General features: G+C 59.9%; 47 protein-coding genes, 3 tRNA genes and 1 riboswitch (1 of these 51 cut by a window edge). Of the genes, 40 read left to right on the top strand and 10 right to left on the bottom strand.

Annotated elements, in window-relative coordinates:
* The 3 genes from AC2CGI_RS19600 (at position 1) to AC2CGI_RS19590 (ending at position 272) form a co-directional block, all read left to right on the top strand.
* Positions 1–75 (top strand) — tRNA-Gln (locus AC2CGI_RS19600).
* A gap of 41 nt (positions 76–116) precedes the next feature.
* Positions 117–193, top strand: a tRNA-Met gene (locus AC2CGI_RS19595).
* Positions 194–197: 4 nt separating this feature from the next.
* A tRNA-Gln gene (locus AC2CGI_RS19590) sits at positions 198–272 on the top strand.
* 87 nt (positions 273–359) lie between these two features.
* Here AC2CGI_RS19590 and ubiF read toward each other — a convergent pair.
* Positions 360–1,541 carry a 3-demethoxyubiquinol 3-hydroxylase gene (ubiF, locus tag AC2CGI_RS19585; protein ID WP_021504618.1) on the bottom strand — a complete coding sequence of 394 codons (1,182 nt, stop codon included), beginning with the start codon at positions 1,539–1,541 and terminating at the stop codon, positions 360–362.
* Positions 1,542–1,738: 197 nt separating this feature from the next.
* Between ubiF and miaB the strand changes: the two genes are divergently transcribed.
* The 12 genes from miaB (at position 1,739) to AC2CGI_RS19525 (ending at position 13,421) form a co-directional block, all read left to right on the top strand.
* Positions 1,739–3,163 carry a tRNA (N6-isopentenyl adenosine(37)-C2)-methylthiotransferase MiaB gene (gene miaB, locus AC2CGI_RS19580; RefSeq protein ID WP_004939964.1) on the top strand — a complete coding sequence of 475 codons (1,425 nt, stop codon included), beginning with the start codon at positions 1,739–1,741 and terminating at the stop codon, positions 3,161–3,163.
* 118 nt (positions 3,164–3,281) lie between these two features.
* The gene (locus tag AC2CGI_RS19575; protein WP_004939967.1) at positions 3,282–3,617 is read left to right on the top strand and encodes a zinc ribbon domain-containing protein YjdM; all 336 of its coding nucleotides are present in this window, start codon (positions 3,282–3,284) and stop codon (positions 3,615–3,617) included.
* Between the two features lie 234 nt (positions 3,618–3,851).
* Positions 3,852–4,907: a PhoH family protein gene (locus AC2CGI_RS19570; protein ID WP_004939969.1), complete on the top strand. Its 1,056-nt coding sequence runs from the start codon at positions 3,852–3,854 to the stop codon at positions 4,905–4,907.
* Entirely contained in the window at positions 4,904–5,377 is a 474-nt protein-coding gene (gene ybeY, locus AC2CGI_RS19565) for an rRNA maturation RNase YbeY (protein ID WP_004939970.1), read from the top strand. Before AC2CGI_RS19570 ends, ybeY begins: the two co-directional genes overlap by 4 nt.
* A gap of 85 nt (positions 5,378–5,462) precedes the next feature.
* Positions 5,463–6,341, top strand: coding sequence for a CNNM family magnesium/cobalt transport protein CorC (gene corC, locus AC2CGI_RS19560; RefSeq protein WP_004939973.1), 879 nt, complete (start codon positions 5,463–5,465; stop codon positions 6,339–6,341).
* Between the two features lie 7 nt (positions 6,342–6,348).
* Positions 6,349–7,878, top strand: a complete 1,530-nt coding sequence (gene lnt / locus AC2CGI_RS19555; protein ID WP_015376946.1) for an apolipoprotein N-acyltransferase — start codon at positions 6,349–6,351, stop codon at positions 7,876–7,878.
* Between the two features lie 394 nt (positions 7,879–8,272).
* Positions 8,273–9,169 carry an amino acid ABC transporter substrate-binding protein gene (locus AC2CGI_RS19550; RefSeq protein WP_076740488.1) on the top strand — a complete coding sequence of 299 codons (897 nt, stop codon included), beginning with the start codon at positions 8,273–8,275 and terminating at the stop codon, positions 9,167–9,169.
* Positions 9,170–9,382: 213 nt separating this feature from the next.
* Complete coding sequence (locus AC2CGI_RS19545; protein ID WP_004939979.1) at positions 9,383–10,123, top strand: amino acid ABC transporter permease; 741 nt, start codon at positions 9,383–9,385, stop codon at positions 10,121–10,123.
* Positions 10,123–10,797 (top strand): glutamate/aspartate ABC transporter permease GltK, encoded by a 675-nt coding sequence (gltK, locus tag AC2CGI_RS19540; protein ID WP_004939982.1) that lies wholly within the window; start codon positions 10,123–10,125, stop codon positions 10,795–10,797. Before AC2CGI_RS19545 ends, gltK begins: the two co-directional genes overlap by 1 nt.
* Entirely contained in the window at positions 10,797–11,522 is a 726-nt protein-coding gene (locus tag AC2CGI_RS19535) for an amino acid ABC transporter ATP-binding protein (RefSeq protein WP_015376944.1), read from the top strand. Before gltK ends, AC2CGI_RS19535 begins: the two co-directional genes overlap by 1 nt.
* 113 nt (positions 11,523–11,635) lie before the next feature.
* A complete protein-coding gene (gene rihA / locus AC2CGI_RS19530) occupies positions 11,636–12,568 on the top strand; it encodes a pyrimidine-specific ribonucleoside hydrolase RihA (protein ID WP_015376943.1) in 933 nt (310 codons plus the stop codon).
* Between the two features lie 148 nt (positions 12,569–12,716).
* On the top strand, positions 12,717–13,421 hold the full coding sequence (locus AC2CGI_RS19525) for an FMN-dependent NADH-azoreductase (RefSeq protein ID WP_015376942.1): 705 nt from the start codon (positions 12,717–12,719) through the stop codon (positions 13,419–13,421).
* 40 nt (positions 13,422–13,461) lie between these two features.
* Here the strand turns inward: AC2CGI_RS19525 and AC2CGI_RS19520 are convergent, their stop codons facing one another.
* The gene (locus AC2CGI_RS19520) at positions 13,462–13,944 is read right to left on the bottom strand and encodes a zinc ribbon-containing protein (RefSeq protein WP_004939988.1); all 483 of its coding nucleotides are present in this window, start codon (positions 13,942–13,944) and stop codon (positions 13,462–13,464) included.
* Between the two features lie 286 nt (positions 13,945–14,230).
* On the opposite strand from AC2CGI_RS19520, the gene leuS reads away from it, so the two are divergent.
* The 13 genes from leuS to lipA all read left to right on the top strand — a co-directional run bounded on the left by leuS (position 14,231) and on the right by lipA (position 27,729).
* On the top strand, positions 14,231–16,813 hold the full coding sequence (gene leuS, locus AC2CGI_RS19515; protein WP_015376941.1) for a leucine--tRNA ligase: 2,583 nt from the start codon (positions 14,231–14,233) through the stop codon (positions 16,811–16,813).
* Between the two features lie 14 nt (positions 16,814–16,827).
* Positions 16,828–17,388 (top strand): LPS assembly lipoprotein LptE, encoded by a 561-nt coding sequence (gene lptE, locus AC2CGI_RS19510; protein ID WP_049242706.1) that lies wholly within the window; start codon positions 16,828–16,830, stop codon positions 17,386–17,388.
* Positions 17,385–18,419 (top strand): DNA polymerase III subunit delta, encoded by a 1,035-nt coding sequence (gene holA, locus AC2CGI_RS19505; RefSeq protein WP_015376939.1) that lies wholly within the window; start codon positions 17,385–17,387, stop codon positions 18,417–18,419. The genes lptE and holA overlap by 4 nt, the downstream gene beginning before the upstream one ends.
* Complete coding sequence (nadD, locus tag AC2CGI_RS19500) at positions 18,409–19,071, top strand: nicotinate-nucleotide adenylyltransferase (protein WP_076740489.1); 663 nt, start codon at positions 18,409–18,411, stop codon at positions 19,069–19,071. Before holA ends, nadD begins: the two co-directional genes overlap by 11 nt.
* Before the next feature lie 194 nt (positions 19,072–19,265).
* Positions 19,266–19,583: a ribosome silencing factor gene (gene rsfS, locus AC2CGI_RS19495; RefSeq protein ID WP_015376937.1), complete on the top strand. Its 318-nt coding sequence runs from the start codon at positions 19,266–19,268 to the stop codon at positions 19,581–19,583.
* A gap of 3 nt (positions 19,584–19,586) precedes the next feature.
* Positions 19,587–20,057: a 23S rRNA (pseudouridine(1915)-N(3))-methyltransferase RlmH gene (gene rlmH / locus AC2CGI_RS19490; protein ID WP_004940002.1), complete on the top strand. Its 471-nt coding sequence runs from the start codon at positions 19,587–19,589 to the stop codon at positions 20,055–20,057.
* Between the two features lie 38 nt (positions 20,058–20,095).
* The gene (gene mrdA / locus AC2CGI_RS19485) at positions 20,096–21,991 is read left to right on the top strand and encodes a peptidoglycan DD-transpeptidase MrdA (protein WP_015376936.1); all 1,896 of its coding nucleotides are present in this window, start codon (positions 20,096–20,098) and stop codon (positions 21,989–21,991) included.
* Positions 21,992–21,999: 8 nt separating this feature from the next.
* Complete coding sequence (gene mrdB, locus AC2CGI_RS19480; protein WP_004940006.1) at positions 22,000–23,112, top strand: peptidoglycan glycosyltransferase MrdB; 1,113 nt, start codon at positions 22,000–22,002, stop codon at positions 23,110–23,112.
* Positions 23,113–23,122: 10 nt separating this feature from the next.
* A complete protein-coding gene (gene rlpA, locus AC2CGI_RS19475; protein WP_076740490.1) occupies positions 23,123–24,205 on the top strand; it encodes an endolytic peptidoglycan transglycosylase RlpA in 1,083 nt (360 codons plus the stop codon).
* A 180-nt stretch (positions 24,206–24,385) separates the two neighbouring features.
* Positions 24,386–25,597 (top strand): D-alanyl-D-alanine carboxypeptidase DacA, encoded by a 1,212-nt coding sequence (gene dacA, locus AC2CGI_RS19470; protein WP_004940010.1) that lies wholly within the window; start codon positions 24,386–24,388, stop codon positions 25,595–25,597.
* A gap of 104 nt (positions 25,598–25,701) precedes the next feature.
* Positions 25,702–25,968 (top strand): DUF493 family protein YbeD, encoded by a 267-nt coding sequence (ybeD, locus tag AC2CGI_RS19465; RefSeq protein WP_004940012.1) that lies wholly within the window; start codon positions 25,702–25,704, stop codon positions 25,966–25,968.
* 134 nt (positions 25,969–26,102) lie between these two features.
* The gene (gene lipB / locus AC2CGI_RS19460; protein ID WP_015376934.1) at positions 26,103–26,771 is read left to right on the top strand and encodes a lipoyl(octanoyl) transferase LipB; all 669 of its coding nucleotides are present in this window, start codon (positions 26,103–26,105) and stop codon (positions 26,769–26,771) included.
* Entirely contained in the window at positions 26,764–27,729 is a 966-nt protein-coding gene (gene lipA / locus AC2CGI_RS19455) for a lipoyl synthase (RefSeq protein WP_004940018.1), read from the top strand. Before lipB ends, lipA begins: the two co-directional genes overlap by 8 nt.
* A 93-nt stretch (positions 27,730–27,822) precedes the next feature.
* On the opposite strand, the gene tatA is transcribed toward lipA, so the two are convergent.
* Positions 27,823–28,038 (bottom strand): Sec-independent protein translocase subunit TatA, encoded by a 216-nt coding sequence (gene tatA / locus AC2CGI_RS19450; RefSeq protein WP_004940019.1) that lies wholly within the window; start codon positions 28,036–28,038, stop codon positions 27,823–27,825.
* Between the two features lie 218 nt (positions 28,039–28,256).
* Between tatA and AC2CGI_RS19445 the strand changes: the two genes are divergently transcribed.
* Complete coding sequence (locus AC2CGI_RS19445) at positions 28,257–29,324, top strand: diguanylate cyclase (protein WP_075685620.1); 1,068 nt, start codon at positions 28,257–28,259, stop codon at positions 29,322–29,324.
* A 1-nt stretch (position 29,325) separates the two neighbouring features.
* Here the strand turns inward: AC2CGI_RS19445 and AC2CGI_RS19440 are convergent, their stop codons facing one another.
* Entirely contained in the window at positions 29,326–29,754 is a 429-nt protein-coding gene (locus tag AC2CGI_RS19440) for a GNAT family N-acetyltransferase (RefSeq protein WP_021504626.1), read from the bottom strand.
* Between the two features lie 83 nt (positions 29,755–29,837).
* A riboswitch (Fluoride riboswitch) is annotated at positions 29,838–29,900 on the top strand.
* A 79-nt stretch (positions 29,901–29,979) separates the two neighbouring features.
* Between AC2CGI_RS19440 and crcB the strand changes: the two genes are divergently transcribed.
* The 3 genes from crcB to AC2CGI_RS19425 all read left to right on the top strand — a co-directional run bounded on the left by crcB (position 29,980) and on the right by AC2CGI_RS19425 (position 32,445).
* On the top strand, positions 29,980–30,363 hold the full coding sequence (gene crcB / locus AC2CGI_RS19435) for a fluoride efflux transporter CrcB (protein ID WP_004940022.1): 384 nt from the start codon (positions 29,980–29,982) through the stop codon (positions 30,361–30,363).
* A 288-nt stretch (positions 30,364–30,651) separates the two neighbouring features.
* Positions 30,652–31,248: a TetR/AcrR family transcriptional regulator gene (locus AC2CGI_RS19430; RefSeq protein ID WP_021504627.1), complete on the top strand. Its 597-nt coding sequence runs from the start codon at positions 30,652–30,654 to the stop codon at positions 31,246–31,248.
* Positions 31,249–31,254: 6 nt separating this feature from the next.
* Complete coding sequence (locus tag AC2CGI_RS19425) at positions 31,255–32,445, top strand: multidrug effflux MFS transporter (protein WP_021504628.1); 1,191 nt, start codon at positions 31,255–31,257, stop codon at positions 32,443–32,445.
* Positions 32,446–32,502: 57 nt separating this feature from the next.
* On the opposite strand, the gene cspE is transcribed toward AC2CGI_RS19425, so the two are convergent.
* Complete coding sequence (gene cspE, locus AC2CGI_RS19420; protein WP_004940030.1) at positions 32,503–32,712, bottom strand: transcription antiterminator/RNA stability regulator CspE; 210 nt, start codon at positions 32,710–32,712, stop codon at positions 32,503–32,505.
* Positions 32,713–33,056: 344 nt separating this feature from the next.
* Between cspE and AC2CGI_RS19415 the strand changes: the two genes are divergently transcribed.
* The 6 genes from AC2CGI_RS19415 to AC2CGI_RS19390 all read left to right on the top strand — a co-directional run bounded on the left by AC2CGI_RS19415 (position 33,057) and on the right by AC2CGI_RS19390 (position 38,974).
* Entirely contained in the window at positions 33,057–34,220 is a 1,164-nt protein-coding gene (locus AC2CGI_RS19415; protein WP_075685625.1) for a M20 peptidase aminoacylase family protein, read from the top strand.
* Between the two features lie 188 nt (positions 34,221–34,408).
* A complete protein-coding gene (locus AC2CGI_RS19410) occupies positions 34,409–35,734 on the top strand; it encodes an LLM class flavin-dependent oxidoreductase (RefSeq protein WP_015376926.1) in 1,326 nt (441 codons plus the stop codon).
* Between the two features lie 26 nt (positions 35,735–35,760).
* On the top strand, positions 35,761–36,681 hold the full coding sequence (locus tag AC2CGI_RS19405; RefSeq protein WP_004940036.1) for an ABC transporter substrate-binding protein: 921 nt from the start codon (positions 35,761–35,763) through the stop codon (positions 36,679–36,681).
* Positions 36,682–36,690: 9 nt separating this feature from the next.
* Entirely contained in the window at positions 36,691–37,218 is a 528-nt protein-coding gene (locus AC2CGI_RS19400; RefSeq protein ID WP_075685629.1) for a GNAT family N-acetyltransferase, read from the top strand.
* Positions 37,219–37,249: 31 nt separating this feature from the next.
* Positions 37,250–38,137, top strand: coding sequence for an amino acid ABC transporter permease (locus AC2CGI_RS19395; protein WP_004940038.1), 888 nt, complete (start codon positions 37,250–37,252; stop codon positions 38,135–38,137).
* Positions 38,138–38,146: 9 nt separating this feature from the next.
* Complete coding sequence (locus AC2CGI_RS19390; RefSeq protein WP_015376924.1) at positions 38,147–38,974, top strand: amino acid ABC transporter ATP-binding protein; 828 nt, start codon at positions 38,147–38,149, stop codon at positions 38,972–38,974.
* Between the two features lie 36 nt (positions 38,975–39,010).
* On the opposite strand, the gene AC2CGI_RS19385 is transcribed toward AC2CGI_RS19390, so the two are convergent.
* The gene (locus AC2CGI_RS19385) at positions 39,011–39,520 is read right to left on the bottom strand and encodes a VOC family protein (RefSeq protein WP_015376923.1); all 510 of its coding nucleotides are present in this window, start codon (positions 39,518–39,520) and stop codon (positions 39,011–39,013) included.
* A 166-nt stretch (positions 39,521–39,686) separates the two neighbouring features.
* Between AC2CGI_RS19385 and AC2CGI_RS19380 the strand changes: the two genes are divergently transcribed.
* A complete protein-coding gene (locus AC2CGI_RS19380) occupies positions 39,687–40,166 on the top strand; it encodes a cold-shock protein (RefSeq protein WP_015376922.1) in 480 nt (159 codons plus the stop codon).
* 23 nt (positions 40,167–40,189) lie between these two features.
* On the opposite strand, the gene AC2CGI_RS19375 is transcribed toward AC2CGI_RS19380, so the two are convergent.
* The 3 genes from AC2CGI_RS19375 to AC2CGI_RS19365 form a co-directional block, all read right to left on the bottom strand.
* A complete protein-coding gene (locus AC2CGI_RS19375; protein ID WP_033645856.1) occupies positions 40,190–41,638 on the bottom strand; it encodes a GGDEF domain-containing protein in 1,449 nt (482 codons plus the stop codon).
* A 629-nt stretch (positions 41,639–42,267) separates the two neighbouring features.
* On the bottom strand, positions 42,268–42,819 hold the full coding sequence (locus tag AC2CGI_RS19370) for a flavodoxin family protein (RefSeq protein WP_004940045.1): 552 nt from the start codon (positions 42,817–42,819) through the stop codon (positions 42,268–42,270).
* Positions 42,820–42,937: 118 nt separating this feature from the next.
* Positions 42,938–43,843 (bottom strand): LysR family transcriptional regulator, encoded by a 906-nt coding sequence (locus AC2CGI_RS19365; RefSeq protein ID WP_484593963.1) that lies wholly within the window; start codon positions 43,841–43,843, stop codon positions 42,938–42,940.
* Positions 43,844–43,940: 97 nt separating this feature from the next.
* On the opposite strand from AC2CGI_RS19365, the gene AC2CGI_RS19360 reads away from it, so the two are divergent.
* A complete protein-coding gene (locus AC2CGI_RS19360; protein ID WP_075685631.1) occupies positions 43,941–45,005 on the top strand; it encodes an aldo/keto reductase in 1,065 nt (354 codons plus the stop codon).
* A gap of 180 nt (positions 45,006–45,185) precedes the next feature.
* On the opposite strand, the gene AC2CGI_RS19355 is transcribed toward AC2CGI_RS19360, so the two are convergent.
* On the bottom strand, positions 45,186–46,699 hold the 3' portion of the coding sequence (locus AC2CGI_RS19355) for a glycosyltransferase family 39 protein (RefSeq protein ID WP_021504636.1). It continues 19 nt past the right edge of the window; the window shows 1,514 of its 1,533 coding nt (coding positions 20–1,533); its start codon lies beyond the right edge, outside the window — the gene reads right to left on this strand; it ends in the stop codon at positions 45,186–45,188.

Genomic DNA, 46,699 nt, shown 5'->3' with positions numbered 1-46,699 from the left:
TGGGGTATCGCCAAGCGGTAAGGCACCGGTTTTTGATACCGGCATTCCCTGGTTCGAATCCAGGTACCCCAGCCATAACAAACTGCTTGCAAATCAAAGAAGTAAAAAGTAACATCGGCTACGTAGCTCAGCTGGTTAGAGCACATCACTCATAATGATGGGGTCACAGGTTCAAATCCCGTCGTAGCCACCATAATTGGGGTGTCGCCAAGCGGTAAGGCTCTGGTTTCTGATACCAGCATACCCAGGTTCGAATCCTGGCACCCCAGCCATATTTAGAAAAGCCCGCTTCGGCGGGCTTTTTGCTGTCTGGCGTTCAGCCATCCTTAATAGGCCCAGCCGCCGCTGAGCCCTGTCGGTTACAATCCTAACGCGTACTTCAACGCATGTTCTTTCAGCTTGCCCGCCCGCTGCGCGGCCATCAGCGCCAGATTGCGCGCCACGTTCAGCGGAGCCAGATTATTGCTGAAGGCGGTATAAAATAGATCCATGCCGCTCTGCATCAGCAGATTGTCGGTACGGCGACGGCGCTGATAACGCAGCAGCACCGCCTCGCTGCTCCAGTCCTCTCCCTGCTCCCGCGCCTCGCTCAACACGCTCAGCAAGGCATCCACGTCGCGATATCCCAGATTGACGCCCTGCCCGGCCAGCGGGTTGATGGTATGCGCCGCATCCCCCAGCAGCGCCAACCCCGGCAGCACGTAACGCTGCGCATGACGCCGCGTCAACGGGAACGATCCGGCGGCGTGCACCTTGACCGGGCCCAGCCGCGCTGGAAAAGCGGTGGCGATCTCACGCTCCAGCTGCGCCGGCGGCATCGCCTGCAGTTGGCGAATGCGCTGCGGGCTGTCATACCACACCAGCGATGCCCAGCTGTCGTACAGCGGCAGGAAGGCGCGCGGCCCGGACGGGAAGAAGCGCTGCCAGGTCACATCCTGCTGCGGCGCGCCGGTATCGACGGTGATCAACATGCACGCCTGACGATACTGCCAGCCGTTGGTGCCGATCGCCGCCAGCTTGCGCACCTGCGAGTTGGCGCCATCGGCGCCGATAACCAGCCGCGCCTGCAGCGTTTCACCGCTGTCCAGCGTCAGCTGCCAGGCCTTGTCCGCCCGCTGCAGCGATTGCAGCCTGGCGGGGCACAGCAACGTCAGGTTGGCGCACTGCGCGAACTGCTGCCACAGCGCCAACTGCAGAATACGGTTTTCCACCATAAAGCCCAGCTCCGGCAACCCCAGTGACACCGCGTCGAACGCCACCCGCGACGATGCCCATTCCCAGGTCTCCAGCCGGCGATACGGCGCCGTGCGCATCGCCGTCACGGCCGGCCAGGCGCCGAGCTGTTTCAGCAGCCCCACCGAGGTGCAGCCGATAGCGGAAATGCGCAGATCCGGCGGGCTTTGCGCCTCGAACGCCTGCGGCGCCTGATGTTCCAGCAACGCCACCGACCAGCCCGCCTGCGCCAGCCCGAGGGCCGCCGCCGCGCCGACCATGCCGCCGCCCACTACCACCGCGTCATACCGATTTTGAGATGTCTTCATATTGGCTATGTTTTCTGTGTGAATGCTCGCCATCCCACCCGGCATGGCGTTTTGCGCAGTGTACCGGATTTTCGCTTCGGCTTCAGGTTGCGTGCCATTTTCCCCCGCGCTGGTCACAACGGCGGCAAATGATTACAATACGCGCCCTGCATGTCGCGTAACGCAACTTTCGCTCCGCACTGAGTAATGGCAAGTCAATGACGAAAAAACTACATATCAAAACCTGGGGCTGCCAGATGAATGAGTACGATTCATCGAAAATGGCCGACCTGTTGAACAGCACGCACGGCTTCGAGTGGACCGACAACGCCGAAGAAGCGGACGTGCTGTTGCTGAACACCTGCTCGATCCGCGAAAAAGCGCAGGAGAAAGTTTTCGCCATGCTGGGGCGCTGGCGCTTGCTGAAAGAAAAAAACCCGTCTGTCATCATCGGGGTCGGCGGTTGCGTGGCCTCGCAAGAAGGGGAGCTTATCCGCAGCCGCGCGCCCTGCGTCGACGTGGTATTCGGCCCGCAGACCTTGCACCGCCTGCCGGAAATGATCAACCACGTTCAGGGCACCCGCAGCCCGGTGGTTGATATCAGCTTCCCGGAGATCGAAAAATTCGACCGATTGCCGGAACCGCGCGCCGAAGGCCCGACCGCGTTCGTGTCGATCATGGAAGGCTGCAACAAATACTGCACTTTCTGCGTGGTGCCTTACACTCGCGGTGAAGAAGTGAGCCGCCCGAGCGACGACGTGCTGTTCGAAATCGCCCAGCTGGCGGCGCAGGGCGTGCGCGAGGTCAACCTGCTCGGCCAAAACGTCAACGCTTACCGCGGCGCCACGCATGACGGCGATATCTGCTCGTTCGCCGAACTGCTGCGCCTGGTGGCGGCCATCGACGGCATCGATCGCATTCGCTTCACCACCAGCCACCCGATCGAGTTCACCGACGATATCATCGCGGTGTACGAAGACACGCCGGAGCTGGTCAGCTTCCTGCATCTGCCGGTGCAGAGCGGTTCGGATCGCATCCTGACCATGATGAAACGCGCGCATACCGCGCTGGAGTACAAGGCGATTATCCGCAAGCTGCGCAAGGCGCGCCCGAACATTCAGCTCAGCTCCGATTTCATCGTCGGTTTCCCGGGCGAGAGCCAGGCCGACTTCGAACAGACCATGAACCTGATCGCCGACGTCAACTTCGACGTCAGCTTCAGCTTCATCTATTCGTCGCGCCCGGGCACCCCGGCGGCGGACATGGTTGACGACGTCAGCGAAGAAGAGAAAAAGCAGCGGCTGTACATTCTGCAGGATCGCATCAACCAGCAGGCGCTGCAGTTCAGCCGCCGCATGCTCGGCACCGTCCAGCGCATTCTGGTGGAAGGCACCTCGCGCAAAAGCGTGATGGAACTGGCCGGGCGCACGGAATGCAACCGTGTGGTAAACTTCGAAGGCACGCCTGACATGATCGGCCAGTTTGTCGACGTGGAAATTACCGAGGTGCTGACCAACACCCTGCGTGGCGCAGTGGTGCGCACCGAGCAGCAGATGGATCTGCGCGTACATGAATCCCCGCAGTCGGTGATCGCCCGTACCCGCAAAGAAAACGCGCTGGGCGTCGGCATTTACCAGCCCTGACGCCGCGGCGGCCGCCTTATCGCCGCCCGTTCGCGCTACTCCTTACCGTTTCTCCGCCGGGCGTCCGCGCCCGGTGATGTTCTTTTTTATTTTTTTATTGTTGAAGAGGCGACATAACATGCAACTCCCACACTGCCCGAAGTGCAACTCCGAATACACCTACCAGGACAATGCCCTGTTCATCTGCCCTGAGTGCGCCCATGAGTGGAGCGACAGCGCCCCGGCGGAAGATCAGGACGCGCTGATCGTCAAAGACGCCAACGGCAACCTGCTGGCGGACGGCGACGCGGTCACCGTGATCAAGGACCTGAAGGTCAAAGGCAGTTCCTCGATGCTGAAAATCGGCACCAAGGTGAAAAACATTCGTCTGGTGGAAGGCGATCACAACATCGACTGCAAAATCGACGGTTTCGGCCCGATGAAACTGAAATCCGAATTCGTGAAAAAGAACTGATTCCCAGCGATCTTGTCCTGTGATGACGCGGCGGGCTTTGCGCCCCGCCGCGTTTTTTCCTTGTCTTCCCTTGAATTCCGCCGACGGCGCACAGATAGATCAGCGGTAAACTTGCGCCGTTGCGGCGCACCATGAATAATTCAAGAAAGAGAGTATTCAGGCTCGTCCTGAACGCGCGCGTCCCGGACGCGCTATGTGACATCAACCAGGCCCGATGTGACCTAGAGGAATAGTTTGAACGTCGCAACACAAGAAATTTTGTTAGAGCCCGCAGACAACCAGCGTTTGCTCAGCCTGTGCGGCCCGTTTGATGACAACATCAAGCAACTCGAGCGCCGATTGGGCATCGAAATCAATCGCCGCGACAACCGTTTCAAGCTGGTCGGCAAGAACCTGTGCGTGGTCGCCGCCGCCGATATCCTGCGCCATCTTTACGTGGATACCGCGCCGATTCGCGGCGTGATCCCGGATATCGATCCGGAGCAAATCCATCTGGCGATCAAAGAGAGCCGGGTGCTGGAACAGGTGGCCGACAGCGTGCCGGATTACGGCAAGGCGGTCACCATTAAAACCAAGCGCGGCATGGTGAAACCGCGCACGCCTAACCAGGCGCAATACATCGCCAACATTCTCGATCACGACATCACCTTCGGCATCGGCCCGGCGGGCACCGGCAAAACCTACCTGGCGGTCGCCGCCGCGGTGGATGCGCTGGAACGCCAGGAAATTCGCCGCATTCTGCTGACCCGCCCCGCAGTCGAAGCCGGCGAAAAGCTGGGCTTCCTGCCGGGCGATCTGAGCCAGAAGGTCGATCCTTATCTGCGCCCGCTGTACGACGCCCTGTTCGAAATGCTGGGCTTCGAGCGCGTGGAGAAGCTCATCGAACGCAACGTGATCGAAGTCGCACCGCTGGCCTATATGCGCGGCCGCACGCTGAACGACGCCTTTATCATTCTGGATGAGAGCCAGAACACCACCATCGAACAGATGAAGATGTTCCTGACGCGCATCGGTTTCAACTCGAAGGCGGTCATCACCGGCGACGTCACCCAGATCGACCTGCCGCGCAACCAGAAATCCGGCCTGCGCCACGCGGTGGAAGTGCTGTCGGACGTGGAAGAGCTGAGCTTCAACTTCTTCCACAGCGAAGACGTGGTGCGCCACCCGGTGGTGGCCCGCGTGGTCATCGCCTATGAGGCCTGGGAAGCGGCCGAACAGAAACGCAAAGACGCGATTGCCGAACAACGTAAGCGCGAGGCGCTCGCCGCCTCCGAGCAGGAGACACCATGAGTCAGGTGATTTTGGATCTGCAGATTGCCTGTGAAAGCAGCGACGGCCTGCCGGACGAGGCCACCTTCCAGCGCTGGCTGGAAGGCGTGCTGCCGCAATTTCAGGAAGAGGCCGAGGTGACCGTGCGTCTGGTGGACGAAGCGGAAAGCCACGAGCTGAACCTGACCTACCGCGGTAAAGACAAGCCGACCAACGTGCTCTCTTTCCCGTTCGAAGCCCCGCCGGGCATCGAGCTGCCGCTGCTCGGCGATCTGATCATCTGCCGCCAGGTGGTTGAACAGGAAGCGATTGAGCAAGGCAAGGCGCTGGAGGCCCACTGGGCGCATATGGTTGTCCACGGCAGCCTCCATCTGCTAGGGTATGACCACATCGAAGACGATGAAGCCGAAGAAATGGAGTCTTTGGAAACCGAAATCATGCACGGACTGGGCTATCCTGATCCGTACCTGGCGGAAAAAGACCCCGTCTGACGTCAGCCGTTTACCCTACAGCCCCTCTGCGGGGCTGTCGCTGACGCCCCTTAACTCTGACATGAGTGACAGTAACGAAAACGCCATGAGCGACGACCATTCACAAAGCAATGACAGCCCCAGTCCCAAGAAGGGGTTCTTTACTCTTATCCTTAACCAGTTGTTCCACGGCGAGCCCAAAAACCGTGGCGATCTGGTCGAGCTGATCCGCGATTCCGAACAAAACGACCTGATCGATCCCGATACCCGCGACATGCTGGAAGGCGTGATGGATATCGCCGAACAGCGCGTGCGCGACATCATGATCCCCCGCTCCCAGATGGTGACGCTCAAGCGCAACCAGACGCTGGAAGAGTGCCTGGACGTGATTATCGACTCCGCCCACTCGCGTTTCCCGGTGATCAGCGAAGACAAAGATCACATCGAAGGCATCCTGATGGCCAAGGATCTGCTGCCGTTCATGCGCGCAGATTCCGAGCCGTTCAGCATCGACAAGGTGCTGCGCACCGCGGTGGTGGTGCCGGAAAGCAAGCGCGTCGACCGGATGCTGAAAGAATTCCGCTCCCAGCGCTATCACATGGCGATTGTCATTGACGAATTCGGCGGCGTGTCCGGCCTGGTCACCATCGAAGATATCCTGGAACTGATCGTCGGCGAAATCGAAGACGAATATGACGACGAAGACGATCTGGATATCCGCCAGCTCAGCCGCCACATGTACACCGTGCGCGCGCTGGCCCCGATCGAAGACTTCAACGAAGCCTTCGGCACCCACTTCAGCGATGACGAGGTCGATACCATCGGCGGTCTGGTGATGCAGGCCTTCGGCCACCTGCCGGCGCGCGGGGAAACCATTGAAATCGAAGGTTACCTATTTAAAGTTGCCATGGCCGACAGTCGACGTATCATCCAGGTTCATGTAAAAATTCCGGACGATTCTCCACCACCGAAACTGGAAGATTAAATCCAACATGGCTAAAGCCTCATTACTTGAACGCCAGCGGGTTCGCGCCCTGCTGGCGCTGTTGTCAGGTGCCGGCGGGACGCTGGCGTTCTCGCCCTACGACTTCTGGCCCGCGGCCATCGTCTCCCTGTTCGGCCTGCTGGCCGTTACCCTCAATCGCACCACCAAACAGTCCGCCCTGCTCGGCTTTGTCTGGGGCTTCGGGCTGTTCGGCAGCGGCATCAACTGGGTGTATGTCAGCATCGCCGATTTCGGCGGCATGCCGTTCGCCGTCAACGTCTTCCTGGTGGTGCTGCTCGCCGCTTACCTGTCGCTGTACACCGGACTGTTCGCCGGGCTGCTGACGCGCCTGTGGCCGGCCACCAGTTGGTGGCGGCTGGCCATCGCCGCGCCGGCGCTGTGGCAGGTGACCGAATTCCTGCGCGGCTGGGTGCTGACCGGCTTCCCGTGGCTGCAGTTCGGCTACAGCCAGATCAACGGCCCGCTGAAGGGCATCGCGCCGCTGCTGGGTGTTGACGCCATCACCTTTGTGCTGATGGCCATCGCCGGCCTGCTGGTGTACGCCGTCAATCAACGGCGCCTGTCGGCAGCCGTGATCGCCGCCGCGCTGCTGCTGTTGCCGTGGCCGCTGCGCCAGCTGCAGTGGTTTACCCCGCAGCCGGAGAAAGCGGTGAACGTCGCCATGGTGCAAGGCAACATTCCCCAGTCAATGAAGTGGGATCCGAGCATTCTGCTCAGCACGCTGCAAACCTATCTGGACGAAACCCGCCCCTACATGGGCAAGGCGCCGATCATCATCTGGCCAGAGTCCGCCATCCCTGACTTCGAGCCGCGTCAGAACGGCTTCCTGACCATGATGGATGACCTGATGCGGGCGAAGAACAGCAGCCTGATCACCGGCATCGTCGATGCGCGCGCCACCCCACAAGGCGTGCAGGAATACAACAGCGCCATCGTGCTGGGCGAACCGACGCCGTACAGCTACCCGGCCAAAGATCGCTACAACAAGCATCACCTGGTGCCGTTCGGCGAGTTTGTGCCGCTGGGTGAACTGCTGCGCCCTATCGCGCCGTTCTTCAATCTGCCGATGTCCGGTTTCAGCCGCGGCGACTACGTGCAGCCGCAGCTCAGCGTACGCGGCTACAACCTGACGGCGGCCATCTGTTACGAGATCGTGCTGGGCCAGCAGGTGCGCGATAACTTCCGCCCGGACACCAACTTCCTGCTGACCATCTCCAACGACGCCTGGTTCGGCCACTCCATCGGCCCGTGGCAGCACTTCCAGATGGCGCGCATGCGGGCGCTGGAGCTCGGCCGGCCGCTGCTGCGCAGCACCAATAACGGCGTCACCGCCGCGGTGGATGCCAACGGCGAGGTGATCGCCGAGATCCCGCAGTTTACCCGCCAGGTGCTCGAAGTGAAGGTCACGCCGACCACCGGCGTCACGCCTTATGCGCGCTTCGGCGCCACACCGCTGTGGGTGATTACCCTGCTGCTGGGCGGCTGGGCGCTGATGTTGGGCTTGCGCCGCAAATAATCCTCTTCGCCGGGGCGCGCCCGCCGCGCCCCGCGTTCCCGTCAATATCCCCGCCTCAGTCAGAAAACGTCGTTAAATCAACGCGGCTGGCACACTCCTTGCTTTTATCTATGGCGACATCGCGCGCCGGTTTACTTTTGCTGACGTTTTGTCGCACCTGCGCACATTTTGGGTGCATTAAGCGCACCGCACGGGTGCGCCGACGTTTTGTTGCATTGATTTGGTGCGCGCGGCGTCTCAAAAAATGAAACATTTTAGTTTCAAGGTGTTCACAATCGGTTATTTTTTAACAGCGTTCAGTTCATAAGACTATCTTTATAACTTGAGCAATAAACAGTCGATTTAACCTGACGCTCTTTAGTCAGAGCCACAACAACAGCAAAGGAGTTGGACCATGCAAATGCGTAAATTGGCGTTATCGTTACTGCTGCTCGGTGCGGCAGGTAGCGTGGCGCATGCGGAAGACCTGACCGGTACGCTGAAGAAAATCAAAGACAATGGCGTGATCGTTGTCGGCCACCGCGAATCGTCAGTGCCGTTCTCCTACTACGACAACCAACAAAAAGTTGTGGGCTACTCTCAGGACTACTCCAACCAAATCGTTGAAGCCGTTAAGAAAAAGCTGAATGCGCCGAATCTGCAGGTGAAAATGCTGCCGATTACCTCGCAGAACCGCATCCCGCTGCTGCAAAACGGCACCTATGATTTCGAGTGCGGATCCACCACCAATAACCTCGAGCGCCAGAAACAGGCCGCCTTCTCCGACACCATTTTCGTGGTCGGCACCCGCTTGCTGGTGAAAAAGGGCTCCGACATCAAAGACTTTAAAGACCTGGCCGGCAAACCGGTGGTGGTCACCTCCGGCACCACCTCCGAAGTGCTGCTGAACAAGCTGAACGACAGCGACAAGATGAACATGCGTATCATCAGCGCCAAAGACCACGGCGATTCCTTCCGCACGCTGGAAAGCGGCCGCGCCGTGGCCTTCATGATGGATGATGCCCTGCTGGCGGGCGAACGCGCCAAGGCCAAGAAACCGGATCAGTGGGAAATCATCGGCACGCCGCAGTCGAAAGAGGCCTACGGCTGCATGCTGCGCAAAGACGATCCTGAGTTTAAAAAGCTGGTCGATGACACCATCGCCCAGGCGCAAACCTCCGGTGAAGCGGCCAAGTGGTTTGAGAAATGGTTCAAGCAGCCTATTCCACCGAAAAACCTCAACATGAACTTCGAACTGTCGGACGACATGAAGCAACTGTTCAAAGTGCCAAACGACAAAGCGTTGAACTAAATAGAACAAAAGCCGGCGCGGCCGCCAGGCCAAACCGGCCCAGTTGATGACTGGGACAGACAGGAATGAGGGGGGCCGTTCCCCTCCCTCATTTTCCCCAAGGCGCATCACCGACACCCGTACACAACAAGCCAGCCAGACTGGCCGCGCGGCGATCGGCGCTCATCAAGTCATCAATCTTCGGCGCCCTGCGCCCGTTTATCGGAGTTTGTTATGTCAATAGATTGGAACTGGGGTATCTTCCTGCAGCAGGCCCCGTTTGGGAACACCACTTACCTCGGCTGGATCTGGTCCGGCTTTCAGGTCACGGTGGCCCTCTCCGTCTGTGCCTGGATTATCGCTTTCTTCGTCGGTTCACTGTTCGGTATCTTGCGTACCGTGCCCAACCGCTTTCTTTCCACCCTCGGCACCTGTTACGTCGAACTGTTCCGCAACGTGCCGCTGATCGTGCAATTCTTTACCTGGTATCTGGTGATCCCCGAGCTGCTGCCGGCCAATATCGGCACCTGGTTCAAAACCGAGCTGGATCCCAACGTGCAGTTCTTCGTCTCTTCCATGCTCTGTCTGGGGCTGTTTACCGCCGCCCGCGTTTGCGAACAGGTGCGCGCCGCCATTCAGTCCCTGCCGCGCGGCCAGAAAGCCGCCGGGCTGGCGATGGGCCTGACGCTGCCGCAAACCTACCGCTACGTGCTGCTGCCGAACGCCTACCGGGTGATCGTGCCGCCGATGACCTCGGAAATGCTCAACCTGGTCAAAAACTCCGCCATCGCCTCCACCATCGGGCTGGTGGACATGGCCGCGCAGGCCGGTAAGCTGTTGGATTACTCCGCACACGCCTATGAATCCTTTACCGCCATCACGCTGGCTTATATCGGCATCAACGCCGTTATCATGCTGTTTATGCGTCTGGTCGAAAAGAAAGTGCAGTTGCCTGGCAACCTGGGGAGTAAATAATGTACGAATTTGACTGGGCGTCGATCGTCCCAAGCTTCCCTTATCTGCTGCAAGGCATGGTGATCACGCTGAAGATCACCGTGACCGCCATCGTGGTCGGCATCCTGTGGGGCACCGTGCTGGCGGTGATGCGTCTGTCGCCGTTCAAGCCGATAAGCTGGTTCGCCACCCTGTACGTCAACCTGTTCCGTTCGGTGCCGCTGGTGATGGTGCTGCTGTGGTTCTATCTGGTGGTTCCAAGCTTATTACAACAGGTTCTAGGGCTGTCGCCGAAAACCGATATTCGCCTGATCTCGGCTATGGTAGCCTTTTCCCTGTTTGAAGCGGCCTATTACTCGGAAATCATCCGCGCCGGTATCATCAGCATCTCGCGTGGCCAATCCTCCGCCGCGCTGGCGCTGGGCATGACCCACTGGCAGTCCATGCGGCTGGTGATCCTGCCGCAGGCGTTCCGCGCCATGGTGCCACTGCTGCTGACCCAGGGCATCGTACTGTTCCAGGATACCTCGCTGGTTTACGTACTGAGCCTGGCCGACTTCTTCCGCACCGCGTCGACCATCGGCGAACGCGACGGCACCCAGGTTGAAATGATCCTGTTCGCCGGTTTTGTCTATTTTGTTATCAGCCTCGCCGCCTCTGCGCTGGTAAGCTATTTGAAGAAAAGGACTGTTTGATGATATCCCTGAAAAATGTTTCCAAGTGGTACGGTCACTTCCAAGTGTTGACCGATTGCACCACCGAAGTGAAAAAAGGCGAAGTGGTCGTCGTCTGCGGTCCTTCAGGTTCCGGCAAATCCACCCTGATTAAAACCGTCAACGGCCTGGAGCCGATCCAGCAGGGAAGCATCCTGGTGAACGGCACCTCGGTCAACGACAAGAAAACCAACCTGGCGCAGCTGCGTGCCAAAGTCGGCATGGTGTTCCAACACTTTGAGCTGTTCCCGCACCTGTCCATTATCGACAACCTGACGCTGGCGCAGGTGAAAGTGCTCAAGCGCGATAAGACCGCCTCACGCGAGAAGGGCCTGAAGCTGCTTGAACGCGTCGGCCTCTCCGCCCATGCCAACAAGTTCCCCGGCCAGCTGTCCGGCGGCCAGCAGCAGCGCGTCGCCATCGCCCGCGCACTGTGCATGGATCCTATCGCCATGCTGTTCGATGAACCGACCTCGGCGCTCGATCCGGAAATGATCAACGAAGTGCTGGACGTGATGGTCGAACTGGCGAACGAAGGCATGACCATGATGGTGGTAACCCACGAAATGGGCTTCGCCCGCAAGGTGGCGAATCGGGTAATCTTTATGGACGAAGGCAAAATCGTCGAAGACCGCAACAAAGACGATTTCTTCAACAACCCCGAGTCCGATCGCGCCAAGGACTTCCTGGCCAAGATCCTGCACTAAACGCTCTCGATGCGCCCCGCCAGGGGCGCATCTTTTCTCCCGGCACTAAAAGCGCTTGTTTCTCCCCGGTTTTGATCCGATGCTCGCTGGATAACAAACAGAGGAGAAAGAACATGCCCCGCCCTATTATCATCGATTGCGATCCCGGCCTCGACGACGCCATCGCGCTGGCCATGGCGCTGCGTTCGCCGGAGCTGGACGTCAAAGCCATTACCACCTCCGCCGGCAACCAGACGCCGGAGAAAACCCTGCATAATGCGCTGGGCCTGCTGACCCTGATGCAGCGCGAGGACATCCCGGTCGCCGCCGGCGCCGGCGGCCCGCTGATGCGCGAGCTGGTGATCGCCGACTATGTCCACGGCAAAACCGGCATGGGCAACACCCACCTGCCGACGCCGACCCTCAAACCCGATCCCCGCGGCGCCGTCGAGCTGATCGCCGACCTGCTGCGCGCCAGCCCACAGCCGATAACCCTGGTGGTGACCGGCCCGATGACCAATATCGCCCTGCTACTGGCCCAGCATGCCGAGTTGAAAAGCCGCATCGAGCGCATCGTATTCATGGGCGGCGGCATGAACGCCGGCAATACCACGCCGGTGGCGGAGTTCAACATCTTCGTCGATCCCGAAGCCGCCGAAATGGTGCTGAAATCCGGCGTGCCGCTGACCATGGCCGGGCTGAACGTCACCCATCAGGCACTGGTGTTGCCGCAGGATATCGAGCGCATTCGTCAGATAGACAATCCGGTCGCGCAGGCGGTCGCGGAGATGCTCGATTTTTATCTGCCGCTGTACCTCAGCCATCCGCGCGGCCTGCCCGGCGCAGCGATGCACGATCCCTGCACCATCGCCTGGCTGCTGGCGCCACAGCTGTTTACCGGCGTTGAACGCTGGGTCGGCGTGGAGACCAAAGGGGAATACACCGTCGGCATGACGGTAGTGGACTATTTCCAGCAAACCGGCAACGCGGCCAACGTGGAAGTGCTGACCGGCATCAACCGCGAGGGCTTTATCGATCTGCTGGCCGAGCGCGTAGCGCGTTATTGATCCTATCGGGGCGCGCTCGCGCCCCTCATTCAACTTTTTTGATTTAACTCAGCGAATTTTTGCGCTATCACTGTTCATGGCTTGCCTCTACCATGCATTTACACCGACTGACATCGTTACCGATTAGCCTTCGCCTGGAGATAAGCCAATGAGCCGCGTACTGGTCCTGAAATCAAGCATTCTGGGTGAATATTCCCAGTCTGGAAAATTAGTCGATTTTTTTGTTGAACAATGGCGTGAAACTCACCCTGAAGACACGTTTACCGTGCGTGATTTGGCCAACCCAACGCTGCCGGAGCTGGATGGTGAAGTGATGGCCGGCTTTACCGCCGGCGACAAACCGCTGACGCCGCATCAGCAAAGCACCCTGGCGCTGTCCGATGAGCTGATTGCCGAGCTGAAATCGCACGACACGCTGATCATCAGCGCCCCGATGTACAACTTCAACATCCCGACGCAGCTGAAGATCTACTTCGATCTTATCGCCCGCGCCGGCCAGACGTTCCGCTATACCTCCGCTGGCGCCGAAGGGCTGGTGACGGGCAAGAAAGCGATCGTCATCTCCAGCCGCGGTGGCATCCACGCCGACACGCCGACGGATCTGATCACGCCGTACGTGAAGTTGTTCCTGGGCTTTATCGGCATCACCGACGTTGAATTCGTGCTGGCGGAAGGCTTCGCCTATGGCCCGGAAGCGGCGGAGAAAGCCGCCCAGGACAGCCGCATCGCAGTCGTGCAGAAAATCCCGGCCGGCGTCGCCGTACCGGCCAGCGCACCGGCGCAGGCGGACGTTGCCCCGGCAACCGTCAGCGGCGGTTTCCTGAGCAACCTGCTGAAGAAACTGTTCCGTTAAACGCCGGCCTTAGCGTTCCCCGCCCTGGCGGGGAACGTCATCAAGGTTCAAACGGCCGGCGCTGGAACTGGTCGTGACCGCATTTCGGGCAGAGCGGCAGCACCTCCGGCGTGTAAAACGCCAAATGGTAGTGACACTGCTCGCACACCAGATTGCCCAGCCCCACCACTTCACCGCTGTGGTAAACGCCGTGGTGGCTGACATCCTTGAACACCTCGCGCCACTCCAGCTGGGTTTTGTCGGTGATATCCGCCAGTTCCTGCCACAGGCTCTCTTTGATCACGCGCATAAACACGCTGTCGGTAAACTCGTCCCGGCTCTCCTGATAGCTGCGAGCGAACTCCTCCAGATCGCGCCGCACCGCCTGCGTCACCTGCCGCACTTCGTCGCGGGTCAAATCTTCGGCCTCGTTCAAGCGCCGCTCCGCGCTGGCCACCAGTTCATCGATATCGCGTTCGCCGTTTTTCAGGCGTTCGCTCAGCGATGCCACCAATTCGCGGTAATACTGAGCAACCTTGTTCATAGACTCTCCTCAATAAACGCTGCGCCGGACTTGGCTGTAGGGATCCCCCCTAAGCTACTTGTTCTTATTTTAGCCGTAAATGACTGATGTCACTTGGCAAGACGCGGGATCCGCAGGTTGTGAGCCGCGTCATGACGGCGTTTTTTTTAAATGCGCCGAGTCAGGCGCTTGGAGTTGTTGCCGGGAGGTCTTATCAGCTATGCTATGCGGATCTACGAATACTAAATGTTCATTGCGTTGCCTCTGACCGGGGCAACGGTTTACACCAACAGGACCACCGGCCGCCATGCAAGAGCAATACCGTCCAGAAGACATAGAATCGAACGTACAGCTTCACTGGCAAGAGAAGCAGACTTTCAAAGTTACCGAAGACGACAGCAAGGAAAAGTACTACTGCCTATCCATGCTGCCTTACCCGTCCGGCCGACTGCACATGGGCCACGTTCGTAACTACACTATCGGCGACGTGATCTCGCGCTATCAGCGCATGCTGGGCAAAAACGTACTGCAGCCGATCGGCTGGGATGCGTTCGGCCTGCCGGCGGAAGGCGCAGCGGTGAAAAACAACACCGCGCCGGCCCCGTGGACCTACGACAACATCGAATACATGAAGAACCAGCTGAAACTGCTGGGCTTCGGCTACGACTGGGATCGCGAAATCGCCACCTGCCAGCCGGAATACTACCGCTGGGAACAGTGGTTCTTCACCAAGCTGTATGAAAAAGGCCTGGTCTACAAGAAGACTTCGGCGGTGAACTGGTGTCCGCACGATCTGACCGTGCTGGCCAACGAACAGGTTATCGACGGCTGCTGCTGGCGCTGCGACACCAAGGTCGAACGTAAAGAGATCCCGCAGTGGTTCATCAAAATCACCGCTTACGCCGATCAGCTGCTGAACGATCTGGACACGCTTGAAAGCTGGCCGGAGCAGGTGAAAACCATGCAGCGCAACTGGATTGGCCGCTCCGAAGGCGTGGAAATCACCTTCGACGTGGCGGACAGCGAAGAGAAGCTGACGGTTTACACCACCCGCCCGGACACCTTCATGGGCGCCACCTACGTGGCGGTCGCCGCGGGCCACCCGCTGGCGCAACAGGGCGCGCGCAACAACCCGGCGCTGACCGAGTTCATCGACGAATGCCGCAACACCAAAGTGGCCGAAGCAGAAATGGCGACGATGGAGAAGAAAGGCATGCCGACCGGCCTGTTCGTGGTCCACCCGCTGAGCGGCGAGAAGCTGCCGGTGTGGGTCGCCAACTTCGTGCTGATGGAATACGGCACCGGCGCCGTGATGGCAGTACCGGCGCACGACCAGCGCGACTGGGAATTCGCCACCAAATATGATTTGCCGATCAAACCGGTGATCCTGAACCTCGACGGCAGCCAGCCTGACGTGAGCGCCGAAGCGATGACCGACAAAGGCGCGCTGTTCAACTCCGGCGAGTTCGACGGTCTGGACAATGAAGCGGGCTTCAACGCCATCGCCGACAAACTGGTCGCCAAGGGCGTAGGCCAGCGTAAGGTTAACTACCGTCTGCGCGACTGGGGTGTCTCCCGCCAGCGTTACTGGGGCGCGCCAATCCCGATGGTGACGCTGGAAGACGGCACCGTAATGCCGACGCCGGAAGACCAGCTGCCGGTGATCCTGCCGGAAGACGTGGTCATGGACGGCATCACCAGCCCGATCAAGGCCGACCCTGAGTGGGCGAAAACCACCGTCGACGGCCAGCCGGCGCTGCGCGAAACCGACACCTTCGACACCTTTATGGAGTCCTCCTGGTACTACGCACGCTACACCTGCCCGCAGTATGACCAGGGCATGCTGGATCCGGCCGCCGCCAACTACTGGCTGCCGGTCGATCAATATATCGGCGGCATCGAGCACGCCATCATGCACCTGATGTACTTCCGCTTCTTCCACAAGCTGATGCGCGATGCGGGCCTGGTGGATTCCGATGAGCCGGCCAAGCGCCTGCTGTGTCAGGGCATGGTGCTGGCCGACGCCTTCTACTACACCGGCAACAGCGGCGAGCGCGTCTGGGTATCCCCGGTTGACGCCACCGTCGAGCGCGACGACAAGGGCCGCATCATCAAGGCTACGGATCCGCAAGGCCGTGAACTGGTCTATGCTGGCATGAGCAAAATGTCGAAGTCGAAGAACAACGGCATCGACCCGCAGGAGATGGTGGAAAAATACGGCGCGGACACCGTGCGTCTGTTCATGATGTTCGCTTCACCGGCAGAAATGACGCTGGAGTGGCAGGAATCCGGCGTGGAAGGGGCTAACCGCTTCCTGAAACGCGTGTGGAAACTGGCCTACGATCACGTGGAAAAAGGCGCGGTGCAGCCGCTGGACGTGGCGTCGCTGAACGAAGAGCAGAAAGCGCTGCGCCGCGATCTGCACAAAACCATCGCCAAAGTGACCGACGATATCGGCCGCCGTCAGACCTTCAACACCGCAATCGCCGCCGTGATGGAGCTGATGAACAAGCTGGCCCGCGCGCCGCAGGAGAGCGAGCAGGATCGCGCGCTGCTGCAAGAAGCGCTGCTGGCCGTGGTGCGCATGCTGTATCCGTTCACCCCTCACGTGTGCTTCACCCTGTGGCAGGCGCTGGGCGGCGAAGGCGACGTGGACACCGCGCCATGGCCGGTTGCCGACGAACAGGCGATGGTCGAGGACTCCAAGCTGGTGGTGGTGCAAGTGAACGGCAAGGTTCGCGCTAAAATCACCGTATCTGCCGATGCGACCGAAGAGCAAGTGCGCGCGCGCGCTGCCGAAGAGCATCTGGTGGCTAAATATCTGGACGGCGTCACGATTCGCAAAGTGATTTACGTTCCGGGCAAACTGCTTAACCTGGTTGTGGGTTAACACAAGGAGGAGTTGTGCGACAACGTATTCTGACGCTGTTGCTGGGGTTGGCGGTGTTGGTCACCGCCGGCTGCGGTTTTCACCTGCGTGGCACCACGCAGGTGCCTAATGAAATGAAAACGCTGATCCTGGACAGTTCGGATCCTTACGGGCCATTGACGCGAGCGGTGCGTGAGCAGCTGCGTTTGAACGCCGTGACCATCGTCAGCGATCCGAAGCGTAAAGACGTGCCTTCCCTGCGCATCGTCGGCGCGACGGAAAGCCAGGATACCGCCTCGATCTTCCAGGACGGTAAAACCGCCGAGTACCAGCTGGTGCTGACCGTGCAGGCGCAGGTGCTGCTCCCGGGCCACGACCTGTATCCGCTGTCGGTGAAAGTGTTCCGTTCGTTCTTCGACAACCCGCTGACCGCGCTGGCCAAGGACTCCGAGCAGGAGATCATTCGCCAGGAAATGCGTGAGCAGGCGGCGCAGCAACTGGTGCGTAAACTGCTGACCGTGCATGCGGCGGAAGAAGAGAACCGGCAGAAAGCCGCTGCCGTCGGCGAACGAGCGGCAAGCCAAACCGCACAATGATCCGCATTTATCCGGAACAACTTGCCGCGCAGCTCCGAGAGGGGCTGCGCGCTTGTTATTTATTGAGCGGCAATGAACCGCTGCTGCTGCAGGAAAGCCAGGATTTACTCCGGCAGGCCGCGCAACAGCAGCAGTTCAGCGAGCACTACAGCATTTCCCTCGACGCCCATACTGACTGGGACGCCATCTTCGGCATCTGCCAGGCGATGAGCCTGTTCGCCAGCCGCCAGACGCTGCTGCTGATCTTCCCGGAAAACGGCCCGACGGCGCCGATCGGTGAGCAGTTGAGCAAACTCGCCACGCTGCTGCACGAGGATATTCTGCTGATCCTGCGCGGCCCGCGCCTCACCAAAGCGCAGGAAAACAGCGCCTGGTTCAAGGCGCTCAGCCCGCACGGCGCTCTCGTCAGTTGCCAGACGCCTGAACAGGCGCAGCTGCCACGCTGGGTCGCCGCGCGCGCCAAAGCGATGAAGCTGGAGTTGGACGACGCTGCCAATCAGCTGCTGTGTTACTGCTACGAAGGCAACCTGCTGGCGCTGTCGCAGGCGCTGGAGCGGCTGTCGCTGCTGCACCCGGACGGCAAGCTCACCCTGCCGCGCGTCGAGCAGGCGGTGAACGACGCCGCCCACTTCACGCCGTTCCACTGGCTGGATGCCCTGCTGGCCGGCAAGAGCAAGCGCGCCTGGCATATCTTGCAGCAGTTGCAGCAAGAGGACGTGGAGCCGGTGATCCTGCTGCGCACCCTGCAGCGCGAACTGCTGCTGCTGCTGACGCTGCAGCGCCGCATGGCGTCTGCGCCGCTGCGCTCGCTGTTCGATCAGCACAAGGTCTGGCAGAACCGCCGCCCGTTGGTGACCCAGGCGTTGCAACGCCTGTCCGGCCCCCAGCTGCAGCAGGCGGTACAGCTGCTGACGCAAATCGAGCTGACCCTCAAGCAGGACTATGGCCAGTCGGTCTGGCCGGAACTGGAAACCCTGTCGATGCTGCTGTGCGGCAAACCCCTGGCCACGAGTTTTAGCGATGCCCACTAACCCGGAACACCCCACCGTTTTGCACGCGCTGTTCGGCGGCACCTTTGATCCGATCCACTATGGCCACCTGCGGCCGGTGGAGGCGCTGGCCGCCGAAGTGGGCCTGAATCGCGTCACGCTGCTGCCTAACCATGTGCCGCCGCACCGCCCGCAGCCGGAGGCCAATGCGCAACAGCGCCTGAAGATGGTCGAGCTGGCGATCGCCGGCAACCCGCTGTTTGCGGTCGACGATCGCGAACTGCACCGCACCACGCCCTCCTACACCATCGAGACGTTGGAAACGATTCGTAAAGAGCGTGGCGCCGCCCAGCCGCTGGCGTTTATTATTGGCCAGGACTCGCTGCTGACGCTGCATAAGTGGCACCGCTGGCAGGCGCTGTTGGACGTCTGCCACCTGCTGGTGCTGGCGCGCCCGGGCTATAACGATCGCATGGACACGCCGGAACTGCAGCAGTGGCTGGAACGCCATCGCACCGCCGACCCGGCGCTGCTCAGCCGTCGCCCGCACGGCTATATCTATCTGGCCGATACGCCGGAGCTGGAAATTTCCGCCACCGAGATCCGCCAGCGCCGCCATCAGGGCCTCAACTGCGACGACCTGCTGCCGCGCCCGGTGCAGCGCTATATCGAGTTGCAGGGTTTATATCGCTAGTGAAAGGTGCGTGATATACTGCGCCGCTATTTTTCAGGTATCCGCTGAAAACCCCGGAAACCTTAGCTGGCCGGGCAGTCACCAGTTAGCTGGCTTTCAGCGGCAGCCTGCCGAAACCATTATCCGGTTACGCCGCGGCGCGCGCATTTTGCCCGCCGCAGCCGACTGAACAGAACACACCCGAGGGGGAACCTTTGCAAGGTAAAGCGCTCCAAGATTTCGTCATCGATAAAATCGATGATCTGAAAGGCCAAGACATTGTCGCTCTGGACGTCCAGGGCAAATCCAGCATCACCGATTGCATGATCATCTGCACCGGCACCTCAACGCGCCACGTGATGTCGATCGCCAGCCACGTGGTGCAGGAATCCCGCGCCGCGGGCATGGAGCTGTACGGCATGAAAGGCCAGGAAGCCTCCGACTGGATCGTGGTCGATCTGGGCGAAGTGATCGTACACGTGATGCAGGAAGAAAGCCGTCGCCTGTACGAGCTGGAAAAACTCTGGAGCTAAGCGGTGAAACTGCAATTGGTGGCGGTCGGCACCAAAATGCCAGACTGGGTGCAAACCGGCTTTATGGATTACCTGCACCGCTTTCCCAAAGATATGCCGTTTGAGCTGACCGAGATCCCGGCCGGCAAACGCGGCAAAAATGCCGACATCAAGCGCATTCTGGACAAGGAAGGCGAACAGATGCTGGCGGCGGTGGGCAAAGGCAACCGCATCGTTACGCTGGATATCCCAGGCACGCCGTGGGAAACGCCGCAGCTGGCGCAGCAGCTTGAGCGCTGGAAGCAGGATGGCCGCAATGTCAGCTTGCTGATCGGCGGCCCGGAAGGGCTGGCGCCCGCCTGCAAAGCCGCTGCCGAGCAGAGCTGGTCGCTTTCTCCGTTGACGCTGCCGCATCCTTTGGTGCGCGTCCTGGTGGCCGAAAGCCTCTACCGCGCCTGGAGTATTACAACAAATCATCCTTACCACCGGGAATAGCCGGTGGTGACCGTGACAGAGTGAAATAAAGCAGCGGGATGAAAATAGAACGTAACCCTTTTCGCGACTATACGGCTGAATCCGCCCTGTTTGTACGCCGCGCCCTGGTGGCGTTCCTGGTCATCCTGGTGCTGTCCGGCATCCTGATCGCCAACCTGTATAATCTGCAAGTGGTCCGCGTCGAGGATTACCGCACCCGTTCCAACGAAAACCGCATCAAGCTGGTGCCCATCGCGCCCAGCCGCGGCATTATCTACGATCGCAACGGCACCCCGCTGGCGCTCAACCGCACCATTTATCAGCTGGAGCTGATGCCGGAGAAGGTCGACGATCTCAAGGCCACGCTGCAGGCGCTGCGCACGGTGGTCGATCTGACTGACGACGACATCGCCAATTTCGAAAAAGAGCGCAAGCGCTCGCGCCGTTTCGTCTCCATTCCGGTGAAAACCGCGCTGACCGAAGTGCAGGTCGCCCGCTTTGCGGTCAATCAGTTCCGCTTCCCCGGCGTGGAAGTGAAAGGCTACCAGCGCCGCTACTATCCTTACGGATCCGCCCTCACCCATGTCACCGGCTATGTGTCGAAGATCAACGATCGCGACGTTGAACGTCTGGATAAAGACGGCAAGCTGGCTAACTACGCCGCCACCCACGATATCGGCAAGCTGGGCATCGAACGCTATTACGAAGACACGCTGCACGGTAAAACCGGTTACGAAGAGGTTGAAGTCAACAACCGCGGCCGGGTGATCCGCCAATTGCACGAGCAGCCGCCTTCCGCCGGCCAGGACGTCTATCTGACGCTCGATCTTGATCTGCAGCGCTATATCGAACAGCTGCTGGTTGGCAGCCGCGCCGCGGTGGTGGTGAGCGATCCGCGCACCGGCGCCATCCTGGCGATGGTGTCCAATCCGAGCTACGATCCGAACCTGTTCGTGGACGGCATTTCCAGCAAGGACTATCAGGGTCTGCTGAACGATCCGAATCGCCCGCTGATCAACCGCGCCACGCAGGGGGTTTATCCGCCCGCGTCAACGGTGAAACCTTATATCGCCGTGTCGGCACTCAGCGCCGGCGTGATCACCAAGAACACCGTAGTGTTCGATCCCGGCTGGTGGCAACTGCCCGGCTCGGAAAAACGCTTTCGCGACTGGAAAAAATGGGGTCACGGCCGCCTGAACGTCACCAAAGCGCTGGAAGAATCCGCGGATACCTACTTCTATCAGGTCGCCTATGATATGGGGATCGATCGGCTGTCGAGCTGGCTGACCAAATTCGGTTACGGCCAGTACACCGGCATCGATCTGGCCGAAGAGCGCTCCGGCCTGATGCCGACGCGTGAATGGAAGCTGAAACGCTATAAAAAACCGTGGTATCAGGGCGACACCATTCCGGTGGGCATCGGTCAGGGTTACTGGACCGCCACGCCGATCCAGATGGCCAAGGCGCTGAACACCCTGATCAACGACGGTACCGTCAAAACGCCGCACCTGCTGCAGAGCACCCGCGTCAACGGCGCGCTGGTGCCGTTCAAACAGGAAGAGAACACGCAGATCGGCGATATTCACTCCGGCTTCTGGGAAATCGCCAAAGACGGCATGTACGGTGTGGCCAACCGTCCGAACGGGACGGCGCGCAAGTACTTTGCGGACGCATCTTATAAAGCCGCGGCGAAATCGGGCACCGCACAGGTCTTCGGTTACGAAACCTACAACGCCCATAAACTGGCGGAGCACCTGCGCGATCACAAGCTGATGACCGCCTTTGCGCCGTTCAATAACCCGACGGTGTCGGTCGCCATCATTCTGGAAAACGGCGGCTCCGGTCCGGCGGTGGGCACCATCACCCGCCAGATCCTCGACCATATTCTGCTGGGCGACAACAATACGCAATTGCCAAGCGAGGCCCCGCTGCCGCCTGGCGTAGAAGGTGACTAAGGTAGAACATGACTGAAAGCCAACAAAAAGGCTCGATCTGGACCAAAATCCACATTGATCCGACGTTCCTGCTGCTGATCCTGGCTCTGCTGGTCTACAGCGCCTTCGTGATGTGGAGCGCCAGCGGCCAGGACATCGGCATGATGGAGCGCAAGATCGGGCAGATCGTCATGGGGCTGATCGTGATGGCCGTCATGGCGCAGATCCCGCCGCGCGTGTACGAAAGCTGGGCGCCCTATCTGTATATCTTCTGCGTGATTTTGCTGATCCTGGTGGACGCCTTCGGGCAGATCAGTAAAGGCGCGCAGCGCTGGCTGGATCTCGGCGTGGTGCGCTTCCAGCCGTCGGAAATCGCCAAGATCGCCGTGCCGCTGATGGTGGCGCGCTTTATGAACCGCGATGTCTGCCCGCCTTCGCTGAAAAACACCGCCATCGCGCTGGTGCTGATCTTCCTGCCGACGCTGCTGGTGGCCGCGCAGCCGGATCTCGGCACGTCGATCCTGATCGCCGCCTCCGGCCTGTTCGTGCTGTTTCTGTCGGGCATGAGCTGGAAACTGATCGCCGTCGCCGCCGTCGCGCTGGCGGCCTTTATCCCGGTGCTGTGGTTCTTCCTGATGCACGGTTATCAACGCGACCGCGTGATGATGCTGCTCGATCCGGAAAGCGACCCGCTCGGCGCCGGTTATCACATCATTCAATCCAAGATCGCCATCGGCTCCGGCGGCCTGTCCGGCAAGGGCTGGCTGCACGGCACCCAGTCGCAGCTGGAGTTCCTGCCGGAGCGCCATACCGACTTTATCTTCGCCGTGTTGGCCGAAGAGCTGGGGCTGATCGGGGTGTTGGTGCTGCTGGCGCTCTACCTGCTGGTGATCATTCGCGGGCTGATGATCGCCGCCAAGGCGCAAACTACCTTCGGCCGCGTGATGGTCGGCGGCTTGATGCTGATTTTGTTCGTTTATGTCTTTGTTAACATCGGTATGGTCAGTGGCATTTTGCCGGTAGTTGGCGTACCTTTGCCTCTGGTCAGTTACGGGGGTTCGGCGCTGATAGTGTTGATGGCCGGTTTCGGCATCATCATGTCGATCCACACGCATCGGAAAATGCTGTCTAAAAGTTTATAAGAGGTGAGTAATGCGTAAGGAATGGCTTTGGATCGGCGTCGCGGCGGTGTTGCTCTCCGCCTGTACCGCCCCGACCACGGAACAGCAACCCCCTCCGCAGCCGTACAACGGCCCGGTGGTGGAAATCGGCGGCGTCGAGCCTCAATATGAACCCTATAACCCTAATAACATGCAGGATTATAAGGTTAATGGCGATACTTACCGCATCGTAAAAGATCCGCAGAACTTCTCGCAGACCGGCCTGGCGGCCTGGTATGGCGAAGAGGCCAACGGCAACACCACCGCGCTGGGCGAGCAGTTCGATCCTAATGGCCTGACTGCGGCCCACCCAACGCTGCCGATCCCAAGCTACGTGCGCGTCACCAATCTGGCCAACGGCCGTCAGTTGGTGGTGCGCGTCAACGATCGCGGGCCTTACACCAAGGGCCGTATCATCGATCTGTCGAAAGCCGCCGCCGATCGCCTCAACCTGTCCAACAACACCAAGGTCAAGGTCGATTTCATCAACGTGGCGCCGGACGGCACGCTGAGCGGCCCTGGCACCATCGGCACCATCGTGGCGAAACAGAGCTACGCATTGCCGGCGCGCCCGGATCTTGGCTCCAGCGGCATGGGCACCCCGATCCAACAGGACGTGCCGGTCGCCAGCGGCGCGGCGGTGCGCCCTATTGATAACAGCACCCTGCGCACCGATGACGACGCGCCTGCGAATGCCGGCAACGCCGCCAACGGCCGCAGTGGTTTCCTCGGCGCGCCAAGCGCATTACCGGCCGGCGTGCTGGAAAGTGCCGAGCCTGAAGCCGCCGCAGTAGCCGCACCGGTCGCGGCCGGCGCTGCCGCTGCCGGCATGGCTGCCGCTTCCTCCTCCGGCGGCTACGTGGTGCAGGTCGGTGCGTTGAGCAGCGCCGAGCGCGCCCAGAGCTGGCAGCAAAGCCTGAGCCAACAGTTTGGCGTACCGGGCAAAGTAGCGGCCAACGGCAATGTTTACCGCGTCCAGCTCGGCCCGTTCAGCAGCCGTCAGCAGGCGGCCCAACTGCAACAACGCCTGGCCAGCGAAGCGCAACAACAGTCTTTCGTTACTGCTGCACCCTGAGCGTTAAACCCGGCGGGCATTCACGGCTGTTAAGCGGTTATTTAGCTGAAACATTTTCTTGCAGCTAAAAGGGCACTAACCGCAATTAGTCAGATGAATGGATAATGCCTGCCGGGATCGCATCTGCTATAGTGTGGCTCGTTTTTTAACTTTACTTTCACGGATGTTGTAGTCCCGATCATGAAACAAGTAACTTCTTTTCGCTTAATCAAAAGCATCGCACTCGGCACCGTTATCGCAATGAGCGCAGCCTCCGTTGCACATGCCGATGACGTTAACATCAAAACCATGATCCCAGGTGTCCCGCAGATCGATGCGGAAGCGTACATCCTGATTGATTACAACTCCGGCAAGGTGCTGGCCGAGATGAACGCCGATGCGCGTCGCGATCCGGCCAGCCTGACCAAAATGATGACCAGCTACGTCATCGGCCAGGCGCTGAAAGCGGGTAAAATCGGCCAGGACGATCTGGTGACCGTCGGCCAGGACGCCTGGGCGACCGGCAACCCGGTGTTCAAAGGTTCCTCGCTGATGTTCCTGAAGCCGGGCGATCGCGTGCCGGTCTCCAAACTGACCCGCGGCATCAACCTGCAGTCCGGTAACGACGCCTGCGTGGCGATGGCCGACTACGTCGCCGGCAGCCAGGATGCGTTCGTCAACCTGATGAACACCTACGTCAGCAAGCTGGGCCTGCAGAACACTCACTTCCAGACGGTACACGGCCTGGATGCCCAGGGCCAGTACAGCTCGGCGCGCGACATGGCGCTGATCGGCCAGGCGCTGATCCGCGACGTGCCGGAAGAGTACGCGATTTACAAAGAAAAAGAGTTCACTTTCAACAATATCCGCCAGATGAACCGCAACGGTCTGCTGTGGGATAACAGCCTGAACGTCGACGGCATCAAAACCGGCCACACCGACGCGGCGGGTTACAACCTGGTGGCTTCGGCGACCGAAGGCCAGATGCGTCTGATCTCCGCCGTGATGGGCGGCCGCACCTACAAAGGCCGCGAAGCCGAGAGCAAGAAACTGCTGACCTGGGGCTTCCGCTTCTTCGAAACCGTGGCGCCGCTGAAAGTCGGTAAAGAGTTCGCCTCCGAGCCGGTCTGGTTCGGCGATGCCGATCGCGTTGAGCTGGGCGTGGATAAAGACGTCTACCTGACCATCCCGCGCGGCCGCATGAAAGATCTGAAGGCCAGCTATGTGCTGAACACGCCGGAAATTCACGCGCCGCTGGCGAAAAACCAGGTGGTGGGCAGCATCAACTTCCAGCTGGACGGCAAAACCATCGACCAGCGTCCGCTGGTGGTGATGAACGAAGTGAAAGAAGGTGGTTTCTTCAGCCGCATCGTGGACTACATCAAACTGATGTTCCACCACTGGTTCGGTTAACGGTTGAAACGGGCGAAATTGCCCCCATATACTGAATAACATTAACTCCCGCCCCGGCGGGAGTTATAATTTATAGATTAGCTAGCACTCTGGAGCGCACGCACATGCAAAAAACTAAACTGAACGAACTGCTCGAATTCCCTTGCTCGTTTACCTACAAGGTGATGGGCCTGGCGCAGCCTGAGCTGGTTGACCAGGTAGTTGAAGTGGTGCAGCGCCATGCGCCGGGCGATTACAACCCGCAGGTTAAGCCAAGCAGCAAAGGCAACTACCACTCGGTCTCCATCACCATCAACGCCACTCACATCGAGCAGGTCGAAACCCTGTACGAGGAGTTGGGCAACATTGAAATTGTTCGCATGGTGCTGTAATTCCAGCATAAAACCCTGCTTATCAACCCGGGATGGCGCAGCGTCTTCCCGGGTTGCGCATTTTTGGTCAGCGAAAGGCTGGCCGCCAGCCGGAGCGCCCGGTATAATGGCTTTACCACTTCTGTAACCTGACGATGACTCTTTTGCAACCAGACAAGATCATTTTGCGTCAGCTGGGGTTGCAGCCCTACGCGCCTGTATCCCAAGCCATGCATAACTTCACCGACAGTCGTACCGAGACTACGCCGGACGAGCTGTGGCTGGTGCAGCATCACCCGGTATTCACCCAGGGCCAGGCCGGCAAAGCCGAACACGTGCTGATGCCCGGCGATATCCCGGTTGTCCAGAGCGATCGCGGCGGCCAGGTGACCTACCACGGGCCGGGCCAGCAGGTGATGTACGTGATGGTCGATCTGAAGCGCAATAAGGTCGGCGTACGCCAATTGGTCACGGCGATAGAAGATACGGTTATCAACACCCTCGCCCACTTCCGCCTCGCATCGCGCGCCCGTCCGGATGCGCCCGGCGTGTACGTGGGGGAGCAGAAAATCTGTTCGTTGGGTTTGCGGATCCGCAAAGGCAGCTCATTCCACGGCCTGGCCCTGAATGTGGCGATGGATCTCAGCCCCTTCCAACGCATCAACCCTTGCGGTTACGCCGGCATGCAGATGACGCAGGTCAGCGCGCTGGCGCCCGGCGTTGGCATTGAAGACATACACCCAATCCTGGTACAGGAATTTGTTCATTTACTCGGCTACCAGACGGTCGAGCTTCGTAACTGGAACCTGCACGATTATGAGTAAACCAATTCAGATGGAACGCGGCGTCAAATACCGCGATGCTGACAAAATGGCGCTGATCCCGGTCAAAACGGTGGTCACCGAACGGCAGGAGCTGTTGCGTAAACCCGAGTGGATGAAGATCAAACTGCCTGCCGACTCTACGCGCATTCAGGGCATCAAAGCCGCGATGCGTAAAAACGGCCTGCACTCCGTCTGTGAGGAAGCCTCGTGCCCTAACCTGTCCGAGTGTTTCAACCACGGTACCGCCACCTTTATGATCCTCGGCGCCATCTGCACCCGTCGCTGCCCGTTCTGCGACGTGGCTCACGGCCGCCCGATCGCGCCGGACGCCAACGAGCCGGAAAAGCTGGCGCAAACCATCGCCGACATGGCGCTGCGTTATGTGGTGATCACCTCGGTTGACCGCGACGATCTGCGCGACGGCGGCGCTCAGCACTTTGCCGACTGCATCTCGGCCATCCGCGCCAAGAGCCCGAACATCAAAATTGAAACGCTGGTGCCGGACTTCCGCGGCCGTATGGATCGCGCGCTGGAGATCCTCACCGCCACGCCGCCGGACGTGTTCAACCACAACCTGGAAAACGTGCCGCGCGTATACCGCCAGGTGCGCCCGGGCGCCAACTACGAGTGGTCGTTGAAGCTGCTGGAGCGCTTTAAAGAAGCGCACCCGGATATCCCGACCAAATCAGGCCTGATGGTTGGCCTGGGCGAAACCAACGCGGAAATCATTGAAGTGATGCGCGATCTGCGTCGCCACGGCGTGACCATGCTGACGCTGGGCCAGTACCTGCAGCCGAGCCGTCACCACCTGCCGGTGCAGCGCTACGTCAGCCCGGCCGAGTTTGACGAGATGAAAGAAGAAGCGATGGCGATGGGCTTCACCCATGCCGCCTGTGGCCCGTTCGTGCGTTCGTCTTACCACGCCGATCTGCAGGCCAAAGGGATGGAAGTGAAATAACGCGTAATAGTTTGTTACGCTAAAGACGGCGAAAACGCCAAAAAACGGATGTCCGCAAGGCATCCGTTTTTTATTGTGCGCCATCAGACGAGATTAAACGTCTTTCTTCTCGACGCTCTGCTGCGCGGACTGGCTTTCGGCGGCATTGTTGCCGGCGGCCGGCGGCGTACTGTCGTCGCCTACGGCTTTTTTAAAGCCTTTCAGCGCCGCGCCAAGATCGGCGCCGAGCGTGCGCAGTTTGCTGGTGCCGAACAGTAAAATCACCAACACCGCAATCACCAGAAGTTTGGTAATGCTGATACCTTCCATACTCACCTTCTTATCATAGAGCGCTGCGTGAACAGCGAGAAAAACTGACCTTGCCTGCGAATATTTAGCGACTTTCCTTCAGCTCGCACAACCGCAACATGTAACAGAGTGAGATCCGTCGCAGGAATGCCACACGGCTTCACGGCGTGAATCCCAGACTATTCTTAGTTTATCACCCGCATGCTACTCTGCCGTGATGCTTATCAGGGAGATGCCGGATGTATATTGCTCCACCCATTTTCGATGCCCGAAAATCCGGCCTCAGCTTCGCCAAACGCACCTATCTGCCCCGCGTCGCCGGTCTGGGGCTCGGCTTTATCTGCGTTTGCGCCGCGCTCTACCCCTTGGCTCCGCCCACGGCGGTCTGGCTCTTGCTGGCCTTTCACGGCTTTCTCTGGCCGCATCTCGCGTACCGCCTGGCCTGCCGCGCCAAAGATCCGTTCAAAGCCGAAATTCGCAACCTGTTGATCGACTCCGCTTTCGGCGGCTTCTGGGCGGCGATGATGGCGTTCAACGCGCTGCCCGCCATCGTCATCCTGTCGATGATGAGCATGAATAACATCGCTTCAGCCGGCAAAGCGCTGTTTGTCAAAGGATTGGCCATTCAACTGGCTACGGCGATGCTCACCGCCGCGCTGCTCGGCTTCCCATTTCACCCGCACAGCACGGCGCTGCAAATCTATCTGTGCCTGCCGATGATCTACCTTTATCCGACGCTGCTTGGGCTGGTGACCTACCGCACCGCCAAACGGTTGGCGGAAAAGAAACAGGAGCTGCAGCGCATCAGCACCCGCGATGGGCTGACCGGCCTGTATAACCGCCGCCACTGGGAGCACCTGCTGCATCGCCAGTTCGACAGCTGCCGCCGCTACCAGGACAACGCCACGCTGATCCTGATGGATATCGATCGCTTCAAAACCATCAACGACACCTTCGGCCATCCGCTGGGAGATGAAGCCCTGGCGGCGTTGGCGGAAGAGCTGCTGATCGGCATGCGCAACGTGGATATCGTCGGGCGCTACGGCGGCGACGAGTTTGGCGCAGTGCTGCCGAACACCAGCGCTGAACAGGCGGAAATCGTTCTGCGCCGTATCCAGCAGCGGCTGGACGCGGTCAGCTTCAAGGAGGCGCCGCAGCTGCGGCTGCAGATCAGCGCCGGCATCGCTAACTTCCACCCCGCGCTGGGCGGCTATCTGGACTGGCTGAAAGCGGCCGACGGCGCGCTCTATCGGGCGAAGCAGAATGGCCGCAACCGGCTGGAAACGGCAGCGCCGCCAGGGGAGTAACTTACTGACTTAATAACTTGGCAAAATACTTCGGCGCTTCGACAAAGCCTTCACGCCGGTAAAACGCATGCGCCCGCTCGCGGCGGCTGTGGCAATGGACTTCCAGCCGATCGCAGCCGCGACGGTGCGCCAGCGCCTCGCCTGCCGCCAGCAACCGCCGCCCTACGCCCGCGCCGCGCGCCCGATCGTCGACGCAAAAATAGCTGATGCGGCCAATGTCGCCGGCCAACGCCAACTGCGGCAGAAAATGCAGCGACAACACGCCCAGCACTTGTTCGCCCTGCTCCGCCACCAGCAACGCCTCGTCCGGGTGCGCCAGAAGTTGGTGCATCCGCTGTGTCAGAAACGCCTCGGTGCCAGGATAATCCAGCGCCGCCATTAATTCAGCGATAGCGTGCCGGTCGCTCAGACGCGCCGTTCTGATTTCCATCCGTTTTACCTCGCAGAGTGTCGATACTACAAAATAGGCGGCATTAGGTGTAACATCCACCGGGTGCGGCGAAAAAGGCCGTGCGGCACGCTGGAGATGACATTCCTCCCTAACCGCCTTCACAGGCTGATGATGTCTACGTAACCTCTCGGAGAGAGGCGCGTAGCGTTACGCCTGTCCCTTTCCGAGCCTCGTGAATTTCTCTGATTGAAAGGTAGTTGCCCCATGTTGAGCTCTTTACTGGCCGTATTTATCGGCGGCGGCGTCGGCAGCGTTTTGCGCTGGGCGGTAAGTATGAAAATGAATCCGCTGAACGCCCACATTCCGCTCGGTACGCTGATGGTCAATCTGATCGGCGGTTTTATCATCGGCCTGGCGATGGCGATTTTCACCCGCATGACGCATCTGGATCCCACCTGGAAATTACTGATCACCACCGGATTCTGCGGCGGCCTGACCACCTTCTCCACCTTTTCGCTGGAGGTGGTATACCTGATGCAGGATGGCCGCTTCGGCTGGGCGCTGGCCAACATGCTGCTCAACCTGGCCGGCTCGCTGGCGATGACGCTGCTGGCCTTTATGCTGGTGATGTGGGTCAACGGGCGATAAGGCCTTAATGTTTCCTTAATCTTGCATGCGCATAATCTCATCCAGTACCCCTGACTGGATGAGAAATCGCTATGTTTAGCCTGCCGAAAACCGCCGCCGAAGCGATCGCCGTTGCGCTGTGCGTGCTGATCGTCGCCGCCTTTATCAAATCCTACCTGTTCGCTTAAACGCCTTTTATCGCAGCACGCGTTCATCTTGCGTCTTTCCGGTCGGTTACACTACAATTGAGAATGAACGTTCACACCCAAAAATGTGAACCCGGCTCACGCGTAGCAAAGGATCGGGCAGATGCTCCCCCCCAACGACAGTAAACAGGCCAAAGTGCAGGCTCGCCGCGATCAGATCGTCGAAGCGGCGAAAACCAGCTTCCGCCGCCACGGCTTCCATGCCGCCAGCATGGCGGAGATCGCCCAAGGCTCGCAGCTTAGCGTCGGGCAAATCTATCGCTATTTCGCCAATAAAGACGCGATCATCGAAGAGATCGTCAACCGCATCATCACCAGCAAGATGCAGCGCCTGGAAAACCTTGGCGATCACATCAACCTGATCGCCGGTACGCTGGCGGCGCGCACGCTGTTTCAGCAACCGGGCGAGAGCGAAACCGATCACATGCTGATGCTGGAAGTGACCGCCGAGGCCACGCGCAACCCGGTGGTGGCCAAATTGCTCAGCGATGCGGAAGCGCGGCTGTTTCGCCACGTGTGCCACAACCTGCAGCGGCTGTATCCCGATTTCAGCGCGGAAGAGATCGCCGCCCGGGTGGAGTTTATCGCCGTCATGAGCGAAGGCACCGGTTACCGGATCCTTACCACGCAAAAAGCCGATGCGTCCCTGCTGCGCGATCTGTATCAGCAGGCCATTTCTCACCTGTTCAGGAAATCTTAATCTCCCATGACCAAACACTTAGCCAGACAACGTCTGGTGTACGCCGTCGTGCTTGGCCTGCTGGCCGCGCTGGGGCCGCTGTGCACCGATCTCTATCTGCCCGCCCTGCCGGAAATGGCGGGCGAGCTGAATACCTCCACCGCCGCCGCGCAGCTCAGCCTGACCGCCGGGCTGCTAGGCCTGGGCGTCGGCCAACTGATTTTCGGCCCTTACAGCGACAAGCTGGGCCGCATGCGCCCGCTCCTGCTGTCGCTGATCCTGCTGCTGGGCGCTTCGCTGTGGTGCGCGCTGGCGCCCACCATCGACCAGTTGCTGATCGCTCGCCTGCTGCAGGGCATCGCCGGCGCCGGCGGCGCGGTGATTTCTCGCGCCATTGCTCGCGATCTGTACGCCGGCCATGAGCTGACCCGTTTCTTCGCCTTGCTGATGCTGGTTAACGGCCTGGCGCCGATCGTCGCGCCGGTGCTGGGCGGCGTGATGCTGCAGGTGATGAACTGGCGCGGCATCTTCGGCGTGCTGGCGGCCATCGCCGTGCTGCTGTTCAGCCTGTCGGCGCTGAAGCTGCGCGAATCCCTGCCGGTCGAGCGCCGCAGCCAGGGCGGCATTCTGGCGATGCTGATGTCGCTCGGCGGGTTGCTGACCCAGCGCTATTTCATGGGCCTGTGCCTGACGCAGGGCTTCGTAATGGCCGGCATGTTCGCCTATATCGGCGCTTCGCCTTTCGTCTTGCAGCAGATCTACGGCCTCAGCCCGCAGATGTTCAGCCTGTGCTTCGCCATTAACGGCGTCGGGCTGATCATTGCGGCGCAGCTGGCCAGCCGTCTCAGTTCACGTTGGGGGGAACGCCGGGTGTTGAGGGGCGGGTTAACGCTGGCGGCCGTCGCGTCGCTGTTGCTGCTGTTGGCCGCCGCGCTGCATGCGCCGCTGGTCGTGTTGCTGGTGCCGCTGTTCTTCTCGGTGGCGGTGATCGGCATCGTCGGCCCGACCGCCTCGTCGCTGGCGATGCAAAGCCAGGGGGACAAAGCCGGCAGCGCGTCGGCCTTGATCGGCGTGTGCATGTTCGCGCTCGGCGCCTGCGCCGTGCCGCTCACCGGGCTGGGCGGCACCTCAGGCCTGTCGATGGCGCTGACCATCGTCGGCTGTTACGCCGTCGCCATCCTGCTGTTCAGCCTGTTGGCCCGCCGCAGCGAAGCATAATGCGCCCAATAAAAAACCCGCTCAATGAGCGGGTTTTAAGAAATTCAGCTACGCAGCTTAGATAGCAGTAACGTTAGCGGCAGATGGGCCTTTGGCACCGTTCGTGATTTCAAATTCTACACGCTGGCCTTCAGCAAGCGTTTTGAAACCGTTGCTAACGATGGCAGAGAAGTGAACGAAAACGTCCTTGCTACCATCTTCCGGAGTAATGAAACCGAAGCCCTTGGATTCATTAAACCACTTAACGCTACCTTTAATCTTAGACATCAAACTTACCTTTAACGTGAATGAAAGACACAAAACCTGTGTCGATTACAGTACAGCAAGCAGGCAGGATTTTGTCCACCACCGCGATCACAGAAATCCGATAAAGAGTGAAAAAATCCGTGTTGCCCGGTGTAAATGCATTGCACCGGTTGCGATACGTTACCGTTCCAGGCCAATCCTCTCCCTGCGCCGGCGAACAACGCGCGAACGCCTAAACCTGCCCTTTCCCCCATCGTTGACGCGTCGAGCAGACACAATCGCTATGAAATATAACCAGATGGTCTTTTTGCTTCGGCGGCCCCTGCACTAGGGTTAGGGTTTATTTCCCACTGTGAGCCAAGCCTATGACCAGCCAGTTGGCAGACAAGATCATCGCCTATCGGCGTGAACTGCACCAAAACCCGGAGCTTTCCAATCACGAATTTGCCACCACCGCCCGCCTGACCCGCTGGCTGCAAGAGGCGGGCATTCGTATTCTGCCGTTGGCGCTGAAAACCGGCGTCGTGGCGGAGATCGGCAGCGGCAAGGGGCCGATCATCGCCCTGCGCGGCGACATCGACGCCCTGCCAATCGACGAAATCGCCGACGTGCCTTTCAGCTCGCAAAACAGCGGCGTGATGCACGCCTGCGGCCACGACTTCCACACCTCGGTGATGCTCGGCGCCGCGCACCTGCTCAAAGCGCGTGAGGCCGAGCTGCCCGGCACGGTGCGCATCTTCTTCCAGCCGGCGGAAGAGACCTTCAACGGCGCCCGGCACCTGATCGACGCCGGCGCGCTGGATAACGTCGCGGCGGTATTTGGTCTGCATAACGCGCCGGAGCTGCCCACCGGCACCTTCGCCACCCGCGCCGGGCCGTTTTACGCCAACGTCGATCGCTTCCAGATCCGCATCACCGGCAAAGGCGCCCACGCCGCCAAACCGGAACAGGGCGTCGATACCATCGTCACCGCCAGCCAGATCGTCGGCGCGCTGCAGACACTGCCCAGCCGCAGCTTCAGCTCGCTGGAATCGCTGGTGGTGAGCGTGACGCGCATCGAAGGCGGCAATACCTGGAACGTGCTGCCGCAAACCGTGGAGCTGGAAGGCACGGTGCGCACCCACAGCGACGCGGTGCGCCGCCAGGTGCCGGATAAAATTCGCCAGGTGATCGACGGCGTCGCCGCCGCGCTCGGCGCGCAGGCCGAACTCCACTGGCAGCCGGGGCCGCCGGCGGTGATCAACGACGCCCATTGGGCGGCGTTCAGCAAAACCGTCGCCGCCGAAGCCGGCTACCGGGTCGAAGAGGCGGAGCTGCAGATGGGCGGCGAGGATTTCGCGCTGTATCTGCATCACGTGCCGGGCGCGTTCGTCAGCATCGGCTCCGCCAGCGAATTCGGCCTGCATCATCCGCGTTTCAATCCCGATGAACGCGCCCTCCTCCCTGCCGCCCACTATTTTTCGCTGCTGGCGGAGCGCACGCTGCAACAATTAACCACCGCAGCGAAAAAAGCCCTCAGCAACGCCTGAATAACGTGAAATAGTATTTCCCCGACGCCGCTGATGCCGCGTCGGGGATTATTATTTTCGCTCGCCGTGATATTTGCAGTTTTCAACATTTGAATATGCTGTTTTGTTGTTTTACATCCCGTTGCCGCTCATCAATAGTGGACGCATCAGACACCGCGCGCCTTTCGGCGCATGACAGGATAATCACGATGAGCGACAACGCGAATAATCAACGGCAATTACGGCTGGGCGCCATTCTGCACGGCGCATCGGGAAATATGTCCGCCTGGCGCCACCCGGATGCCACCGCCGACGCCAGCATTAACCTCGAATTTAATATCGCCTCGGCGAAAAAAGCCGAACAAGGGAAATTCGATTTCGTCTTCGTCGCCGATGGCTTATATATCAACGAAAAGTCCATTCCGCATTTTCTTAACCGTTTCGAGCCGTTGACTTTATTGGCCGCACTGTCCGCCGCCACCGACAAAATTGGCCTGGTGGGCACGCTCTCCACCTCCTACAGCGATCCGTTCACCGTCGCCCGCCAGTTCGCCAGCCTCGATCACCTGAGCGGCGGGCGCGCGGGCTGGAACGTGGTGACATCGCCGCTGGAGGGGTCGGCCAAAAACTTCTCGCGCAAAGAACACCCGGAGCACAGCCTGCGTTACCGCATTGCCGGCGAGTTTCTCGACGTCGCCAAAGGACTGTGGGACTCCTGGGAAGACGATGCCTTCGTGCGCAATAAGGCCAGCGGCGAATTTTTCCGCGCCGGGAAACTGCACACCCTCAATCACCAGGGGGAGTTCTTCTCGGTGCAGGGGCCGTTGAACATCGGCCGCACGCCGCAGGGCCGCCCGATCCTGTTCCAGGCCGGCGCCTCTGAAGACGGCAAACGGCTGGCGGCCAAACACGCCGATGCGATCTTCACCCATCACGACACGCTGGAGCAGGCGCAGGATTTCTACCAGGACGTGAAGCGGCAGTTGGTGGAACAGGGGCGCGAACCGGACGACCTGCGCATCTTCCAGGGTGTCAGCGTGATCGTCGGCGACGACGATGCGGACGTCGAGCGTCAGTACCAGGAGACCGCCCGTCTGGTCAGCATCGAGAACGCCCTCAACTACCTTGGCCGCTACTTCGAACATTACGACTTTTCCCGCCATCCGTTGGACGCCCCCTTCCCGGACATCGGCGATCTGGGGCAAAACAGCTTCCGCAGCACCACCGACGCCATCAAGCGCAACGCCCGCGAGCGGAACCTCACGCTGCGCCAGGTGGCGCTGGAAGCCGCCTCGCCGCGCCCGGTGTTCAGCGGCACGCCGGAAGCGGTGGCGGACGGCCTGCAACGCTGGTTCGACGGCGAAGCCGCCGACGGCTTCATCATCAGCGGCGGTACGCCCAACGCCTTCGGGCACTTCGTCGATCGGGTGGTGCCCATCCTGCAACAACGTGGCCTGTTCCGCCGGGCGTACCACGGCGATACGCTGCGCGAACACCTGGGCCTGAAGCACCCGTTGAACAGATTCACCCAATAATAAGATCGTTTTCAGGGATACCCGCTATGCAGAAAACCGTTACCGCCGCTCTCGTGGCGGCCTTGCTGAGCCTGACCGGCGCCGCGCAGGCGGGCACCGGCATCGATTTACAGGCCAATGAAACCCCGATCCACGCGCCGAAAAACCCGCAGGCGATCGCCAAACTGCCGGCCGATTTCCACTTCGTGAAGCCGGGCCAATTCACCGTTGCAATCGCCGCGCTCAACACGCCGCCGCTGGCGCTGTTCGCTGCCGACAACCGGCGGCTTATCGGCAGCGAAGTGGATATCGCGCAGCTGGTGGCCGACAGCCTGGGCCTGGAGCTGAACGTAGTGCAAACGTCGTGGGAAGACTGGCCGCTGGGGGTGGTTTCCGGCAAGTATGACGCGGCCATCACCAACGTCACCGTGACCAAAGAGCGCAAAACCCGCTTCGACTTCGCCACCTACCGCATCGACTCGCTCGGCTTTTACGTCAAAACCGGCGGCAAGATCGCAACGATCAAACAGCCTGCCGATATCGCCGGATTAAAGATCATCGTCGGCTCCGGCACCAATCAGGAAGCCATCTTGCTGGCGTGGGACAAACAGAACCGGCAACAGGGGCTCAAACCCTTCCAGCCGATCTACGTGACCGACGATGCGGCCGCCACGCTGGCGATCCAGTCCGGCCGGGCCGACGCCTATTTCGGGCCGAACGTGCTGGGCGCCTATAAAGCGGCGCTGAACGGCCGTACCCGGCTGGCGGGCACGGTGGAAGGCGGTTGGCCCAAGGCGGCGCACATCGCCGTCACCACCCGTAAAGGCAACGGGCTGGTGCAGGCGGTGAATGAAGCGCTGAACGGCGCGATCCGCGGCGGACAGTACGATCAGGTGCTCAATCGCTGGGGCGAGAGCGTCGAACGCCTTGCGCAGTCGGAAATCAACCCGCCCGGCCTGGGCGATTAGGAGCGCGCAATGACGCAAGACACCTTCATTCAGACGTTGCCGACCGACCCGCTGATCGCCCCGGTGATCGAGGGGTTGTTCGGTGAATATCGCCAGCGTTACGGCGACTATTTTGGTGACCAGGAACCGGAACCGCTGGACCTGTATGCACCGCCGCAAGGGGCCTTCATCGTACTGCTGCGCGCCGGTGCGCCGATCGCCATGGGCGCCTTCAAGCACTATGACGCGCAAACCGCCGAGCTGAAGCGCATCTGGACCCGGGGCGATCTGCGCCGCCAGGGCCTGGCGCAGCGGGTGTTGCAGCAGTTGGAAACGCTGGCGCTGGCGCAGGGGTATCGCCGGCTCTACCTGACCACCGGCTTTCGCCAGCCCGAAGCGGTAGGCCTGTACCTGAGCAACGGTTATCAGCCGCAGTTCGATCCCACCGTTGACAGCGAGGTTTACAGCCACCCGCCCTACGATGGCCGCCTGCCGTTCCGCAAAAGCCTGATTGCAGAGGACGCGTGTTGTTGCGCGTCGGAAAGGAAAATCGCCTAACCCCCCTTTATCTGTAGTCAGGAGACATGACATGTCCAAACAAGAAGTCTTGAAAGTGGTGCCCGCCCGCTATCCGCTGCGGCTGATCGGCGCCCTGTTCTCGCTGTTTATTCTGGCCGCCATCGTGCAATCGGTGGCGGGCAACGCGCGCTGGGAATGGGGCGTGTTCGCCGAGTGGTTCTTCGCCCCGGCGGTGCTGGCAGGGCTGGGGCAGACCCTGCTGCTGACGCTGCTCGGCACGTTGTTCAGCATCCTGTTCGGCACCCTGCTGGCGCTGGCGCGGCTGTCGCGCTCTTACCTGTTGGCGTCGCTGGCCTGGGGGTATATCTGGCTGTTTCGTTCGCTGCCGCTGATCCTGGTGCTGATCATCCTGTATAACTTTTCCTATCTGTACGACGCCATCTCGCTGGGCATTCCCTTTACCTCGGTGGTGTTCGCCAGCTACCCGACCATCGATATCCTCGGCCAGTTCGCCGTGGCGGTGCTGGGCCTGACGCTGGTGCAGTCCGCCTATACCGCCGAGATCATCCGCGGCGGCATCCTGGGCGTGGATTACGGCCAGCACGAAGCGGCGGCGGCGCTGGGCCTGCCGGGCTATCGCCGCACCTTCCGCATCATTCTGCCGCAGGCGCTGCGATCCATTATTCCGACCGGTTTCAACGAGATCATCAGCCTGGCGAAAGGCACCTCGATCGTGTATGTGCTGGCGCTGCCGGAGCTGTTTTACACCATCCAGGTGATCTATAACCGCACCCAGCAGGTGATACCGCTGCTGATGGTGGCCACCGTCTGGTATCTGTTCATCACCACCGCCCTGTCGGTGATCCAATACTACATCGAACGCTATTTCGCCCGGGGCGCGGTGCGCGAACTGCCGCCGACGCCCTGGCAGAAACTGGCCGGCTGGCTAAAACGTTAGGAGACCCGCATGTCTGAAGCCATTGATTATTACGCCTTGCCCGAACAGCCGGCACGCAACCTCACCCCGGTGCCGGCGCGCGGCCTGATCGAAATCAGCAACGTCAGCAAGTTCTTCGGCAAACACAAGGCGCTGGACGACGTCAGCCTGACGCTGCAGCCGGGCACCGTGACCGTGATCCTCGGCCCTTCCGGCTCGGGCAAATCGACGCTGCTGCGGGCGATCAACCATCTGGAGCGCGTGGACGAGGGCTTTATCCGCATCGACGGCGACTACGTCGGTTACCGCCGCAAGGGCAACCGGCTGTACGAGCTGAAGGAAAAGGCCATTCTCCGGCAGCGCATCAACGTCGGCTACGTGTTCCAAAACTTCAACCTGTTCCCGCACCTGACGGTGCTGGAAAACATCATCGAAGCGCCGGTGGTGCACAAAATTCACTCCCGCGAACGGGCGAAAGCGGTGGCCTATGAGCTGCTGGATACCGTCGGGCTGCGCCACAAGGCGGATGCCTATCCGCGCCACCTCTCCGGCGGCCAACAGCAGCGCATCGCCATCGCGCGCGCGCTGGCGCTGAACCCGAAGGTGATCCTGTTCGATGAGCCGACCTCCGCGCTCGATCCCGAGCTGGTCGGCGAAGTGCTGGACGTGATTAAGGGATTGGCGGATCTGGGCGTCACGCTGGTGGTCGTCACGCATGAAATCGGCTTTGCGCGCGAAGCGGCGGATCGGGTGGTGTTTATGGTCGACGGGCAGATCGTCGAGCAGGGCGATGCCAGACAGGTGCTGGCTCAGCCGCAGCACCCGCGCACCGTTAACTTCCTCAACAAAGTGCTGTGAGCGTCGGGGCGCCGCAGCGCCCCGCGCAGGAGCAGGTTAAAGACCGGCGAAACGCCGCTTCTCGGCGGCGAAATCCAGCGGGCGAATTCCCTGCTGGTTTTTATCCTCTTCGGTCAGCAGCGCCGGCGGAATAAACCAGGTCACCTCAAACAGCAGCCCGTCCGGATCGTGGCCATAAATGCTTTTGTGCACGCCGTGATCCTCTTCCAACCCGAGAATGCCGCGTTCGGCCAGCTGATGGCGAATGCGCTCCAGCTCTTCCAGGCTGTCCACTTCCCAGGCCAGATGGTACAGCCCGGCCGGCGGCTCATGCTCCGCCGGCGGCTCGCCGTTGGCGCGAAACACCCCGGCGCGCTGCTGGCCCAGGTTCTTGCTGAACAACGCCAAATCGTGATCGTTGTCCGAATCGGCGGCCTGGGTAAATACCGCCCGGTCGGGGCTGTCGGACGGCTTCAGCTTGAAGCCCAATACCTGATGATAAAAGTCGGCGCTCTGCCGCACGTCGCTGACATACAGCACGGCGTGATTGAGACGTTTGATACCCATCGATATTCCTTTTTCGCATTGAATGAAGTCAGCATGAACATAGCATGTGGAGGAAAAGCCGCTAAATGCCGTTATCGCATGACTAAATGCCGCCCGCGCAATCTGTCGCTGCAAGGCATTCCGCGCTATCATAAGCGCTGTATTGATCCCTTTTGTGAGAATAACGATGAACGGCAAGATAACGACTTTTTTTGAAGACAAAGGCTTCGGCTTTATTACCGACGAGAACGGAGAAAATCGTTATTTTCACGTGATTAAAGTGCAAAATCCGGAGCTGATTAAGAAAAACGCGGCGGTGACCTTCGAACCGACCAACAACACCAAAGGCCCGTCGGCTTATGCGGTCAAAGTGTTGGCGCCCAGCAAATACATCATCATCGCCAATGAAAGAATCAAGATCGCCAGCATCAAGTCTTTCAATACCTTCACCAAGGAAGTGCCGGTCAAAGCCGATGTGGATAAAGAGAACACCGTGCTGTCGGTCGGCCTGCTGATGAACCGCATTCGCCCGCAGTCCGAAGACCAGGCGCAGGCCATGCAAACGCTGCGCATGCTGACCATCACCACCTTCCAGAACACCACCCATACCTTCTCCGAGCACGAGATCGACATGGATGAAACCATCAAGGCGTTGAAAAGCCTGTAAGCGCCGCTCACCCAGCGTCGAGCTTAACGGAACAGAATATGCTCGACGCTGTTGCCGTTCACCACGTTGAACGACTCCACCCGATTCCGCCCCTGCGATTTGGCGCGATACAGCGCGATATCCGCCATATTCATCAGCTGCTCCAGCGATTTCACCTCGTTCATCGCCAGGCTGGCGACGCCGACGCTGATGGTGATTTTCAGCGTCTGTTTGCCTTCCGCCTGCAGTTCCGCCTGCTCCACCAACCGGCGCAGATGCTCCCCCAGCGCCACGCCCTGCGCCGCCAGCGCGCGCGGCAGCATGATGGCGAACTCTTCCCCGCCCAGGCGGCCGAACAGCTGATCGTGCCGCAGCTCGCGCCGCACGATATGCGCGAACGACGCCAACACCTGATCGCCGGCGCTGTGGCCGTGCGTATCGTTGATCTGCTTGAAATGATCGATGTCGATCAGCAGTAGCGACACCGCCTCTTTCGAGCGGTGCTTGTGCTCAAGCAGCTCGCCCGCTTTGCGCGTCATCGCGCTGCGCGCCAGCACCCCGGTCAGGAAATCGTGGTTGGCGCTGTGCTCCAGACGCCGCATCAGCTTGCGATTGGCGGCGATAGAGCTGGCGAGGATCAGCGGCCCCATCACCAGCATGGCGATGCCCAAGCGGGCGGACATCAGGGTGTCGAGGAAGGCGTTGTGATTGTTCGGCGTTTCATACAGCACCAGGTTGGCTGAAATGTTGCTGATCTCGGTCATGCCGGTCAACAAGGTCAGCAACGTCACGGGGAACAACTGGTAGCGCACTGCGCACCACAGCAGCGCCGGGATCGGGAAAGCGATGGCGCCCGGCCCGCCGATATAGACGCTGAACGCCAGCGACAGCAGTAGCGCCAATAGCGGCAGGCAGCCTTTCAGGCGCCAACGCACCTGCATGCGAAACAGCTGTTTCAACCGCGGCGCCGCCATCAGCACCGGCAACAGCAACAAGGTCGTCGAGAACTGCTCACTGAACCAGGCCAACCAGGCGACCACCACCGTATTGTTGTACAGGCTGTCGTTACGCAGCACCGACAGCGTCGACGCCACCGCCGATCCGGCCAGACTGGCGCTGAACATATAGAGTATCGCCTGGGGTTTGCCCATGCGCCGTTGAGATTGCGGCAGCATCAGCATGATGCCGTAACCGACGGCGATCAGCGACATGTTGCAGGCGTTCAGCCACAGCGCCAGGGACCAGCCCTCGCCGGTACTGAGATCGGCGGCGACCATGCCCAGATAAGTGGTGAGCCAGCCGAGCGGCGTAGCGTAAACGGGTTTGCGCAGCAGCAGCCCAAGCAGAATCGCGTTGACCGGCCAAAATAAAGAAAGTGAACCTATCGGCCGGCTAAGAATACCCACCAGGGAGAGTAAAAAGGCCAGCATGAAAAGATTGATCAGCTGCACCGTTAGCGGCAGGCCATGCCTGGCGTTTATTCTGGCGCTCATCGCCTCGCCCATATTTTGCTAATAACCAGAATAATAATATGCATACTCTCTCGCCCGGCCAGTGAGGGATAGTCAATCCGAATTTCAACCAAAAAAGCCAGACAAATCAATAATAAAAAACATTAACATTTAATTAACAGAATTTTCTTAGCCTGATGCGGCCGCGGCGTAACTCCCCGCACAGCGTCAGCAAATAATGCCCGCTCTGCTGTCAGCATAGCGCATAGCGTAATAGGCCGCCGAGAGAGTTAATTACATTAATAAACTTGTGGTTATTGGTCATTAAATGATGTTTGAATCACTGTGCGATTATTTTCCTGCAACTGGGCCGCCTGTGCAATAACAACCCAAAAAAAGCCCGCATGAAGCGGGCTTGCTTGAACAACAGCAAATCGACAGTTACGACACGGCCATGCATTGCATGACCGTGCTGACGCGCAGTATAGCGGTGAAAGCTTAAGCAGACCTTAGCAACAAAAAACCCGGCCTAGGAACCGGGAATATTTGTACGAAATGCAGTGTTAGCCCAAGCAGGCTAATAACATTTCGCAGATTACACGCCAATTGTGCAGAGAAAATGAACGCGGCATCCGTTCAACCGCACCGCCGTCCCATCTACACGATAGGTCTTACGCCAGTTTGGCGGCAAAGCCCGCTACGCGCTGACCATAGAGCTTGGCGGTCGCCAGATCGCCCGACAACATCTCATCCACGCCGGCATCCGCCGGGGTCTGCACCAGCAGCCCCACCGAACCGCCCAGGTTATTGACGTCGGTGCGCTGCGCCGATTTGGTGTTGGCCGGCAACAGCCCCAGGCTGACCCACAGGCCGCCATGTTGCGAAGCCAGCGTCTGCAGCGCGATCAGCGTCACCTGCTTGTCGCCGTTCAGGCTGGCGCTGTTGGTAAAACCGCCGAACACTTTATCCTGCCACTTGCGGCCGAACCAGGCTTTGGAGCTGGCGTCGGCGAATTTCTTGAACTGCCAGGATGGGCCGCCCATATAGGTCGGCGAACCAAAGATGATGGCGTCCGCCTCATCCAGCGTCTGCCAGGCTTCGTCGCTGATATCGCCGTTCTGATCGATGGCGATCAGTTCCGCCCCGGCGCCTTCCGCCACCACTTTCGCCAAACGCTCGGTATGGCCGTAGCCGGAATGAAACACCACTACTGTCTTCGCCATAGAAATTCTCCACTCATTGCACAAAGGCGCCGACGGCGCCCCTCTCGCGTTCAATCTAATCAAGCGCACAGCGACTGAATACCGAATAAAACTGACGGTGTTATTCAAAAAAATCGCGTTACGCGCCCTGTTCTGCCTGTTGACGGGCGAAGTCGATAAAAGCGCGTAGCGGGCGCGGCGTTTGGCGGTTTGCCGGATAGTACAGATAGAAACCGGGGAACGGAGGGATCCAGGCATCGAGCAGCGGTAACAGCCTCCCCTCGGCCAGGCCGGTGGCAACCTGTTGCTCAAACAGGTAGGCAATGCCTACCCCATCCATCGCAGCCCTCACCAATATTTCCGGCTCATCGACTGTCACCGGCCCTTTCACGGCGATCTCCTGCTTTTCACCGTCACACTCAAACTCCCAGCGATACACATTGCCGTTGGTCGGCCAGCGGTAATTCAAACACCGATGCCGATGCAGATCGCCCGGTGTTAACGGCCGGCCGTGACGCGCCAAATACGCCGGCGAAGCAACGACACGCATCCGCACCTCCCCGCCCAGCTTGACCGCCACCATATCTTTCGCCAGTTTCTCGTGCAGCCGCACGCCGGCATCAAAACCGCCGGCAACGATATCCACCAGCCGCTCCTCAACATTGAGATCGAGCGTAATATCGGGGTATTGATGATGAAACGGCGCGATCAAGGGTGCCAGAAAATGCAACGCCGCCACGCGGGTTACGTTAAGCCGCAAAAGACCCGAGGGGTTCTGGCGTTGCTCTACCGCCTGCGCCACCGCCGCGTCGATCTCGGCCATCGCGGGCGTCAGGCGCGCCAACATCAGTCTTCCGGCTTCAGTCGGCGCCACGCTGCGAGTGGTGCGATTCAGTAAACGCACACCCAGACGCGCCTCCAGGTTGCGCAGCGTTTGGCTGAGCGCCGAAGCGGATATACCCAAATGTGCGGCTGCGCGGGCGAAGCCACCGTGCTCGACAATAGCGGCAAAGGCGCGCAATTCGGCGAAATCACTGCCCCTCATTATGCTCTCCCTACTTAATAATTCATGAAGATTATAGCCCATTCCTTAAACAACCTACGGGCGCTATCGTGGACGGCATCTACACGGGAGAATGCCTATGAACACCACACTTTCACTGGATCACTATCGCCTGCTGGGCCGTTCCGGTCTGCGCGTTTCACCGTTGGCGCTCGGCACCATGACCTTCGGCACCGACTGGGGCTGGGGCGCCGAACTGGCCGAGGCTCGACGTCTGTTTGACGTTTATGTCGAACGCGGCGGCAACTTTATCGATACCGCCAACCGCTATACCGAGGGCAGCGCCGAACTTTTCGTGGGTGAGTTCGCCGCCGGGCGCCGCGATCGGTTGGTGATCGCCACCAAATACACCCTGCCGATGCAGCCAGACGATCCCAATTCCGGCGGCAACCATCGCAAAAGCATGCTGCGATCGGTTGAAGCAAGCCTGCAACGGCTCAATACCGATTACATCGATCTGCTCTATCTGCACGCCTGGGATTTCACCACGTCGGTGGAAGAGATCATGCGCGCCCTGGACGACCTGGTGCGCGCCGGAAAAGTGCTGTATGTGGCGGTGTCTGATCTCCCTGCCTGGCAGGCGTCCAGGATGCAAACGCTGGCGGACCTGCGCGGCTGGTCGCCGCTTATCGCCTTGCAAATCGAGTACAGCCTGCTGGAACGCACCGTCGAGCGCGAACTGCTGCCGATGGCGCAAGAATTGGGGATGGGCGTTATCCCTTGGTCGCCGCTGGCCGGCGGCGTGCTGAGCGGCAAATACCGGCGACAGGATCTGCAGCCATCGCCAGATGAAGCGGGCACTCGGCGCGAAGCCGTACGCGCCAAGGGGACATTGAACGCACGCAATCTCGGTATCGCCGATACCGTCAACCTGATCGCTCACGAGACCGGGTATACCCCATCACAAATCGCGCTGGCCTGGACGTTGCGCCAGCCGACGGTCACCGCGCCGATCGTCGGCGCCCGAACCCTGGCGCAATTGGAAGATAACCTCGGTGCATTGAAGGTGGCGCTGACGGAAGATCATTGGCGGCGATTGGACGATCTCAGTGCCATCGAGCTGGGATTCCCACACGATTTTCTCGCCCTGCCGGCCACCCGCAACATCATGACCGGCGGCCTGCATCTCGCCCCGCGCAGATAAAAAAAATCCCGCACAAGGCGGGATAAACTTAACAGGGATGGGGTAATACACTACAGGGAATGGATAACACACAACATCATCGGGTAGAGCTACAGTATCAATCTCAATGTATAGAACTGTCATCCCCGCGTAAGTTTGCTCGGCCAGATGTAACGCCGAATGGGAAATATGACATTTTGCTCAACGCACCACGAACAGGCGCGACTCGAACCCGCCGCTCTTGAAGGTAACGGTGTTGACCCACCCCGGCGGCGAACGGCCGAAGTCCTGGTTGAAATCGCCGCCGCTGACCAGCCAAATCCGGCGATGGCCCTTCGATAAGGCGCTGAGCTTATCGACGTAGGTCTGCGCCGCCCGATCGTGGAAAAAGGTGCCGAAGCCATAGGCATTGGGCTTACCCGAGATGCCGTTGGGCCTGGCCGGGGTATACAGCAAGGCGCGGTAGCCCTGTTTGTTGTAATACACATAGCTCAGGTAGTTGAACATGTTGCTGACCACTACCGCATCGTTAGGCTGATAGTGGCTGTTGATATAGTGCACCATCACCTTGAACTCATCTTTCTCGGCCGGGTAATCGTTACGCACGCCGCAGCCGAACAACAAACTGAAGAACAGCAGCAAAGAGATCCCGCGCACTCGGTTTTTCGTTCCGGCGATCAGCACACCCAACACCAGCGGAATGCCGAGCGCGGCGGAATAGAGATAGCGATCGACAAACAGCGGCGAGCGCCAGGAAATGGCGAATACCAACATTACCGGGATCAGCATGCCGCCGAGCAGCAGCAGAGAGAATTTTCTCGGCATCTGGCGCCGCCACAGCAGCAGTGAACATAAAGCGACAAACATCGCCGGCAACAGCCAGAGAATGATCGTGGGATAGTTGCTGCCATCATGGCCGGTGAGAAAACGCCAGAACATCGCCGGCAGATCGCTCCAGGAAACCTGAGGGATCCAACCGACGTCGCCGCCGACCCGCAGCTCGGCGATATGCGCCAGCAGATTGAACAACACCAGTAGCCAGGGAATGTAGGCCACCCCGATCGCCGCATTGGCCAGCCACCACACCGGTTGCTTGATATAACACTCGCCTTCGCGGCGGCACGACAGCGCCAACACCACCAGCCAATGCGCGATCAGGGTAAAAATCGTGAAGTAATGGGTATAAAAGCTCAGCGTCATCAACAGCGCATACAGCGCCAGATAACGGCGGTTATCCGGCGTTTTCAGCCACTTCGCCAACGCCATGGCGGCGGCGATCGCCAGCAGCCCCATCAGCGCATACATGCGCGCCTCCTGGCTGTAACGCACCGCCATCGGCATGATCGCCATCAGCCAGCCCGCTATCAGCGCCGCCCGCTCGTTGGCCAGCCAACGGGTAAAGCGCATCGCCAGCGCCACTGTCGCCACGCCGAGCACCAGGCTCAGCGAACGGGCGGCCAGAATGCCGTCGCCAAACAGCACCATCCAGCCATGCAGCAACAGGTAATACAGCGGCGGGTGAACATCGAAGGAAGCGTGGTACAGCAAAGCGCCTACGTCATAGCGGCTGGTCAGCACGCTGGAGGCCTCATCGCACCAAAAATACCTGTCGGTTAAGGATATAGACCGTACGAGCGCCGAAAACGCCACGATCGCCAACGCATAATGTTTGTAACCGATGCCCTTTAAGCCGTTGTTGCTCAACGAGACATTCG

This window comes from Serratia sp. LSHTC3 (assembly GCF_057197125.1).
The sequence above is the reverse complement of the archived record's forward strand: the minus strand, read 5'-3'. Positions and strand labels throughout refer to the sequence as shown.

Coding starts and splice junctions, on each gene's coding strand:
- AC2CGI_RS19370 (WP_004940045.1), bottom strand. CDS start 42,819: ATGGCGAAGACAGTAGTGGTGTTTCATTCCGGCTACGGCCATACCGAG.
- AC2CGI_RS19395 (WP_004940038.1), top strand. CDS start 37,250: ATGTCCAAACAAGAAGTCTTGAAAGTGGTGCCCGCCCGCTATCCGCTG.
- holA (WP_015376939.1), top strand. CDS start 17,385: ATGATCCGCATTTATCCGGAACAACTTGCCGCGCAGCTCCGAGAGGGG.
- cspE (WP_004940030.1), bottom strand. CDS start 32,712: ATGTCTAAGATTAAAGGTAGCGTTAAGTGGTTTAATGAATCCAAGGGC.
- AC2CGI_RS19550 (WP_076740488.1), top strand. CDS start 8,273: ATGCAAATGCGTAAATTGGCGTTATCGTTACTGCTGCTCGGTGCGGCA.
- nadD (WP_076740489.1), top strand. CDS start 18,409: ATGCCCACTAACCCGGAACACCCCACCGTTTTGCACGCGCTGTTCGGC.
- AC2CGI_RS19425 (WP_021504628.1), top strand. CDS start 31,255: ATGACCAAACACTTAGCCAGACAACGTCTGGTGTACGCCGTCGTGCTT.
- miaB (WP_004939964.1), top strand. CDS start 1,739: ATGACGAAAAAACTACATATCAAAACCTGGGGCTGCCAGATGAATGAG.
- AC2CGI_RS19385 (WP_015376923.1), bottom strand. CDS start 39,520: ATGGGTATCAAACGTCTCAATCACGCCGTGCTGTATGTCAGCGACGTG.
- AC2CGI_RS19375 (WP_033645856.1), bottom strand. CDS start 41,638: ATGAGCGCCAGAATAAACGCCAGGCATGGCCTGCCGCTAACGGTGCAG.
- ybeD (WP_004940012.1), top strand. CDS start 25,702: ATGCAAAAAACTAAACTGAACGAACTGCTCGAATTCCCTTGCTCGTTT.
- mrdB (WP_004940006.1), top strand. CDS start 22,000: ATGACTGAAAGCCAACAAAAAGGCTCGATCTGGACCAAAATCCACATT.
- crcB (WP_004940022.1), top strand. CDS start 29,980: ATGTTGAGCTCTTTACTGGCCGTATTTATCGGCGGCGGCGTCGGCAGC.
- lipA (WP_004940018.1), top strand. CDS start 26,764: ATGAGTAAACCAATTCAGATGGAACGCGGCGTCAAATACCGCGATGCT.
- rlpA (WP_076740490.1), top strand. CDS start 23,123: ATGCGTAAGGAATGGCTTTGGATCGGCGTCGCGGCGGTGTTGCTCTCC.
- AC2CGI_RS19365 (WP_484593963.1), bottom strand. CDS start 43,843: ATGAGGGGCAGTGATTTCGCCGAATTGCGCGCCTTTGCCGCTATTGTC.
- AC2CGI_RS19400 (WP_075685629.1), top strand. CDS start 36,691: ATGACGCAAGACACCTTCATTCAGACGTTGCCGACCGACCCGCTGATC.
- ybeY (WP_004939970.1), top strand. CDS start 4,904: ATGAGTCAGGTGATTTTGGATCTGCAGATTGCCTGTGAAAGCAGCGAC.
- tatA (WP_004940019.1), bottom strand. CDS start 28,038: ATGGAAGGTATCAGCATTACCAAACTTCTGGTGATTGCGGTGTTGGTG.
- AC2CGI_RS19415 (WP_075685625.1), top strand. CDS start 33,057: ATGACCAGCCAGTTGGCAGACAAGATCATCGCCTATCGGCGTGAACTG.
- mrdA (WP_015376936.1), top strand. CDS start 20,096: ATGAAAATAGAACGTAACCCTTTTCGCGACTATACGGCTGAATCCGCC.
- AC2CGI_RS19440 (WP_021504626.1), bottom strand. CDS start 29,754: ATGGAAATCAGAACGGCGCGTCTGAGCGACCGGCACGCTATCGCTGAA.
- AC2CGI_RS19535 (WP_015376944.1), top strand. CDS start 10,797: ATGATATCCCTGAAAAATGTTTCCAAGTGGTACGGTCACTTCCAAGTG.
- lnt (WP_015376946.1), top strand. CDS start 6,349: ATGGCTAAAGCCTCATTACTTGAACGCCAGCGGGTTCGCGCCCTGCTG.
- AC2CGI_RS19525 (WP_015376942.1), top strand. CDS start 12,717: ATGAGCCGCGTACTGGTCCTGAAATCAAGCATTCTGGGTGAATATTCC.
- AC2CGI_RS19405 (WP_004940036.1), top strand. CDS start 35,761: ATGCAGAAAACCGTTACCGCCGCTCTCGTGGCGGCCTTGCTGAGCCTG.
- rihA (WP_015376943.1), top strand. CDS start 11,636: ATGCCCCGCCCTATTATCATCGATTGCGATCCCGGCCTCGACGACGCC.
- gltK (WP_004939982.1), top strand. CDS start 10,123: ATGTACGAATTTGACTGGGCGTCGATCGTCCCAAGCTTCCCTTATCTG.
- AC2CGI_RS19545 (WP_004939979.1), top strand. CDS start 9,383: ATGTCAATAGATTGGAACTGGGGTATCTTCCTGCAGCAGGCCCCGTTT.
- ubiF (WP_021504618.1), bottom strand. CDS start 1,541: ATGAAGACATCTCAAAATCGGTATGACGCGGTGGTAGTGGGCGGCGGC.
- AC2CGI_RS19445 (WP_075685620.1), top strand. CDS start 28,257: ATGTATATTGCTCCACCCATTTTCGATGCCCGAAAATCCGGCCTCAGC.
- AC2CGI_RS19575 (WP_004939967.1), top strand. CDS start 3,282: ATGCAACTCCCACACTGCCCGAAGTGCAACTCCGAATACACCTACCAG.
- corC (WP_004939973.1), top strand. CDS start 5,463: ATGAGCGACGACCATTCACAAAGCAATGACAGCCCCAGTCCCAAGAAG.
- dacA (WP_004940010.1), top strand. CDS start 24,386: ATGAAACAAGTAACTTCTTTTCGCTTAATCAAAAGCATCGCACTCGGC.
- lipB (WP_015376934.1), top strand. CDS start 26,103: ATGACTCTTTTGCAACCAGACAAGATCATTTTGCGTCAGCTGGGGTTG.
- AC2CGI_RS19390 (WP_015376924.1), top strand. CDS start 38,147: ATGTCTGAAGCCATTGATTATTACGCCTTGCCCGAACAGCCGGCACGC.
- AC2CGI_RS19430 (WP_021504627.1), top strand. CDS start 30,652: ATGCTCCCCCCCAACGACAGTAAACAGGCCAAAGTGCAGGCTCGCCGC.
- AC2CGI_RS19520 (WP_004939988.1), bottom strand. CDS start 13,944: ATGAACAAGGTTGCTCAGTATTACCGCGAATTGGTGGCATCGCTGAGC.
- AC2CGI_RS19410 (WP_015376926.1), top strand. CDS start 34,409: ATGAGCGACAACGCGAATAATCAACGGCAATTACGGCTGGGCGCCATT.
- AC2CGI_RS19380 (WP_015376922.1), top strand. CDS start 39,687: ATGAACGGCAAGATAACGACTTTTTTTGAAGACAAAGGCTTCGGCTTT.
- AC2CGI_RS19360 (WP_075685631.1), top strand. CDS start 43,941: ATGAACACCACACTTTCACTGGATCACTATCGCCTGCTGGGCCGTTCC.
- leuS (WP_015376941.1), top strand. CDS start 14,231: ATGCAAGAGCAATACCGTCCAGAAGACATAGAATCGAACGTACAGCTT.